Raw genomic sequence first — 41,625 nt, 5'->3', positions numbered from 1 at the left:
CCCGAGCCGCACCGTCAAAATGACAAAGCGCAACCCAGCCCGAACCGGGAAGTGGTGTTTCTAGGGATTGGCCGCTCCGGGACCGTCCGCGCAGATGCGTGTCCGGTGCTCCCAGCCGAGCGACTAGAGAACACTACGCCCGTTCGGAGCCGCAGGCAAACCGGTGCCGGGCACGATCCGCGTGCAGAGCGCGCGGCCGGCCTTCACGTACTCACCGTTCGGGTGGTCGTTGCCGGCGACCCAGCGCCGGGCCGTGTCCTCGTCGCGGCCGCCGGCCCGGTGGCGCCGGATCAGCCGCTCCTCGCGGACGGTGTCCTCGGTGTCGACGTACCAGAGCTCGCGCATCAGCCTGCGGGCCTCGGGCCACGGGTGTTCGTCGGCGGCCAGGTAGTTGCCCTCGGTCACCACGAGGCGGGCGTTCGGCGGGACGACATGACGGGCGGCGACGGGTTCGTCGAGGTCGCGGTCGAAGTCGGGGACGTAGATGGGCTGGAAGCGGTCGGCGGCGATCCGGCGCAGCAGCGCGACATAGCCGTGTGCGTCGAAGGTGGCGGGCGCGCCCTTGCGGTGGGCCAGGCCGAGGCTGCCGAGCTGTGCGGCGGAGAGGTGGAAGCCGTCGAGCGGGAGGTAGGCGGCGCTGCCGGGCCCCTCCCGGCGCTCGACCTCGGCGACCAGGTGCCGGGCCAGGGTGGACTTGCCGGCTCCTGGCGGGCCGGCAAGTCCGAGGATGGTGCGGGCACTGCTGCCCGGCCCCCGGAGGAGGCCGAGGGCGAGGGTGGTGAGGGTGTCCTCGTTCATGGCCGCACCCTACTGACCGCGACGCGCCACGGTTCAGCGCCCGGCGGGGGCGGGCGTCTCCAGGGCGGGCGTCTCCAGGGTGAGGGTCCCGGCATCGGCGTCGAGCAGCGCGGGCACACCCAGCGGGACGGTGAGGGTGGAGGGGCAGTGGCCGAAGCCCAGCTCCCAGATGACGGGTACGCCGAGCGGGCCCAGCCGGTCAAGCATGACCTCCCGGACCCGCTCGGGGCGGCCGCAGCCCTCCCAGGAGCCGAGCGCGATGCCCGCGACCCCCTCGAAGGCGCCGGAGCGCAGGAACTGGGTGAGGAGGCGGTCGAGCTGGTACGGGTGCTCGTTGACGTCCTCCAGGATCAGGATGCTGCCGGCGAAGGAGGGCCGGGCCGCGGGCGTGCCGCGCTCGGCCGCCAGGACGTGGGTGCAGCCCCCGGCGGTGATGCCGCGGGCCCGGCCGGGGACGAGGGCGGAGGCGGTGGGCGAGGTGAGGACCGTCGTGGCCGAGGGGTCGAAGAGGGTGCGACGCAGATGCTCCGCCGTCGGCCCGTCGGAGATGAAGGAGGCGCCCGCGGTCATCGGCCCGTACAGCGTGGCGATGCCCAGGCGCTGGGCGAAGGCCTCGTGCAGGGAGGAGACGTCGCTGAAGCCGACCAGCACCTTGGGCGGGACGGCGCGCATCGCGTCCCAGTCGAGCAGGTCGACCATGCGGTGGACGCCGTAGCCGCCGCGGGCGCAGATGACGGCGTCGACGGTGGGGTCGAGCCAGGCGGCTTGGAGGTCCGCGGCCCGGTCCGCGTCGGTGCCCGCCAGGTGGCCGAGGGTGGGGTGGGTGTCGAGGACGTGGGGGCCGACGGTCACCCGCAGCCCCCAGGAGCGCAGGATCGCGCACCCGGCGGTGAGCCGCTCGGGGTCGATCGGGCCACTGGGGGCGACCACGACGACGTGGTCCCCCGGGCGGAGGTGCGGCGGGCGTGTCAGCCCTCGGCCGGGCGGGGTCGGGTGCTGGTCCATGGCCGAAATCCTTCCAGGGGTGCGGGCGGCGGCGTGCGCAGGGTGGCGCGGTTCCGGGAGGTCGGTCGGGTCAACTCCCGGGGAAGGTATGCCCCACCCGCTTCAGACCGACCCCATCACCGCCCTGACCTCGGCGAGCGTGGCGTCGGCGACGGCGTTGGCCCGCTCGGCGCCGTCCCGCAGGACCTGCCGGATGTAGCTGCGGTCGGCGGCGAGCTCGGCACGGCGGGCGCGCATCGGTCCGAAGTGTTCGTTGACCGCCTCGGTCACCGTGCGCTTCAGCGCGGCGGCGCCGCCGTCGCCGATCTCGTCGGCGACCAGTTCCGGCGCGCGGTCCTGGCACAGCGCGGCGAGCAGGACCAGGCTGGAGACCTCCGGCCGGGCGGCGGGGTCGTAGGTGATCCGGCGGTCGGTGTCGGTCTTGGCACCCCGGATCAGCCGGGCGGTGGTGTCGGCGTCGGCGGAGAGCCGGACGGCGTTGCCGCGGCTCTTGCTCATCTTGCCGCCGTCGGTGCCGAGCAGCAGCGGGGCGGCGGAGAGCAGGGCCTCCGGGCGGGGGAAGACGCCGCTGCCGTCCGGGTGCGGGTAGCGCTCGTTGAAGCGGCGGGCGACGGTGCGGGCCACTTCGAGGTGGGGCAACTGGTCCTGGCCGACCGGCACGACGTTCGCCTTGCAGAAGAGGATGTCGGCGGCCTGGTGGACCGGGTACGTGAACATCAGCCCGTTCACGGCCGACTGGCTGGAGTGGGCGATCTCGTCCTTGACGGTGGGGTTGCGCCCCAGCTCGGCCACGCTGACCAGGCTGAGGAAGGGCAGCAGCAGCTGGTTGAGGGCGGGGACGGCGCTGTGGGCGAAGATCGTGGCGCGGTCCGGGTCCAGACCGGCGGCGAGGTAGTCGAGGACGAGGCCCTCGCTGTGTTCGGCGAGGCGGTCGGCGAGGTCGCGGTCGGTGATGACCTGGTAGTCGGCGACCACGACGAACATCTCGATGCCGAGGCGCTGGAGGCGGACCCGGTTCTGCAGGGTGCCGAAGTAGTGGCCGAGGTGGAGCGGGCCGGTGGGCCGGTCCCCGGTCAGGACGCGGTGGGCGCCCGGGTCCCGGCGGATCAGCTCGTCCAGGTCCGCGCCGGGCCGGCCGACGACCGGCGAGGCCGGGGAGGCGGAGGTGGTCGGGGTCGCCGGGGCGGCCGGGGCGGCGGGAGCCGTGCGGCCGGCGGGTACGGCGGTGGGAACGGTCATCGGGGTTCTCCTCGGTACGGCGATGCGGTGGCCGTCCGGGGTTCCGGGCCCGTCCCGTCGGAGAACGCGACAGGGCCGTCCATCCGGACGGCCCTGGTCAGGCGTGGCTGGTGGCCGTCCTAGGACGGCCACCAGCTGAGACCTGCGAAGCGCTTCATGCGTTCGAGGATAGCGTCAGTCCTCCACGACCAGCGCGGGAGTTTCCCGGCGCAGGGTCTCGCCGCGGAAGAACTCGGGCCGGAGCGCGCCGTACCAGGTCATCAGCACCGCTCCGAGCAGCAGGATGCCGACGCCGATGACGAAGACCGAGCCGATGCCGAGGACGGCGCCGCTGCCGTACTCCGGGTCCCAGGCGTCGGTGAGGGTCTGCAGGAAGACGGCGGCGAGCAGCACGCCGCCGAGCAGGGGGGCGATGCCCCGCAGGACGAGGTTCCGCAGGCTGCTCCGGAGCGAGCGGCGGAAGTACCAGACGCAGGCGAAGGCCGTCAGGGCGTAGTAGAAGCAGATCATCAGACCGAGGGCCAGGATGGTGTCCTGCACGACGTTCTCGCTGATCAGGCTCATGCCGACGTAGAAAACGGCGGTCGCGATGCCGGCGGCGACCGTCGCGTAGCCGGGGGTGCGGTAGCGCGGGTGGACGGTGCCGAAGCGCGGCGGCACGGCCCGGTAGGCGCTCATCGCGAGCAGGGTGCGGGCCACCGGGATGAAGGTGGTCTGCAGGCTGGCGGCGGCGCTGGCGACGACGGCCAGGAAGAGCAGGATGCTCCACGGCGAGCCGAGCACCGGCCGGGCCAGCGCGGAGAAGACGTTGTCGGCGGTGGCCGGGTTGCCCAGGCCGGTACCGGTGGTGCCGACGCCGGCGAACATCTGGGCGGCGATCGCCACCAGCAGGTACGAGCCCACCAGGGTGACCATCGAGATCATCGCGGCCCGGCCCGGGGTCTTCGCGCTGCCCAGGGTCTCCTCGTTCATGGTGAGGCAGGTGTCCCAGCCCCAGTACATGAAGATCGAGAGCGACAGCCCGGCGGTGAACGCGCTGAACGAGCTCACCTGGAGCGGGTTGAGCCAGGAGGCGGAGAAGCCGATCGAGTGCGGCAGGTCGCCGGCGGCGGCCTTGCCGATGGCGATGACCGAGAAGAGCACCAGGACGGCCAGTTGGAGGCCGACCAGGCTGTACTGGAACCACTTGGTGGCCGTCATCCCCCGGTAGCTCATCGCGGTGGCGGCGGCGATCAGCACGACCACGGTGAGCAGATGGACGGCCTTGTTGTCGTTCAGCCCGGCGATCCCGCTGCTGCCGGTCATCTCGCCGAGCATCAGGTAGAGGAAGTCGGTCGCCACTCCGGCCAGGTTGGACAGCACGATGATGGTCGCGACAGTCAGGCCCCAGCCCGCCATCCAGCCGACCCGGGGGCCGAAGGCCTTGACCGTCCAGCTGAAGGACGTGCCGCAGTCCGGGAAGTCCTTGTTCAGCTCCTTGTAGGCGAACGCGACGAGCAGCATCGGCAGGAAGCCGGCCAGGAAGACCGCGGGCATCTGGACGCCGACGGCCGTGACGGTCGGACCCAGCGTCGCGGTCAGGCAGTAGACCGGGGCGACCGTGGAGAGGCCCAGGACCACGCTGCTCAACAGGCCTACCGAGTTGCCCCGTAGACCCTTGTCCCCCGCTGCCCCCGCCGCCCCCTGATCGGGGACTCCACCACTGGCACCACTGTCCGGGGCACCCTGCGGAGCGGCGGGCGCCGTTGCCCGTCCGCTGCTTCCGTGCTCTGAGAGCTGCTGATCAAACACCTGCGCACCCTAGGTGGAGGTGTCGAAGGTTGTGTAGGCCAACCCCTGGTGATCTGAACCACTCACTTCGATTCCTTCGCCGTCGACGATGACGGGGCGATGGATTAATGGCGTGTTAACTCGTGTACCTTTGTTTCCAAGGGTTGATGGCGATTTGATTTATTCCTTATGTCATGGGTTGAGACGATTTCTCCCCACCCCCCAGGGCCCTCGATCAGCCTCCTCCGGGGCTTCAGATAGGTTTGCCTCACCTAACATCGATCGATCGAGAAGGAGCGTCGCGTGGCCCCCCACCCCGCCGACCGGACCCTCGTCAGCAGCACCCCCTCCCGCCGGAAGTTCCTCACCGCCGGACTCGCCGGCGGTGCCGTCCTCGGCCTCGGCGGGCTGCTCACCGCCTGTGGCGGCTCCGGCGGATCCGGCGGAGCCGCGAGCGGATCGGCCCGGGCCTCGGCCGGCTCGTCGCCGAACCAGAAGTCGGTCAAGCAGGGCGGCGACGACTACGCCGCCGTGATCGAGAAGATGAAGGACTTCGGCACCGACGCCGCTCCCGGCGTCTACCCGCGCACCGTCAAGCACGCCATGGGCGAGACCGTCATCCCGGCCAAGCCGGTCCGGGTCGTGGTGCTGGACACCGGCGAGCTCGACAACGTCGTCGCCCTGGGCATCCAGCCGGTCGGCGTCGTCTACACCGACGGCTCCAAGAACATGCCGTCCTACCTCAAGGGCACCGCCGGCAACCCGGCGAGCGTCGGCACCATCAACAGCCTCAACCTGGAGGCCATCGCCGCGCTCAAGCCCGACCTGATCCTCGGCAGCCAGCTGCGCGCACAGGACCAGTACGCGCAGCTCTCCAAGATCGCGCCGACCGTCTTCTCGCTGCGCCCCGGCTACCCCTGGAAGCAGAACTTCCAGCTCAACGCGGCCCCGTTCGGCCTGGAGGCGGAGGCCAGGGCGCAGCTCGACGCCTACCAGGCCGCGGCCGCCGCGATCGGCGCCGGGCTGGGCGACAAGCGGCCCACCATCACGCCGCTCCGCTTCATGCCCGGCAAGACCCGGCTCTACGCGGAGCTCTCCTTCATCGGCACCATCCTGACCGACGTGCCGCTGCCGCAGCCCAAGATCGAGCAGGTCAAGGAACTCGCGGTCGAGATCAGCCCCGAGCAGATCGACAAGGCCGACGCCGACTGGATCTTCTACGGCGTGTACGGCACCCCCGGCTCCACCAACCAGGACGCGGTGCTCGGCGGCGCGCTCTGGAAGACCCTCGGAGCGACCAAGTCCGGCCAGGCGCGGCCGGTTTCGGACGAGACGTGGTTCCTCGGCCTCGGCGTCCTCGCGGCCAACGCCGTGCTGGCCGACCTGAAGGGGTTCGTCGCCCCGGGCGCCTGAGTCCGGCGACGGGGGCCGACGCGGAGCGGACCGGGACGGTGTCCTCGCCCACACCCGCCGGAAAGACGCTTGGAGCTGGTCCCGGGGTGCGGGAGGATCATCGGGACCGTACCCCGAAGGGCCCATGCCGATGACCGCGCTCGACCAGACCGCCACCGACCTGCCCTCGTCCGGCGCGCCCGTGAACGACGTGACCGCGAACGGCGCCGCCGTGATCGGCACGCCCGCGGCCGGTGCGTCCACGGCCGGGTCCGCGGTCGACGGGTCCACGGCCGGTGCGTCCGACGGGTCCGCGTCCCGTGCGGCCGGGGGCGCGCAGGGGGACGGGGCACCGGCTCCGACCGGGCCGGCGGACCCGCGCTGCTCGTTGGCGCCGACGGCCGGCGACCTCGCCCCCGCCGGGCCCGCCCCTGAGGGCTCCGTTCCGCAGCCCCGGGGCGGTGAGGTCGCCGGGGAGAGCGGCCGGGGCCTCGACGACGGTGTGGACGCCGGCCTCGGCGTTGCCGGGGAGGCCCGCGGGGCCTCCGGCGGAGGCGCCTCCGAGCAGAGCGGTCAGACGGCCGCCCGGATCCGGGCCGGCCTGGCCGACCGGCTGCGGACGGCCCACAGCCAGGGCCGCTCGCTCGCCGACCTGGCCGCCGCCTGCCGTCGGCCGGTGGCCGAGATCCGCGCGCTGCTCGCCGAAGGCCTCGCGGGTGCCGACGCCGGTTCTCCGGCCGATGCGGGACCTGCTTCCGCCCCGGGCACCGAGCTGTTCGTACGACTCCAGGCCCCGGCACCGGCGGGGGATCGAACCGTCCCCGTACTGCGCGCCGCCCAGGCGGAGCTGAGGACCGTCCTGTCCAAGCGGCCCTCCCCCTCCCGGCGGCTGCGCCGCATGCACCCGGAGGCCGCGGGGCCGGACCGGCCGCAGGGCTCCCCCGGCACGGAGGCCACCGCTTCGGCGCTCGTACCGCCACCGGTGGCATCCGGCGGGACGGAGGCCCCGGACCGCTTCGTCGAGACCGCGGAACCGGCGGCCGGCGACAGCACCGGCGGGGAGGCCGAGACGCCGCTGGGCATCCTGATCGGCGGTACCCCCCATCTCCCCGAGGCCGTCAGCCGCCCCGACGAGCGGCAGCCGGTCCGGGTCGCCGCCGAGCCCGTACGGATCGGCCGCGGCACCTGTCTGGTGATCCTGCCCGCCTGGCGGCCCGCCATCGCCGTCTCGGTGTCGACCGACCTGTTGCTGTCCGCGACCGGTCTCACCGTCGACCAACTGGCCGACGCGCAGCTGTCGGTGTTGATGAATCCCGGCGCGCTGCACGACCGGGAGCTCGACCTGCACGGCTGGCGGTCCGGCCCGCCCGGGCGAGCGGGACGACGCGGCGAGGACCGGCCCTCGTAGGTGCCGGGGGGGCGGCCCTGCCTCCCTGCCCCGGGCAGCCGGTGGTCCTGCGCCGGACTGCCGAGGCCGATGAACCGGGCCGCCTCGGGCATCCGGGCATCGGGAGCGCCCGGCGGTCGGGGCCGTCACGGTCGTCAGGCGGTCGTCAGGGTCGTCAGGGCTGTCAGGCGGTCGTCAGGGCCGTCAGGGTCGTCAGGGTCGTCAGGGTCGTCGGGCAGTCGGAGCGTTCGGGATGTAGCCGAGGTCGACGGGCACCGGCTCGCGCCGACCGGCCAGCCAGCCCGCCCGGACATCGGCCAGCAGGTCCGGGAGCCGAGGCGGCCAGAGGGCGTCCGCGTGCTCGTCCGCGAGGTCGTCCTCGGTCCACCAGCGCCAGTCGAGAATCCGGTCGGCGGCGTGCACCGCGCTGACGTCGCCGACCGGCCCCCGGTGCGGCCCGCTGGTCAGGTAGATGTGCTCGTGCTGGCGGACGGGTGTGCCGTGCCAGGTGAAATCGTGTTCCCAGGTACAGAGCAGCGGACCGGGTTCGAGGTCGGTCCAGCCGGTCTCCTCCCAGAGCTCCCGCCGGGCACCGCTCCACGGCGTCTCGCCCTTCTCGATGCCACCGCCGGGCATGGTCCAGTGGACGCCGACCTCGCTGTTGTCCGAGCGGAGGAGGAAGACCGACCCGTTCCCGTCCAGTACCACCGTCCTGGCCGCCTGCCTGGGGATTCGCTTCGCGCGTCGCAACAGATTCCGCATCGGGTCACTCTCCCAGCGCGGGCCCCGGGGCGTCGAGCGGATTGTCGGCTGCCGCGACGGCACCGCCTGTGAGGAGAAGGGGTGTTGGCACCACCGGGAACGGCCGGTGGACGTACTCTGACGGCCATGCCCGCACCCGCGCTCCTGTTCCCGGCCGACCCGCTCAACCCGCACCGGCCCGACCCGCACTTCGCCTGGGAGGCCCGGGTACTACGGGACGTGGGTGGCGAGCAGTACCTCGTCGACCACGACGCGCTGCTCGCGGGACGCGCCGACGAGGCGGTCCGTCAGGTGCCGCGGGACTGCGGCCCGCTCTGGTACCGGGGTTGGATGATTCCGTCGGCCGACTACGCGGCCTTCGCCCGGGCGCTGGCCGGACGCGGCGCCAACCTGCTGACCAGTGCGGCCGGTTACGCCTCGGCGCACGAGCTGCCCGGCTGGTACGGCGTGTTCGAGGGGGCGACGCCGCCGAGCGTCTGGATCCCGGCGCGGACGGCGGCCCGGCCCGGGCCGGAGGAGCTGGCCGCCGCCGTCGAACGGCTCGGCGGGCGCGGTCCGGCGATCGTCAAGGACTACGTGAAGTCCCGGAAGCACGAGTGGCACGAGGCCTGCTACGTCCCGGAACTGGCCGACCTGGCCGCCGTCGGGCGGGTGGTGGCGCGCTTCGTCGAGTTGCAGGGCGAGTACCTGGCCGGTGGGGTGGTGCTGCGGCGGTACGAGGAGTTCCACCGGGCCGGGGGCGACGGGGGCGCGAGCGGGCCGGACGGCAGCAGGAGGAGGAGCAAGAGCGGGGGCGAGGGCGGGGGCGCGGGTGCCGCCGGGAGCCGTGGTGGCGGGAACGAGCGGGCGGTGGAGGCCCGGGTGTGGTGGCTGGACGGTGAACCCGTGCTGGTCGGGCCGCACCCGGACACGCCCGGTCAGCCTGCCGACCCCGACCTCACCGAGGTCCGGCCGCTGGTCCGCGCGCTCGGCTGCCGCTTCGTGACCACCGACCTCGCCAGCCGGGCCGACGGCTCCGGCTGGCGGGTGGTGGAGGTGGGCGACGGACAGGTCAGCGGCCTGCCCCGGGGAATCGACGCGTCCGGGCTCCTCACCTCGCTGATCGCCGCCTGATCGCCGCTGCGCCCGGCGGGTAGGTGGGGCGGCGCGGCGGCGGGTCAGCGGGTGGCGGACCGGCTCACCGGCCGACGGGCCGGCCCGCCACCTCGGCGGGCGCCGGGTGCCCGTCGGCGATGAACGCCTGCCAGAGCCGCGCGTACACGCCGCCCTGGGCGAGCAGTTCGGTGTGCGTACCGTCCTCGACCACCGTGCCGCGGTCGAGGACGACGACCCGGTCCGCGCGTTCCGCGGTGGTGAGGCGGTGGGCGATCACCAGCGTGGTGCGGCCGCCGCTGAGCCGGTCCGCCGCGTGGTTGACCGCCGCCTCGGTGGCCAGGTCGAGCGCGGCGGTGGCCTCGTCAAGGAGCAGGATGTCCGGGTCGACCAGTTCGGCCCGGGCCAGCGCGATCAGCTGGCGCTGCCCCGCCGAGAGGTTGCGCCCGCGGCCGGTGACCTCGTGGTCGTAGCCGTCCGACAGCCGGAGGATCATGTCGTGCGCACCGACCGCCCGGGCCGCCGCCTCCACCTCGGCCGCCGAGGCCGAGGGCCGGCCGTAGGCGATCGCCTCGCGCACCGTGCCCGCGAACAGGTACGCCTCCTGCGGCACGACGCCGAGCCGGTGGCGGTACTGCGCGAGGTCGTAGCGGGTCAGGTCGACGCCGTCCACCCGGACGGTGCCGGCGGTCGCGTCGTAGAACCGGGCGACCAGCTTGACCAGGGTCGACTTGCCGGCACCCGTCTCGCCGACCAGCGCCACCGTCTGGCCGGCGGGTATCCGCAGGTCCACGCCGGTGAGCACGTCCCGAGCGCCGTCGGCGCCGCCGTTGTAGGCGAAGCTGACGCCCTCGAACTCGATCTCGCCGCGGAGCTCCGCCCGCACCGGCACCGGGTCGGCGGCCTGTGCGGTGGTGGTCGGGGTGCGCAGCAGCTCACGGATCCGGCCCAGGCCCACCGCCGCCTGCTGGTAGCCGTCGAACACCTGCGAGAGCTGGTTGACCGGTGCGAAGAAGAGGTCGATGTAGAGCAGGTACGCCACCAGCGCGCCGACGGTCAGCGTCCCGGAGTCGACCCGGGACGCGCCCACGATCAGCACCAGTGCGGCGGCCACGCTGGAGAGGAACTGCACGAACGGGAAGTACAGCGAGATGTAGAACTGCGCCCGGACCCTCGCCTCGCGGTAGGCCATCCCCCGGGCGACGAAGCGGTCGGTGTTGGCCTCCAGCCGGCGGAAGGCCTGGACGATCCGCATGCCCGCGACGTTCTCCTGGAGATCGGCGTTGACCGTGCTGATCAGGTCGCGGGAGATCTCGTACTGCGCCTTGGACTTCTTGCGGAACACCAGTGTCGCCACGACCAGCAGCGGCAGCACGGCGAAGACCACCAGCGCCAGGCCCGCGTCGATGATCAGCAGGGCGGCGAAGATGCCGAGGAAGGTCAGCAGGCTGACCACGGCCGTGACCACTCCGGTCTGCAGGAAGGAGGTCAGCGAGTCCAGGTCGGTGGTCATCCGGGTCATGATCCGGCCGGACAGCTCGCGCTCGTAGTAGTCCAGGCCGAGCCGGTTGAGGTGCGCGAAGATCTTGAGCCGGAGGGTGTAGAGCACCCGTTCGCCGGTGCGGCCGCTGACCCGGCTCTCGGCGCTCTGCACCACCCAGTCCAGCAGGACGATCACCAGCGCCACCAGCGCGGCGGCGGCGACACCCGACATCAGGGCCTTGCTCACGCCGTCGTCGATGCCGTGCCGGATCAGGATCGGCAGCACCAGCCCCGCGCCCGCGTCCAGGGTGACCAGGAGGAGGGCGAGGGCGAGCGGGCGGCGGAAGGGGCGCAGCAGGCGGCGGAGGCTGAAGTCCGGGTCGCCGGCCTCGGCCTCGGCCCGGGAGATCGCCGGGGTGTCGCCGGCCGGCGGGAGGGCGGCGACCTTGGCGAGGAGCGCCGGGTCGGCGGTGCGGGCCGCCTTGGCCAGGGCGGGCGTCGCCGGGTCGGGGACGGGCGACGGTACGGGGGCGTCCCCGGCCCGGGGCTCGGGGGCGGGCCCGCTCGGGGACCGGAGGTTCTGCCGGACGGCCCGGGCGGGCGCCCCGGGCGCTGCCTCGGGTGGCGCGGTGGCTGCCACGGGGGTGGGGGTGGCTGCCGGGGTGGGGATGGCTGCGGGGGTGGCCGGCGACTGGGTCCGGCCGGCCTCGGGGTCGGAGATCAGGGCGCGGTACTGGGGACATCGGACATCGAGTTCCTCATGCGTACCGATGTCCAGAAGACGGCCGTGGTCCAGGACGGCGATCCGGTCGGCCAGCTGGAGGGTCGACCGGCGGTGGGCGATCAACAGCGTGGTGCGGCCGGCCATCACCGATCGCAGGGCGTCGTGGATCTCCGCCTCGATCTGCGGGTCGACCGCCGAGGTGGCGTCGTCGAGCAGCAGGATCCGCGGGTCGGTGAGGATGGCCCGGGCCAGGGCGATGCGCTGGCGCTGACCGCCGGAGAGGGTCAGGCCCTGCTCGCCGACCTTGGTCGCGTAGCCGTCGGGCAGCTCCCGGACGAACTCGTCGGCCTGGGCGGCACGGGCGGCCGCCACGACCTGTTCGTCGGTGGCGTCGGGCCGCCCGTACGCGATGTTGGTGCGGACCGTCTCGGAGAACAGGAAGCTCTCCTCGGGAACGATGCCGACGGCCGCCCGCACCGAGTCGAGGGTGAGATCGCGCAGGTCGTGGCCGTAGAGCCGGACCGCGCCGGCCGCCGGGTCGTAGAACCGGGGCACCAGCTGCGCCACCGTCGACTTGCCCGAGCCGGACGCGCCGACCAGGGCCAGCGTCTCGCCGGGGGCGAGCTTCAGGTCGAGCCCGTGCAGGACGGGCGCCGGGTGCTCGGGGTCGTAGCGGAACTCGACCTGGTCGAACTCCAACGCCACCTCGGACGTACGGGGGCCGGCGGCCGACTGCCCGGACGGGTCGTGGTCGTCGGCCGTGCCCCGGCCGGGTTCGACGGACCGGCCGGGCTCGGCCTTCGACGGGCCGGTGCCGTCCCGGGTGGGGCCGGTGCCGGCGTGGGTGAAGTCGAGGGCGATCGCGTCCGGGCGCTCCTGCACCAGCGGCCGCTCGTCGATCAGCTGGAGCACCCGCTCCACACCGGCCCGGGCCTGCTGGCCGACGGTGATGACCATGGTCAGCATCCGGACCGGACCGGTCATCTGGGCCACATAGGTGGAGAAGGCGACGAAGGTTCCGAGGGTGACCTGGCCCTCGACCGCCAGCCAGCCGCCGAAGGCCAGCACCGCGACCTGCGCGAGCGCCGGGATCGCCTGCATCGCCGGGTTGTAGCGACTGTTGAGCCGGATCGAGCGCAGCCGGGCCGCGAAGAGGTTGCGCGAGGCCGCCTCCAGCTTGTCCAGCTCCTGGGCCTCCTGGCCGAAGCCCTTGACCACCCGGACGCCGCCGATCGACTCGTCGACGACACCCGCGACGGCCGCTGCCTCCTGCTGCGCGGCCCAGGTGGACGGGAACAACCGCTTGCGGCTCAGCACCGAGACCCACCAGAGCGCCGGGCCCATGACCAGGGCGACCAGCGTGAGCGGCGGCGACAGCCAGAGCATCACGGCCAGCGACATGACGAACATCAGCAGGTAGCCGGTCATCATCGGCAGCATCGAGAGCAGGCCGTTGATCAGCTGGAGGTCGGAGGTCGCCCGGCCGACCACCTGGCCGGTGTCGAGGCGGTCCTGCCGGTGGCCGTCGAGGCGGCCGAGCGAGCGGAAGAGGTCGCTGCGCATGTCGTGCTGGACGTCGAGCGCGAGCTGGCCGCCGTAGTAGCGGCGCACCTGGGTGCAGGCGAACACCAGAGCGGCCGCCAGCAGCAGCACCACGGCCCACGGAGCGAGGGAACGGGTGTGCGCGGTGATGACGTCGTCGATGATCAACTTGGTGACCAGCGGCACCAGGGCGGTGACGGCCATCCCGACGATCGAGGCGCCGAAGGCCAGCAGCACGCTGCGCCGGGAGTGCCAGCAGTAGCCGATCAGCCGGCGCAGCCAGCCCGCGTCGATTCCGCTGCCGGCGGCTGCGGCCCCGCCCGGTGCTCTGCCGCCGCCGCCGCTCGACGCGCCGGTGTCGCTCCCGTGGTTTCCGTGCTTGGCCTGCCTGCCGCGCTTGCCGCCGGGCAGGCCGGCACCGCCCCGCTCGCCCTTCCTGCCCCGCGGGCCGGTTCGGGTGCCGCTCGGGGAAAGCTCCACCGTAGATCCATGAGTCTCAGGCATATTTAGGGATGCTAACCATTCCGTCGAGTGGCCGCCATGGAGTTTCAGGCCAGAGCAGGCCGGCTGATCCGACCCGGCTGAGGGACCAACAGCCTGCGGCCTGCGGTGATTCCCGGCCGAGGCGGGGCCGTGGCCGTCACTGTCCAGAGTGGACGACATCGCACCGAACGCCCACCGGCCGCCGACGCAGGGCACCGCCGTCCTTTGGACCTAGGACGGACGGCCGACCCTTCGACCCCTCGACCGTTCGGTCCCTCGACCCGTCGACCGCTCGATCCGTTGACCCGTCGACCCGTCGACCGCTCGATCCGTTGACCGTTGACCGTTGACCGGCGGCGCGCTCCACCGCGCCGGGCGTGCGACCGGGCGGCGCGGCCGCCTCAGTCGCGTACCGCAGCGTCGGCGGCCGCGGAGAAGGCGCCGTGCGCCAGGCTGTGCAGCAGGGCGGCCATGCCGTCGCGCTGGAGGGCGACGCGGTCCTCCTGCGCCGGACTCGGGCCGAGGCTGTGCGGGGTCGAGTTGATCAGTCCGAAGACGGCGTGCACGGCAGCCCGCGCCACCGGCTCGGCGTCGGGCCCGGCCAGCGGCGGGTAGGCCCGCCGGACGACGTCCACCCACAGCTCGACGTAGCCGCGCTGGAGCCGGCGGACCGTCCGGCGGTCCTCCTCCTTGAGGTTCAGCAGCTCGCGGTCGTGCAGGGTGATCAGGTCGCGGTCGTCGAGCGCGAAGTCGACGTGCCCGCTGATCAGCGCATCCAGCGCGTCGGCGGCGCCGTCTCCGCCGCCCGCCCGGCGGCGGCCCTCCTCCAGGAGGCGCTCGCTGATGCCGATCAAGAGGTCGGCGAGCATCGCATCCTTGCCGGCGAAGTGCCGGTAGAGCCCCGGGCCGCTGATGCCGACGGCTTTGCCGATCTCGTCCACACCCACGCCCAGGAAGCCCCGGGCCGCGAACAGGCGGGCGGCCTCCCTGCGGATCTGGTCACGGCGTGGGAGCGCGGAGGCGGCTGGGACGTTCGGCATGCTGCCCATCGTAGACAGTCGGGTTATCGCCCGTTAACCTGGGCGGCACGAGTTAACGCTCATTAACGTGGTGGCGGCAGGCTGATCAGGCTCTGCTGCCCACCTGGTGCCGAGGGCAAGGGAGCTCTTGGGATGGTCATCTCCACCGCCGGTGTACCCACCGGCGTCCACGGCAGCGCAGCGGCCGGAGCCACGACGGGCGGCACGGCGTCCGGCGCCGCAGCCGGAGCCGTTCCACCGGGGGCCGCTGCGCCCGCCCCCCGGCTCGGCACCGCCGCCGACCCGGGCTCCGAGGCCTATCGGGCCAACACCGAGGCGCACCGCGCGCTGGTCGCCGAGCTGCACGAGAAGCTCGCCGCGGCCGCCCTCGGTGGCGGGGCCAAGGCCCGGGCCCGCCACACCGCCCGCGGCAAACTGCTCCCCCGCGACCGGGTGGACACGCTGCTCGACCCGGCCTCGCCGTTCCTCGAACTGGCGCCGCTGGCGGCCGACGGGATGTACGACGGCGCCGCACCGGCGGCCGGCGTCATCGCGGGCATCGGCCGGGTCGCCGGGCGCGAGGTGGTCGTCGTCGCCAACGACGCCACCGTCAAGGGCGGCACGTACTACCCGATGACGGTGAAGAAGCACCTGCGCGCCCAGGAGGTCGCGCTGGAGAACCGCCTGCCCTGCGTCTACCTGGTGGACTCCGGCGGCGCCTTCCTCCCGATGCAGGACGAGGTCTTCCCGGACCGCGACCACTTCGGCCGGATCTTCTACAACCAGGCCCGCCTCTCCGCCGCCGGCATCCCGCAGATCGCCGCAGTGCTCGGCTCCTGCACGGCAGGCGGCGCGTACGTGCCGGCGATGAGCGACCAGGCCGTCATCGTCCGCAACCAGGGCACGATCTTCCTCGGCGGACCGCCCCTGGTGAAGGCCGCCACCGGCGAGGTGGTGACCGCCGAGGAGCTGGGCGGCGGCGAACTCCACTCCCGCACCTCCGGCGTGACGGACCACCTCGCCGAGGACGACGCGCACGCCCTCTCCATCGTCCGCACCATCGTCGCCGGGCTCGGCCCGCGCCCGGCCAGGCCGTGGCCGCTCACCCCGGCCGAGCCGCCCGCCGTCGACCCGGCCGGGCTGTACGGAGCCGTCCCGGTCGACCCGCGGACGCCCTACGACGTCCGCGAGGTGATCGCCCGGCTGGTCGACGGCAGCCGGTTCGCCGAGTTCAAGGCCGAGTACGGCGCGACCCTGGTGACCGGATTCGCCCGGATCCACGGCCACCCCGTCGGAATCGTCGCCAACAACGGCGTGCTCTTCGCGGAGTCCGCCCTCAAGGGCGCCCACTTCATCGAGCTGTGCGACCAGCGGGGCATCCCCCTCCTCTTCCTTCAGAACATCACCGGATTCATGGTCGGCCGGCAGTACGAGGCGGGCGGCATCGCCAAGCACGGCGCAAAGATGGTGAACGCCGTCGCCAGCACCCGCGTCCCGAAGCTGACGGTGGTGATCGGCGGCTCGTACGGAGCCGGCAACTACTCGATGTGCGGTCGGGCCTACTCACCTCGCTTCCTGTGGATGTGGCCGGGCGCGAAGATCTCCGTGATGGGCGGCGAACAGGCCGCCTCGGTGCTGGCCACCGTCCGGCGCGACCAGCTCGAAGCACAGGGCGAGGACTGGCCCACCGAGGCGGAGGAGGAGTTCAAGCGCCCCGTCCGCGAGCAGTACGAGCGCCAGGGCAACGCCTACTACGCCACCGCTCGGCTCTGGGACGACGGAGTGATCGACCCGATGGACACCCGCACCGTCCTCGGGCTCGCCCTCACCGCCTGCGCCAACGCCCCGCTGCCGCCGCCCGGTCCGTACGGCGTCTTCCGGATGTGATGTCGGCCCGGGTACGGCCACCCGTCCGACCTCCCCCGGACGAGCGGCCCTCCCGGGCTGGGCAACCATCCGACCCGACCGACCGGGCTACCCGGCCGACCGCGGCTTCGGGCGAAGTCCCGCAGCTCGAAGTCCCGGATCAGCTCGGTCCGGGCCCCGCCCGGGCACTGGTCCCGACTCGACCGCCGGCCCTCCGATCCGTCGGCCCACCCGGCCGCACACGACGCGTCGCCACTGCCGCCTCCCGTCACCTCCTTCGTACGGCTCCCCTCGACCCGGAGGATCGCCTCCCATGTTCGACACAGTTCTGGTCGCCAACCGTGGCGAGATCGCCGTCCGGGTGATCCGCACCCTGCGGCGGCTCGGCGTGCGCTCCGTCGCCGTGTTCAGCGACGCCGACGCCGACGCACCGCACGTCCGCGAGGCCGATGTCGCGGTGCGGCTCGGACCGGCCGACCGCAGCGACAGCTCGGCCACCGAGACCTACCTGCGGACCGACCAGATCCTCGCCGCTGCCCGACGCACCGGCGCCCAGGCCGTTCACCCCGGCTACGGCTTCCTCGCCGAGAACTCCTCCTTCGCCCGCGCCTGCGCCGACGCGGGCCTGGTCTTCATCGGGCCTCCTCCCTCTGCGGTCGAGCTGATGGGTGACAAGATCAACGCCAAGGAAGCCGTACGGGCCGCCGGCGTGCCGGTGGTTCCGGGCAGCCAGGCTGCCGCGCCCACCGACGGGGAACTCGTCGCGGCCGCCGACGAGATCGGCTTCCCCGTGCTGCTCAAGCCGTCCGCCGGTGGCGGCGGCAAGGGCATGCGCCTGGTGCGGGACCGGGCCGAGCTGCCGACCGAGATCGCCGCCGCACGGCGGGTCGCCCGCACCGCCTTCGGCGACGACACCCTCCTGCTGGAGCGGTGGGTCGACCGGCCCCGCCACATCGAGGTCCAGGTGCTCGCCGACGCCCACGGCACCACCGTCCACCTCGGCGAGCGCGAGTGCAGCCTGCAGCGCCGCCACCAGAAGCTGATCGAAGAAGCACCCTCCGTTCTCCTCAATGCCGAGACCCGCGCCGCCATGGGCCTGGCCGCCGTCCGCGCCGCAGAGTCCTGCGGCTACACCGGGGCCGGCACCGTGGAGTTCATCGTCCCCGGCCTCGCCCCGGACTCCCCCGTTCCCACCGAGGGGGTACGGGACTTCTTCTTCATGGAGATGAACACCCGCCTCCAGGTGGAGCACCCCGTCACCGAACTCGCCGTCGCCGTCGCCGGCACCACCGACGGCTCCGCCGGGGCGGGCACGGCCCAGCCGCAGCGGCTGGACCTGGTCGAGTGGCAGCTGCGGATCGCCTCGGGCGAGCGCCTGACCTTCGCCCAGCCGGACATCTCCTTCCTGGGCCACGCCATCGAGGCCCGTATCTGTGCCGAGGACCCGGAGCGGGACTTCCTCCCCACCGGCGGACGCGTCCTGCTCCTCGACGAGCCGCAGGGCGAAGGCATCCGCGTGGACTCGGGTGTCGCCCCGGGCACCGTCGTCACCAGCTCCTACGACCCCATGCTCGCCAAGGTCATCGCGTACGGGCCCGACCGCCCGACCGCGCTGCGCCGGCTCCGCGCCGCGCTGGCCGACACCCGGATCCTCGGAGTGACCACCAACACGGGCTTCCTGCGACGACTGCTCGCACACCCCGACGTCGCCGCAGGCCGGCTCGACACCGGTCTGGTGGAGCAGACGGCGCAGCAGCAGCCCGCACTGCTCGCCTCGCCCTTTGCTCCGGCCAACGCGGCCTCCACCGAGTCCGCGGCCCCCGCCGCCGACCCCGCCGAAGCGCCGACCCCTGCCCACCTCCTCTACTACGCGGCCGCACTCGCGCGGCACCTGAGCCTCACCCCCACCGCCGACGGCGGCGGTTGGACCGACCCCTTCTCCCTTCCCTCCGGCTGGCGCACCGGCGGCGCCCCGGCCTGGACCACCCATCGACTCCGTACCCCCGGCCAGGATCCGGTGTCGGTGCGCATTCGTCCGATCACTGCGGGCAACGTAGTCGAGGCCACTGACATTCCCCCGGGCGTCACTCCTGAGGTGGACATCCAGCTCGACTCCGGACCGGTCCACCGCGCCCGGGTCGTCCGGTCGGGCGACCGGCTGCACCTGACCGCCGACGGCCTGCAGACGACGTTCGCCCTGGCCGCCGACGACGCCCCCGGGCAGGCCGCCGGCCCGGTGACCTGGCTCGGGATCGACGGCGACGCCTGGCCGGTGCACGGCTACGACCCGGTCGGCGAGAGCACCACCGCCGGCGCGGCCCACCACGGCGCCCTCACCGCCCCGATGCCCGGCACCGTCACCGTCGTGAAGACCACGGCCGGTGAGCAGGTCCGGAAGGGCCAGCCGCTGCTCGTCCTGGAGGCCATGAAGATGGAACACGTGATCGCCGCTCCGCACGACGGCACCGTGAGCGAGCTGCGGGCCACCGCGGGAGCCACGGTGGCGATGGAGGAACTGCTGGTCGTGGTCACCCCGGCCGAGGACGGAGCGGCCGGCGACGGAGCGGCCGGGGAGGCGCCGGAGAGCAGTGGACCGGCCTCCGCCGCCGCGGAAGCAGGCGGGCGGGCCGGCCGGGCGCTCGGCGCGGTCTCCGCCGAGGTGCGGTCATGACCGCCCCCGTGTCCGAGCCGGACGCACTCGACCTGGGCCTGCCGGCGGAGGTCCGCGCCCCTGGCCTGCCCGAGGAGGTCCGGATCCACGAGGTCGGTCCGCGGGACGGCCTGCAGAACGAGAGCGCCCTCGTCCCCGTGGACGTCAAGGCCGAGTTCATCGCCCGCCTCGCCGCCGCCGGACTGCGCACCGTCGAGGCCACCAGCTTCGTTCACCCGAAGTGGGTACCGCAGCTCGCCGACGCCGAGGAGCTCGCGCCCCGGCTCGCCGGGCTGCCCGACCGCCACCCGGGCCTGCGGCTGCCGGTCCTCGTGCCCAACGAGCGCGGGCTGGACCGTGCGCTCGCCCACCACGCCACCGACATCGCGGTGTTCGCCAGCGCCACCGAGACCTTCGCGCGTCGCAACCTCAACCGCTCGGCGGACGAGGCGATGGCGATGTTCCGACCGGTGGTGGCGCGCGCCACCGAAGCCGGGATCCGCGTGCGCGGCTACCTCTCGATGTGCTTCGGCGACCCGTGGGAGGGCCCGGTGCCGGCCGAGCAGGTGATCGGCTTCGGCGTGCAGCTGCTGGAGATGGGCTGCACCGAGCTGAGCCTCGGCGACACCATCGGCGTCGCCACTCCGGGCCAGGTCACCGCCCTGCTGGACGGTTTCGGCCGGGCCGGAGTACCGGTCGACAGGCTCGCGGTGCACTTCCACGACACCTACGGCCAGGCGCTCAGCAACACCCTGGCCGCCCTGCGCGGCGGCGTGACCACGGTCGACGCCTCGGCGGGCGGCCTGGGCGGTTGCCCGTACGCCAAGAGCGCCACCGGCAACCTGGCCACCGAAGACCTGGTCTGGATGCTGCACGGCCTCGGCATCCGGACCGGCGTCGACCTCCGCGCCCTGGTCTCCACCAGTGGCTGGATGGCCCGGCAGCTCGGCCGGCCCAGCCCGTCACGCACCGTCCAGGCGCTGCTGGGTCAGGACCGGGACTAGACCGCCCGGCACGGCCCCGCACCGCCCCCGGAACCCCTGCAACGCCTCTGAACCACTGCAACGAACCGGCGCCGGCCGCGACCCGGTCGGCCGGGTCCGTACGGCACCACCAACCCCGCTCATCACACCGCATGCCCATCACATCATCGGATTGACATGCGGTCATCCCGATCACGCCCGCGGCCACCCCGGCCGGGCCCCAGGAGGATCACCATGCTCGATCACCGACTGAACAGCGAGTACGAGGAACTGCGGCGCACTGTGGCCGAGTTCGCCCAGGACGTGGTCGCGCCGAAGATCGGCGAGTTCTACGAGCAGGGCGAGTTCCCCTACGAGATCGTCCGGGAGATGGGGCGGATGGGCCTCTTCGGCCTGCCGATCTCCGAGGAGTACGGGGGCATGGGCGGCGACTACTTCGCGCTCTGCCTGGTCCTGGAGGAGCTCGCCCGGGTCGACTCCTCGGTCGCGATCACCCTGGAGGCCGCGGTCTCCCTCGGCGCGATGCCGATCTACCGCTTCGGGACGGAGGAGCAGAAGCGCGAGTGGCTGCCCCGGCTGACCTCCGGCGAGCTCCTCGGGGCGTTCGGCCTGACCGAGCCCGAGGGCGGCTCCGACGCCGGCGCGACCCGCACCACGGCGCGCTACGACGAGACCACCGACGAGTGGGTCATCAACGGCACGAAGTGCTTCATCACCAACTCCGGCACCGAGATCACCGGCCTGGTCACTGTCACCGCACTCACCGAACCGATCGCTCGTTCGAGTGAAGAGGGCGAATTCCCCTCGCCACGGCGCGAAATCTCTTCCATCATCGTGCCCACCGGAACCCCGGGGTTCCAGGTGTCGAAGAAGTACTCGAAGGTCGGGTGGAACGCATCCGACACCCGCGAATTGTCCTTTACCGACTGCCGCGTTCCCGCGGCCAACCTGCTGGGCGAGCGCGGCCGCGGCTACGCCCAGTTCCTGCGGATCCTCGACGAGGGCCGCATCGCGATCGCAGCCCTGGCCACCGGCCTGGCCCAGGGGTGCGTCGACCAGTCAGTTGCCTACGCCGGCCAGCGCCGGGCCTTCGGCCGTCCTATCGGTGCCAACCAGGCCATCCAGTTCAAGCTCGCCGACATGGAGATGCGCGCCCACACCTCCCGCCTGGCCTGGCGGGACGCCGCATCCCGGCTGCTGCACGCCGAACCGTTCAAGAAGGAGGCCGCGATCGCCAAGCTGTACTCGTCCGAGGCCGCCGTCGACAACGCCCGTGAGGCGACCCAGATCCACGGCGGGTACGGCTTCATGAACGAATTCCCGGTCGCGCGCTTCTGGCGTGACTGCAAGATCCTCGAAATCGGCGAGGGCACCTCGGAGGTCCAGCGCATGCTGATCGCCCGTGAGCTCGGCGTCACTTCCTGAGGCACCCGCACCATTCCTGGGCTCTGCCTGCAGCCCCGGTTCTCCCGTTTCTCGGCTCGCCGGTGCACCGGCGAGCCGAGAAACGGGAGATTGAAGGAACGGGAGATCGAAGGAGCGGACGGGCCGACCGTCGCCCATTGGCACCCGCCAGGAATCCATCAGGGTCCACCGGAGAGGAGGCGTCCAGGCGCCAGAACGCAAGCACGCCGTGAGCGGCTACGAGACCGCCACAGGACGGCCGTCACAGGGCGTCTGAGGCATGCCGCCGGGCCGGCGTCGCCACCTCCGGACGGACCGTCAGGGGATGACGATCACTGGGCGGTTGGCGCGACGGGCCAGCCGGCCGGACACCGAGCCGAAGATCTTGCCGAGCAGGCCGTGCGTACTGCCGACCACGATCGCGTCCGCGGCGTACTCACGGCCGACCTCCTCGATCTCGTGGCAGATGTCGCCACCCCGCTCGACCAGGATCCAGGGCACCCCGGCAAGGAAGTCGGCGCAGGCGAGCTCCAGGCCGAGCACCTCGGTCCGGTGGTCGGGAAGGTCGACGAAGACAGGAGGTTCGCAGCCCGCCCAGACCGTGGCGGGGAGGCGATTGGCGACGTGCACGATCACCAGACCGCACTTCGAGCGACGAGCCATGCCCACCGCGTAGGCGAGGGCGCGCTCGCTCGACAGTGAGCCGTCGAAACCGACCACCACGCCGTGCTGGAAAGCGGGATCGCACGAGCCGCCGGGCGACTCCTGCACCACCGGCTCACCCGAGACGCTCGGCAGGCCGGATCCTCCCGGGTGCTCTGCACCCGGACCCAGGCGGCCCGTCATCGCCGACTCCGCGTGATCGGGTCGATGATCGCCCCGCTGCTGGCGGGAGCCGGGGCGGCCCCGGCGCGCAATGTTGCGGAGCATGCGCGAGAAACCCCTGGCATCCACGGCGTCCGCGCCCGCATCAGGGTCAGCACCCGCACCGGGCTCTGCGCAATCGCCGCCGCCTCCCCCGGCCATTGCGCCGGCGCTGCGGACCGCATCCGGTTCAACCGGTCGGGAGGACTCAAAACCAGCCATGGCTCAAGGCTCTTCGAAGGAGATGGGCCGACAAGAGAGGACGACGCTGCGCGAGCAGCAGGCCCGCCCACGGAAAGACGTCGGTCTGCGCCGAGCAGCACCGTTTGTGACCTGTTCCTTTCAGAGTACGACGGGCAGGAGACTCAGCCCAGCGGCAAAGCCTCGGAACGGCTTTGTTACCGCGAATGGAGGATGCGCTCGCCGTCGGCGATGCGCCCCCTGCCAGCACGCGGTCGCGCCCCCTCTGGCAAAAGAGGTTCTCTGGAGCTTGACTGAGCGAACGGAGCGATGCAACAGGCCACCGGGACACCGTGACCGGACTGTCATTGATCGACAACGATCCGTTGCCGAACGTCACCGGCCGCCGTCTCCGCCCGAGGACCGGATCGGGCGGCCACGGACGACATATCGTGCGCGGTCGCGCGCCCTTCGCCACCACCCCTCGGCCACCGCTTCCGGAGCACCCCGGACCGCCTCCGGGCCGCTGCGGGCCGCTGCGAGCCGCCTCCGGGCGGCGCCCCGCCCCGACCCGATCGGCCGCCCGATCCGCCGTGCCGCCCTGGATGCGTGGCCGCCCTTCGAACCCGGCCCACCCGCGCCGGTATCCATTTCAGCCAATTCGCAGGGGTTCGCGACGCCGTCTGGCATTTGCCAGGTGCATAGGCGCAGCCGCTGGCACCATGCTCGACATGCCCCTGCTCCTGTTCGACCTCGACAACACGCTGCTCCCCAGGGACGCCGCTTTCCGGGCCTGGGCCCGGGGCTTTCTGGCCGAGCGAGGCCTTCCGCCGGGCGACCTCGACTGGCTCGTCACCATCGACGGCGGCGGCTACGTGCCGCGCAGCACCGTACTGTCCGCGACCCAGCGCCGCTACGGGTTGGACGACTCTCTCGACTTCCTGCTCGCGCACTACCGGCGCGGCATCAACTCCCACATCCACTGCCCGTCCAGAAACATCGACGCGCTGCGAGCGGCGCGCGCGGCCGGGTGGACGCTCGGCATCGTCAGCAACGGCAACACCCGGCCCCAGCTGGAGAAGATCCGCCGGACCGGGCTGGGCCCGATGGTCGACGGCTGGGTCATCTCGGAGGAGGCCGAGTGCGTCAAGCCGGATCCGTTGATCTTCGAGATCGCCGCGCAGCGCTGCGGCATCGCACCCACCGGCGACTGGGCCTCGAACACCTGGATGATCGGGGACCACGCCCCCGCCGATATCGCGGGCGCCGAGCTGACCGGGCTGCGCAGCGTCTGGCTGCACCAGGGCCGGCCCTGGGCCGAGCCGGGCTACCGGCCCACACTGAAGGCCGCCGGTCTCCCGGAGGCCGTCGGGCAGGTGCTCTCCGCGCGCAACGCACCGGGGGCCCGGCCGGGGATCCGAGCCGTCGGACCGGAGCGGCGACGGACGGTCGGCACGGTGGCGGGCAACCGCTGGCTCCGGGGTCACTCGGGCGCGGCGCTGTCCGGCGCGCGTACCGGCGCGCAGCTCTCGCTCTCCGCCCCGGAGGTCCCGCGTGCGCCTGTTCCCGGCGACCGCCCGGACAGCGGCGCTCCGGCCGCTGCGGCGGCCTTCGGTGTCTGAAACCGTTCAGACGGAGTTGCCGCCACCGGGCTCGACCGACCCGTCCGCGAGGAGCGTCCGGTCTCCATCGGCCGGAGCGTCGGCACAAGTCGCACCGCTCCGCCACTCCCGCGCCTGAGCGCCCCCTGCCGGACCACCCCCTGCCCGACCACCCCGCACCGCACCGCTCCACCCGCACCACCCCGCACCGCACCGCACCGCGGCCACGACCGACCGCGGTCACCCAGGCGTCCAAGGAGCCCGGGCGGGCCTGGTGGGCCGGGCGGGCGCTACTGCTCCGAGGGGTCGGGCAGTGACCACCAGTGGCTCCGGCCCACCACGGCGAAGCCGAGCTTGCGGTAGAGCGGTTCGCCGAGCTCGGTGGCGAGCAGGGTCGCCGGACGGTCGGGGTGCGCGGCGGCCAGCGCGGTCTCCAGAACGGCGCGCGCCACCCCCCGCGAGCGCTGCTCGGGGAGCGTCGCGACCCAGTACACCCCGGTGACCCGGCCGTCGTCGTAGGTCAGGCAGGCGCCGGCCAGCTCACCGCCGATCCTGGCCCGCCAGGCCCGCAGGCCCGGTTCGTTCCGGAGGCGGTCGGGCAGCATCCCGCCGCGCGTCCAGGGCTGGTGGTCCGTGATCGGGAAACCGTCGACCACCGCGTGCTCGACCTCGGCGAACGCATCGGCGTCCAGGGCCTCATCGACCGTCAGGTCGCCACCGCGCAGGGCGCCGGACGAGGGCAGCGCACCGAGCAGGGGCGCTTCGAGCGAACCGGGCTCACGGGCCATCACGGGCATCGCCGGGCCGTGGACGCAGCCGTAGCGCGACATGTCCAGCAGGAGGTAGGGGTCCTCGAGCCTGAGCCGGGTGGTGGACCACTCCGCCAGAACGGCCGCCAGTTCCGCCTCCAGCAGCGCCGGTTGGTCATAGGGGCGGGTCACCACGATGCGGTGGGCATCACTCGGGGTGCGGGCGCAGCGGACCGCGGTGAATCCGGGGCGAATGAGCTGATGCCATCCGTGCACACGAGCTTGAGCCCGCCAGAATGCGGCGGCATTGTCGTTGGCCTGTTCGAGCCGGCTGAGGTTGTCCACGACAGGACGGTAGCGCGGGCGACCAACGACCGATCCACGGCCCGGGCACTGGCCGGATGAAGCCAGGGAGGCGCACACATCGAGATTCGTGCGCCCTCCCGTGCACCGCCTATTTTCGGTCAATCTCGCGCGGCTCCCCCGCCCTTGGGCAAAGCCGCAGCCCAGACCCGCCGGCCGGGCACGCCGAAGCCGGGCGCCCCAGGACCGGCCCCGCGACAACCAGCCACCGTTGCACCGGCCCCCTTCCCAGAAGGGTCGACGGGTGCCACGCTTCGTGATCGAATGCATCACGCCAAATTGCCATGTCGACATAGCGTCGGATGGTGAACTTGTCACAACGGCAACGGTCCACCCGATAGATTCGATCTTGGCTAGCAGTGCCGCACCACCACACCACACCACCGAGGGGGCTTGAGCGCCTTGAGCAGGGTGAGCAGGAGCGACGCGGGTCCTGACAGCGACCAGGCCGTGGCCGGTATCGCGGGTCGGTCCGCGAGAGGAACCGGCGTTTCGGCCATCGCTGCCAACCCCCGTTCCTCCGGCACCTCCAGCGCCGCCCCATACGTCTCGTACACCACTGTGGGCGCCGCAGCCTCACCGGCCTCAGCCACCTCGTCGACCTCCCCGTCCTCCGGTGCCGGCACCTTCGCCGCCGCCCCGGAGCACGCCGGACGGCCGGTCAGCCGACCGGTCGTCAGCCCGGGTTCCCTGCAAGGACCGGGGGCGGGCGGACATTCGGGCCCGTCGGTTCCCGGCCATCCTGGCGCTCACGCCGGAGCCCAGCCCGGAGCCCAGTCCGGCGGACACCCGCTCGGCCAGGCGCTCGGCCATCCGGGCCAGGACGCGGCGTACCCGGCCTCCGCCGGAACGGGTGTCGGCATGCCGGCCTCCGGCCTGCCGGGCGGCACTCTCGGCCCGGGCTCGAACAGCCAGAGCCCGAACGGGCAGGGCCCCACCGGCCACGGCGCGAACGGGCAGGGCCCCACCGGCTCCTCCGGCCACGGCCCGAACAGCCAGAACCCCAACAACCAGAGCCTCAACGGCCACGGCCCCGGCGGCCACGGCGCCGGTGGCGGGTCGGGCCTGAACGGCCCCTCGGTCCCCTTGATGTCCACCGCCCCCCGGAAGCTCTCGGGCCGGCGCCGGCGCGAGACCGTCGCGGTGCTGATCTTCGGCGGCGCCCCGATCTTCGAGAGCTCGATCCCGCTCTCCGTCTTCGGTGTCGACCGCCAGGACGCCGGAGTCCCCCGCTACCGCCTGCTGGTCTGCGCCGGCGAGGAGGGGCCGCTGGCCACGACCGGCGGACTCACCCTCTCCGCCCCGTACGGGCTGGAGGCGCTCGCCCGGGCCGGCACCATCGTCGTACCGGCCTGGCGCTCGATCTCGCAGCCGCCGCCGGTCGAGGCGATCACCGCACTGCGCAAGGCGCACCACGAAGGCGCGCGGATCATCGGCCTCTGCACCGGCGCGTTCGTGCTCGCGGCCGCCGGTCTGCTGGACGGCCGCCCGGCGACCACCCACTGGATGTACGCGCCGACCCTGGCCAAGCGCTACCCCCGGGTCCATGTCGACCCGCGCGAGCTCTTCGTCGACGACGGCGACGTGCTGACCTCGGCCGGCACGGCCGCCGGCATCGACCTCTGCCTGCACGTGGTGCGCAGCGACCACGGTGCCGAGGCCGCCAACGCGCTGGCCCGCCGGCTCGTGGTGCCCAGCCGCCGCAGCGGCGGAGGCCAGGCCCAGTACATCGATCAGTCTTTACCGGAAGAGATCGGCAACGACCCGCTTGCCGAGGTGGTCACCTGGGCGCTGGAGAACCTCAACCAGCAGTTCGACGTCGAGGTGCTGGCCGCGCGCGCCTACATGAGCCGGCGGACGTTCGACCGCCGGTTCCGCACGCTGACCGGCAGCGCCCCGCTGCAGTGGCTGATCACCCAGCGGGTGCTGCAGGCGCAGCGGCTGCTGGAGACGTCGGAGCTGTCGGTGGACGATGTCGCCCGCCGCTGCGGCTTCCGGTCGCCGGTGGCGCTGCGCGGGCACTTCCGGCGCCAGCTCGGTGTCTCGCCGGCCGCGTACCGGACCAGCTACCGGGCCCGTCGCCCCGGGTCGGCCTCGCCGACGCCGCCGCCGATGCACCCGGGCGACCTCCGGCTGGCCGGTGCCGTGCCGCAGTCGGCCGCGGCCCATGCCGCGGCGGCGGCCGCTGCTGCCGCCACGGCGGCGGGCGGCGCGCTACTCGGGCAGCACGGGCAGGCGCCCGCGCTGCCGTACCCGGCCGGCGGCTCCGCGTACCCGGGCCAGCACGGGCAGCACGGGCAGCCGTCCGCGCAGGGGGTCCATGCGCGTGCCGCCCAGCCCTACCCGCATCCGCAGGCGGCCCACCAGCCGCACCCCGGCCAGCCGGGGGCGGGGCGCGGTCCGGCGCGGCCGCCACTGGTCCCGGCGCAGGCCGGTCCCGGGGCGGTTCGTCCGCCGCGCACGGCCGAGCACGCCGCGGCGGAGGACGGTCAGCCGCAGCCCGGGGCCCGCGGTCAGGGCCAGGGGCATCGCAGCACGGCCGAGCGGCCGTCGGAGGACGGCGCGGGCGGCCGGGGGCACGGTGCGGCCACCGGTCGGACGCCGGGGTCGGCCGCTCCGGTGACGCCGGAGGGTCGGGCCCGTCAGGGCCGTGCGCCCCAGGTCCGGCCCCAGGGCGGCCGCGCCGCGAGCCCGGACGGGGCCCGCGAGCCACGTGACCCCCGCCCCGCGCGGGACGGCCACCAGGCGCATCCGGTCCACCCGGCCAACCAGGCCGGCCAGGCCCGGGAGGCGCACGAGGCGGACGGCCACGGCCAGGACGCGCACGGCTCGGAGGCCTGCGCTCCGGCGCCCCGCTCGGCTCCTCCGGTGCCCGTGGCGCGTGATCGCGCCGTAGGGTGAGTGGCGTGAATGACCGTTTGGTATGGATCGACTGTGAAATGACAGGCCTCGACCTCGACCGGGACGCCCTGGTCGAGGTCGCGGCACTGGTGACGGACTCCGAGCTGAACGTCCTCGGCGAGGGCGTCGACGTCATCATCCGCCCGCCCGCCGAGGCCCTGGCGAACATGCCCGAGGTGGTGCGCACGATGCACACCTCCTCCGGGCTGCTCGACGAGCTGGAGCACGGCGTCACGCTCGCGGAGGCGGAGGCGCTCGTCCTCGCCTACGTGCGCGAGCACGCGCCGGAGGCCGGGCGGACGCCGCTGTGCGGGAACTCCGTGGCGACCGACCGCGGCTTCCTGGCCCGGGACATGCCCGCCCTGGAGGGACACCTGCACTACCGGATCGTCGATGTCTCCTCGATCAAGGAGCTGGCCCGGCGCTGGTACCCGAGGGCGTACTACAACAGCCCGCAGAAGGGCGGCAACCACCGGGCGCTCGCGGACATCCGCGAGAGCATCGACGAACTGCGGTACTACCGCGAGGCGGTGTTCGTCCCGCAGCCCGGCCCGGACACCGACACCGCGCGCGCGATCGCCGAGAAGTACCAGGCCCCGACGGACTGACCCGCCCGCACCTCCCGGGCGGGGGCCTGCGCGAAGGCGGCCGCCGGACCCGGGAGGGCGCCCGCATCGGGGTGATCGAAACCCTGGCGCGAGCACCCTCTCGGATCCTGTATTGTTCTTCCTGTCGGAACGGGAACGCGAAGAGCGGGAACGAGCCGGACAGATGGTGGGTGTAGCTCAGTTGGTAGAGCACCTGGTTGTGGTCCAGGTGGCCGCGGGTTCGAGTCCCGTCACTCACCCCAGAGCCTGAGGGGCCGATCTCTTCAAGAGATCGGCCCCTCAGGCGTTTTCGCGTTCCCTCACATTTCCGCGGTTTCCCCCTCCGGAAGATCTGCCGCCAGAAGCTACCGACTAGTAACATTGCCGCCATGACCACACCTTCGATCGGCCAGCTGCTCGACTCGACCGTGCCGATGGCACACACCCTCAAGCTGGAGTACCTGGAGACGACGCCGGAGCGTGCCGTCCTCCGGCTGCCCGACCAGCCCGAGTACCACAACCACGTCGGTGGCCCGCACGCCGGCGCGATGTTCACCCTCGCCGAGTCCGCGAGCGGCTGCATCGTGCTGGGTGCCTTCGGCGACCAGCTCTCGCGCGCCGTGCCGCTCGCCGTGAGCGCCGAGATCTCCTACAAGAAGCTGGCGATGGGCACCGTCACCGCCACCGCGGTGCTGGGCCGACCGGTCGCGGACATCGTCGCCGAGCTCGACAAGGGCGAGCGGCCGGAGTTCCCCGTCACGGTCGAGATCACCCGCGCCGACGGCGCTGTGACCGGCGTCATGACCGTCATCTGGACCCTGCGCCCCAACTCCTGATCCCCGAAGGAGCGCTGGTCCCGCGGCCGGGCCTGCCGCCGGGCCGTCGGCGGGGCCCGCGGCCCGGGAAGCCGGGGTTCGACGTGATGACTGTCCGTGACGGCAGCCGTGACCTCACGGCCCGTCCGCTCGTTCTCAACTCACGTGCGAGCCAATCACGCGACCAAGGCCCCGGAACCCGTCCGACGCGCCGACGGCGCCGCCCGGCGCCCGGGCGGCCGGTGGCTGCCCCGCCCGCGTGTCGTCGCGGCGGGCGGGGCGCTCCTCGCACAGCTCTGGGGGCTGGGGGCGTCCAACGCCTGCGCGGCGGCCGCCGGACCGCTGCCGGAACCGGTCAGCCGCACCGTCGGTCGGACGCTGGGCGGCGGCCCGGTCCTCGACGGGGAGTCAGCCGGGCACCCGGCCGGTGCGGCCGGCCAGGGCGCACCGCCGCACGAGTCGACGGCGCACTCCCCCGGCCGGGAGCCCGCGGGGCAGGCGCTCCCGGGCCAGGAGGCGCCGGGCCGGGCACCCGCCGGCCAAGCGGCCCCGGGGTCGGCCGCCCCCGGACAGGCGGCGTCGCCCGGCGTCCTCGGACAGCTCGCCGTCCCGGCCGCCGCGGCCGTTCCGGTGGCCGGCCTGGACGCGGCGACCGCACCCGTCGGCGGCCTGCTCCAGGACCGGATCAGAGCGGGCGGCCTGCCACTGCCAGGACAGCGGGCCTCCGTCCCGGACGCGTTCGCGATCGCCTCCGGACTGCTCGGCAGCGCGCCCGCCCCGACCCGCCCCGATGGGACCCGCGCCTCCCGGGACGGCGACCCCGGCGGTCCCGCGGCCGAACCCGGCCGGGCGGGCGGCCCCACCGCCCCGGCCGCGCAGCCCGCCCCGGCGGCAGGCGGGTCGCACGGCCCCGCCACTCCGCCACCCGCCCACGCACCCGCCGACCGTCGGGACCGTACCGCCGGCGAGCCCGTCCCGGACAGCGCCGAGACGGCCCGGGCGGCCGCCTCCGAGCACTCCGCACCGCACGAGAGCGTCGCCGTGGCCGGGCCGGCCACCGCTCCGGCCGGACACGGTCTCGCCGGCACCGGGACCGCCGTGCTCGCGCCCATCACGGCCGGACTGCTGCTCACCGGCGCCGCGATGTGCAAGCACCGGGGACTGCCGCGCGGACACTGACCCGGCCCACTGCGCGGCGGTGCGGCGTGACCGGACGGACCCACCGGTCCCGGCGACCGGGAAGCCCGGAGCCGCGGCGGATTCCAGGAGTCGGCCCGGCCTCGTTCGACCACCGGACGACCTCTACCGGAAGACCTCCGGCGGCGGGGCCGGGGAGGGGGCTGCGGTGACGTCGGTGGCGGGGGCCGCACCGGCGGCGAAGTCGGCCAGCGCGCGGCCGTGTTCGACCCGGCCGAGAGCCGCGTCCGAGGCCACCTTGCGGCCCAGTTCGGCGACCGGGAGCGGCGTGTGCGCGGCGGCCAGGATCAGGTTCCCGAAGCGCTTGCCGCGCAGCACCGCCGGGTCGGCGACCAGGCAGAGTTCGGGGAAGACCGCGCCGAGGGTGGCGATCTGCGAACGGGCGAAGGGCAGCGCCGAGCCGTCGGCGATGTTCACCGCGTACCAGCCGCCGGGGGCGAGGGCACGGGCTGCGAGTGCGGTGAACTCGACGGTGGTGCAGTGGGCCGGGACACGGGCGCCGGAGAAGACGTCGGCGATCACCAGGTCGACGGTGCCCTCGGGGGTGCGCTCCAGGACGCTGCGGGCGTCCGCGCCGCGGACCTTGATCTGCCAGCCGCGCTCCAGCGGGAGTTCGGCGCGGACGAGTTCGGTGAGCGCGGTGTCGATCTCGGCGACCTGCTGGCGGGAGCGCGGGCGGGTGGCCGCGACGTAGCGGGCCAGGGTGAGGGCGCCGCCGCCGAGGTGCAGGACGGTGAGCGGCCGCCCGGGCGGGGCGACCAGGTCGATCAGGTGGCCGAGCCGGCGCTGGTACTCGAAGCCCAGGTGGGTCGGGTCGGCGAGGTCGACCATGGACTGCGGTGCGCCGTCGATCAGCAGCGACCAGGCGGCGGGGCGGTCGCGATCGGGGCGGAGTTCGGCCAGCCCGGAGTCGACGGGGCGGGTCAGCGCCCCCTGGGCGTGCGTGCGGCCGCCGGGGCCGGTGGCCGCCGACTGCGGCTCCGCCGCCGTACGGCCCTTGTCCGTGCTGCGGCCGGCCCTGCTGCTTCGTCCCATACCGGTCATTATCGCCGCCGTGCCGAAGGTCTCCGCAGCTCGGCGGAGGACCAGGGACGGGAGAGCGGCGGAAGGGAGGCCAGGGGAAGGACGGTGGCGCGAGCCTTCCGGACGGGACCTCGCCCGAGCCTCCGAGCGGGCGCGGTGCCCCGGAGCGGGACCGGGCGGACGGCGCGGGACCGGGCGGACGGAGCGGGACCGAGCGAGGCGGCGCGGGCCTAGAACGGGCCGAGGCCGCCGGCGGTCAGGGTGCAGGCGGCCTCGCAGAGGGCCGAGCGCAGCACCCAGGCGTCGGTGGGGCGGACGGCGAAGTCCGCGCCGACCGGAGGCATCACCCAGCGCGGATCGGTGGCGGGCAGGAGCAGGGCGCCCGCGGTACACGAGCTGCCGGGCAGGTGCCACGTCTCCGAGGTGCCGGCCGGGACGAAGAAGGAGACCGTGCTGCCGTTGCGGCTCTGCAGCACCGCGCCGCAGGCCCGGCGCAGCCGCAGGATGTCGACCGCCTCCAGGCCGTGCCGCAGGGCCACCGTGACGGTGTCGCAGCCGGTGACGACCACGCCCGCGCCGTCCGCTCCGAGCCGACGGACCGGACCGCTGCCGCCGCCGCACGGGGCCCGGCCGCCCTCCAGGGGCCCGCGCCCCGGACCGCGGTCGTCGGCCGCCTCGGGGAGCAGGGCGGGAGCGGCGCCCGCGAGCACCCCTCCGGCGACCAGGCGGTGGTACTGCGGCAGTCCGGTGGCCATCACGGGCTCTCCTGTCACCTCGTCCGATCGGAAGTGCCGCCGCTCCGGGGGTGGGGGCCGCCGCTGCGGGCGGTGGGCCTGGGCGACGACCGGGGCTTCCACGTATCAGGACAACGCCGGGGACCCGGTCGAGGCCACGGGGCGCCTTACAGCAAGGCATGGCATTTCATGGCAGATCCAGGCAACCGCGCCCGTTATGACCGCAATTGACAGCACATCATCCATAAACACGCTGTGGCCGGTCGGTGACTCCGGGTACTGTCGGTTGCGTGTCCGGGGCCCATCCAGCCCCACCGGGCCCACCCGTGGTCGACCCCACCGGGCCCACCCGTGGCCGCGGAAACCCGGCCGAGCGGAGTCCACCCCGACCGCACAGGCCCGGGCCGGCCGAGCGGAGCCGCGGCACCACCCGGCCGAAGCCCACCGTACGCAGGACCGACACCCACCGGAACCGCCCCACCTCGCACCAGCACCCCGCACGACCACGGAGCGCACCATGGCAGCCACCCCACCGGCCGAGCCGAACCGCCCGTCACCCAACACCGTGATGCGCGCACTGCGCGGCGACCGTTCGCCGGGCGAGTTCGCGATGGCCGTACGACGGGCCGCCCGCGAGATCGGTGAGCACGTCTCCTGCGACGCCCGCTACGTCGGGCGGGTCGAGGCGGGCGAGATCCGCTGCCCCAACTACGCCTACGAGCGGGTGTTCCGGCACATGTGGCCGGACCGCTCGCTGACCGACCTCGGTTTCGCCCCCCGCACCGCCGTCCGCCGCCGCTCAGCGGACGGCGGCGGGGGCTCCGCACCACCCCGACTCCACCCGCAGTTCCCGTCCCTGCCCACCCCGCGCTCGCCGCACTCCATCCAACTCCCGTACGCTGCCTCGCCGTACGCGGAACCACCCCCACCGGACGGACCGGCCTTGCCGAGGTCCGCGGCGTCTCTCCGGGGGCCCGACGGATCGCACCATTTCGACGAGGAGAACGACGACGTGCGTCGCCGTACGTTCCTGGCCGGCGGCCCGGCCGCGCTGGCCACCGTGATCGGCATCGACCGGCCGGCCGTGGCCACCAGCACCGACCCGGGCACGCCCGGGGCCGAGGAGGCCGCCGCCCGGTTCATCCCGGACCGGTCCGGGCTCGGCACCGGGCGGTTCGGCCCGGCCCCGGCCCTGTTCGACCCCGGGTCGGCCTTCGTGCCGGGCCGACCCGGCCCGGTACCACCGCCCCGCCGGATCGGTGCGGCCGAGGTGCTCGGCGTCGAGCAGGCCGTCCGGGACATCCGGCTGGCCGACGACGTGTACGGGGCCGACGCCCTGTTCGAGCTGGCCGGGCAGTCGCTGCGCACCGCCTACGTACTGCTCAACGAGGGTGAGTACAGCGCCGAGACGGAGCGAAGACTGCAGGCCGGGGCCGGCGAACTCGCCATCTCGGTGGGTTGGTTGGCGCACGATTCGAACCGGCTGGCGGACGCCCGGTCGCTCTACGCCGAGGCGCTCGCCACCGCCCGGATGGCGAGCGACAGCGCCCTGGAGGCGCACGTGTTCTGCAACAGCGCCTTCCTCGCCCGGGACGCCGGCCGCCCCCGCGAGGCGCTCCGCGCCGCCCAGGCCGGGCAGGCGGCCGCCCGGCACCTGGACTCCGACCGGCTGCTCTCCCTGCTGGCCATGCGCGAGGCCGGCGGCTGGGCACTCCTGCAGGACCGCGCCGCCTGCGAACGGGCCCTCGGCCGCGCGTACACGCTGTTCGACCGCGGCCCCTCCGAGGCCGACCCCGAGTGGATGTCCTTCTTCGGCGAGGCGGAGATCGCCGGGCTGCAGTCCCAGTGCTGGTCCGCGCTCGGGGACTTCGACCGGGCCAGCGAACAGGCCGGGCTGGCCATAGCCCTCCAGGAGCCGCACTTCGTGCGCAACCGCGTGCTGTACACCGCCGAGCTGGCGCACGACCGCCTCGGCCGGGGGGACCTGGCCGGCGCCGCCGGCCACGGCACGGCCGCCGTGGCCCTGTTCGGCGAGGTCCGCTCGGCACGGATCCGCAGCATGCTGGCGGACACCGCCGAGCGGCTGCGCCCGCACCGGGCCGTCCCGGAGGTCGGCCGGTTCCTGACCGAGTACGACCTCGCGGCGGCGGCCTGACCGGCGCCGCGGCCGTGCTCGCCGCGACCACCCGCACCCCGGCGGCGGCCGGTCACCCCTGCCGCGCCGGGCCCTGACGGATCGTCGGGCCCCGGCGCGGCAGGCCGGTCAGTGCTTCAGGCCCTCCAGGTGGCCGAGGTCGTTCCAGACCTCGACCGCCGGCGCGCCGTACTCCCAGGAGAGCACGCAGAGCGCCGCCGTTCCGAGCTTGAACCGCTGGGCGTACTCGGGCGCCAGCCCGAGCCAGCGGGCGGTCAGGATGCGCAGCAGGTGGCCGTGGGCGAAGAGCACCACGTCGCGGTCGGCGCAGTGCATGACCGTGGTCCCCGGGTCCGGCACGCCGTGCTCGTCGTTGAGGTCGGCGAGGAAGGCGTCCACCCGGGCGGCGACGTCGGACAGCTTCTCGCCACCGGGCACGCCGTCCCGCCAGATCAGCCAGCCGGGGTGGTCCGTGGCGCGAATGTCCTGGCCGGTCCGGCCCTCGTACTGCCCGTAGTCCCACTCCAGCAGCTCCGGCCGGTCCACGGCGCGGTCACCGAAGCCCGCCAGGGCGCAGGTCTCCTTGGCGCGGTCGAGCGGGCTGGTGTAGACGAGGGCGTCCGGCAGGCCGTTCCAGGGGGCCTTGGCGAGGCGGGCACCGAGCGCCCGGGCCATCGCGCGGCCCTCCTCGGTCAACGGGATGTCGGTCCGGCCGGTGTGGCGACCGGTGGCCGACCACTCGGTCTCGCCGTGGCGGACCAGGACGATTCGGGCGGGCATGGGTGGCTCCTCGCAACGGGGCGGTGGCAACGGTCGGTCTCGCCATTGAGCACCGGCACTCCATGATCCCTCACCTGCGCGCCGCCCACGATCCCGGGCCGGGCGCCGTGGCCGGAGCGGGGCAGCCGCCCCCGGCGGTCCCCGCCGCAGGCGCCCACCGGCCGGCCAGCGCCCCGCCCACCGGCCGGGCCCCGCGCCGCCGCAGCAACGCCCGAGAACCGCCCGGAATCGGCGCGGATGGCCGAGGATCGCCGGGGCGGACCGGATTGTCGGACCCGGGTGCGACACTGGGCCGCACCATGAACGTCTCGACGAACGTCCCGTCCACCGGGCACTTTGAGCCGCTCGCCCAGCGGCTCGCCGAGCTGCGCGGTCCGGCGCCGCAGCGCAGCCTGAACGCCCGCGCGCTCGCCGCGCTCGCCGCCAATCCGGGCTGTCACCGCCGCGCCGTGCTCGACGCCGCCGGGGTCGACAAGTCGGCGCTGGCCGCCCGGCTCGGCCGCCCGGCACCGTTCGGGCAGTCCCCGTTCGCCCTCGCCCGCGGTGTGATCTTCGAATCGCGGCTGAAGGAGGACGACTACACGGCGCTGCTGGAGCCGCTGCGCCGCCACCTCGGCCTGCCGGCCGACGGCGGCGCCCCGCTCACCGTGCCCGATCTGCTGCGCCGCTCCGGTCCGGCCGTCCGGGCCGAGCGGACGACCGCCGCGCTCGCCGAGGCCGCCGCCGACCCGCGGGCCTGGACGCTGCTCGACCACCCGCTGCTGCGGCTCACGGTGGCCGGCAGCACCGCGTACCTGGAGCCGGACGCCGTCGTGGTGCACGACGGGCGGTGCACCGTGATCGAGATCAAGTCCTTCCCGGTGCTGGACGGCAGCGCGGACCCGGCCAAGGTCGGTGCCGCCGCCCGCCAGGCCGCCGTCTACGTCCTGGCGCTCCAGGAGACGGCCGCCGCGCTGGCCGGCCGGGAGCCGGACCGGAACCCGTACGTCGAGCAGCGGCTGCCGGGCAGCCCGCGGCTGAGCGTGCTGCTGGTCTGCCCGAAGGACTTCAGCAACCGGCCCACCGCGGTGACCGTCGACGTCCGGCGCGAGCTGGCCACCACCCGCCGCCAGCTCAGCCGGATGACCGGCATCGGCCGGCTGCTGGACGCGCTGCCGCCGGGGGCGGGCTTCGATCTCGCCACCGACGGGACCGGGGCGCCCGCCCGCTCGGCCGAACAGCTGGCCGAGTCGGTCGAGGCGGTGCCGGCCGCGTACAGCCCGGACTGCCTCTCCACCTGCGAGCTGGGCTTCCACTGCCGCGCCCGGGCCCGCTGCGGCGACCGGGTCGAGCAGCTCGGGCGGGGCGTGCGCGGCGAGTTGGGCAGCATCCGGACCGTCACCGAGGCACTGGCCGCCGCCGGGGCGGGCGTCGCCGGCGAGCGCGGCCCGCACTCCGGGGCCGCCCCGGGAGCCGATGCGGAGGACGACGGCGACGAGGCCGCCGCCCGGCTGGCCTACGCCGCCGCGCTGCGCGCCGAGGCGCTCGGCCGACCCGTCCCCGCGGCCGGGGCTGCCGCGACGGCCGGGGCGGGAGCCGCCCGATGAGCCTGCTCGGCACCCTCGCCCGGCTGGAGGCCGTCCGCAGCGGCCGGGCCGAGCCGCTGGCCACCGTCCGCCACCGGCACCTCTCCGAGCGCCCGATGGTGGTGGTGCCGCTGACCGCCGCCGGCGAGGCCGGCGCGCCCCTGGCCGTGATGCTGGGCACCGACCGCTCCGCGCCCCGGCTGCACATCGTCCCGCAGCCGCTCAACCGCACCCTGCGCTTCGACTTCCTGGCCGAGCTGGCCGCCGATCTGCTGCCCTACCTGGAGTCCTTCGCGACCGAGGTGGAGCAGATCGAGGGCTCCGAGAAGGACCCGGGGACCGGCGAGAAGACGCAGGTCTTCCGCGAGCTGTGCACCGACGCACCGCAGCTGATCGTGCCCAACAGCGCGGGTGTGCACCACCTCGCCCTGCTCGGCCGCTCCACCCGCTTCCGCCGCACCGTCGAGGACGACGAGCCGGGGCCCTACCCGGCGCCGGCCCGGGTGCCGCTGCTCGGCCGCTGGCTGACCCACTTCACCGACCGGGCCCAGGTGCCCGGCTCCAGCCTGCTGCTGGCGATGACCGGTCTGCTCTCCCGGCACTGGGCGACCGGCCAGAGCCACCTGGAGGACCAGCACCTCGCCGCCCGGCTGGCCTGGCACGCACCGCCGGCCGGCCTGACCGGGGCCGAGGCCGCCGAGCGGGCCGAGTCCACCCGGGACGCGGCCGGCCAGCTGCTCCACCCGCCGGCCGGCCCGGCCACCGACCCGCGCTTCGACGAGCTGGTGCTGGGTCCGGCGATCGCCCGCTACGACGCCGCCGCGGCCACGCTGCTGCACGCCGCCCAGGAGCCCGGCGACACGGACGCCCGGCAGGCCCGGGCAGCCGTCCGGACGGCCGTCGAGCAGCTGCGCTCGGCGCTGTCCCAGGTGCTGCTGCCCACCTGGGACGACGTCTGGCACGGTCTGGACCTGCTCCGCGGCCTGCCGCCGGCCGGGCACCTGGCGGAGCGCTGGACGGGCGACCGCTGGTCCTACACCGGCCACCGGGACCGGCTGGCGGCGGGCGAGCCGCCGCAGCCCCGGCAGGACGACGCCGTGACGGCCGCCCGGAAGCTGGCGCAGCGCGAGCGCGAGCAGGCCCGGCTGGACGTCCAGGAGGCGCTGGACGACCCGCTGGCGATGGCCGAGCACCGGCTGGCCGGCGAGGCGTTCTCGGGTGTGGTGACCGAGGTGGTGCCGGACTACGACACCTCGGGGCGCTCGCCCAAGCCGCGTCCGCTGGTCACCGTCCGCACGGCCGACCGCCCGCACGCGGACCTCGGCCGGGAGGCGCACCGCGTCCGGGAGGCCCCCGCGCCGGAGTCCGGCGGCGGGCCGAGCCCGCAGAAGGCGGTGATCGCCGCGGTGGACCCGGCGGCGGGCACCATCACGTTGCGGGTGCTGTCCGGCATGGGGCGCAAGAAGGAGCCCGAGCCGGGCAGCCTGCCCGAGCCCGGCGAGCGGATCACCTTCACCCTGTTCGAACTGACCGTCCGCCAGTCCGCGCCGCTGCCCGAGCCGGACGACACCCCGTGGACGCACGGCGGCCCGCCCGGTGCCGCCTCCGCGCCCGGACCCGTGCCGGTCGCCACCGCCACCGCCACCGAGGAATGGGAGTGATCCGGCCGATGGACAGCGAGCAGGCCCCGGGTGCGGCCGCCGACGCGGCGGTGGCCAGGATCCTGGAGGCCACCGTCCGCCCGGCCACCGGCGCCCCGCGCGGCGTGGTGGTGGACTCCCCGCCCGGCGCCGGCAAGTCCACCCTGGTGGTGCGCGCCGCCCGGGAGCTGGTCGAGGCGGGTGAGCGCCTCATGATCGTCGCCCAGACCAACGGGCAGGTGGACGACCTGGTCGACCGACTGGCCGAGAAGGCGCCGGAGTTGACGATCGGCCGGCTGCACGCGGCGGACTCCCGGCCGGGGCCCGAGGTGCTGCGGCACCCCAATGTCACGCCCTCCGACAAGGTGACGGACCTCGCCGAGCTCGACGTGGTGATCTCGACCGCCGCGAAGTGGCAGTGGGTGAGGACCGAGGCGCCCTGGCGGCACGCGATCGTCGACGAGGCCTACCAGATGCGCTCGGACGCCCTGCTCGCGGTGGCCCGGCTGTTCGAGCGGGCCCTGTTCGTGGGGGACCCGGGCCAGCTGGACCCGTTCACGGTGGTCGGCACCGAGCAGTGGGCGGGGCTGTCGTACGACCCGTCGAGCAGCGCGGTGGTCACGCTGCTCGCGCACAACCCGCAGATCGAGCCGCACCGGTTGCCGGTCTCCTGGCGGCTGCCGGCCAGCGCGGCGCCACTGATCTCCGACGCGTTCTACCCCTACACGCCGTTCCGTTCCGGCACCGGGCCCGGCGAGCGGCGGCTCACCGCCTCGGTGCGGCCGGACGGCTCCGCCCTGGACGCGGCGATCGACCGGGCGGCCGAGCACGGCTGGGCGCTGCTGGAGCTGCCCGCCCGGCACACCGTCCGGACCGATCCGCAGGCGGTGGCCGCCGTGGCGGCGACGGTGCGCCGACTGCTGGAGCGCGGCCTGACGGCCCACTCCGAGCAGGGCTCCGTCCCGCTCGCCCCGGGCCGGATCGCGGTCGGCACGGCCCACCGGGACCAGGCGGCGGCCGTCCGGGCCGCGCTGCTCAAGGCCGGTGTCCCGGTCGACCCGGCCGTCGGGCCGGCCGTCACGGTGGACACCGCCAACCGGCTGCAGGGGCGCGAGTACGACGTCACGGTGGTGCTGCACCCGCTCTCCGGGCGGCCGGACGCGACCGCCTTCCACCTGGAGACGGGCCGGCTCTGCGTGCTCGCCTCCCGGCACCGGCACGCGTGCATCGTGGTGGCCCGGGCCGGCATCGCCGAGCTGCTGGACGAGCACCCGGCCACCGAGCCGGTCCAGCTGGGCGTCTCGGTCAAGTTCCCCGACGGCTGGGAGGCCAACCACCAGGTGCTGCAGCACCTCGCCGGCCACCGGGTGCGACTGGCGCGCTGACCGGGCCCGGCCGGGCCGGGGCGGCTGGCCGACAGGTGCACGCCCCCGGCGCGCCGGGCGGGAATAGCGCCCGGACTCGCACCGTTCCGTTACCGGCTGCCGCCGCGAGACAATGGACGGCGGCCAGGACCGGGCGGCGGCGTCCCCGGCTGCCGTCGTCCGCCCCCCACCGAGCACCCGGAGGTGTCCGTCCATGCCCGACTCCCACGCCCAGGCGTCCGACCCGAGCGGTTCGACCGTGCCGGCCGGTCCGGGCGCAGGCGCCGGTGAAGCGCCCGCCCGACGCCGGCGTCCGGTCCAGCTGTTGTTCGAGCCGCACATCGCCGAGCCGGAGCCGGAGCGCTTCTTCGACCTCGAGTCGATCGAGGACCCGGCGGAGCTGCTGCGCCGTTCCACCGAGCTGGCGCTGGCCTTCCGCGCGGCCGCCGAGCGGGCCACCGACTTCCAGGCCGTCGCCGCCGCGCAGCTCGCGGACACCCGCCGGTTCGACGCGCTCTCCGACGCCGAGATCGCCGAGCGGGCGGACTGGACGCCGGACTACGCGACCAAGATGATCGAGTACGGCCGCGGCCTGCTCCAGCCCCGGCGCCACGACGGCTAGCGGCCGGCGGTTCCGGGGACCGGTGAACCCCCGGGGGCCCGGGCGGCAACGCCCCGGGCACCGGGCCCGGCCTGGCCCGGAAACCTCGCCAGTGGCATATGCAGCGCGGCAGGGTACGCCGCACCCCGCCGCGCTGTCCGGCAAACCGCGCTTTCCCTCCCGGACACCCCGCGGACGCCCCACTCTGCTGTCTGTGGACATCTGGACGTATCAGTCGGTGGAGTACGTCACCGTGGCCGGGGAAGCCTGGCTGGCCTCCGCCAGTGAGTACCCGCGCAGCATGCGCGCCCTCTGGGAATCGCGCCCCTGGGCGCCCTCGGTGCTGCCCTGCGGCCGCGCCTTCGACGTGATCAGCATGCCGTCCCTGTTCGGCCGCAGGGTGCTGGACGAGCTGTGGACCTCCGGACCGGGCTGCGGGCCGGTCGCCGTGTACCGGGGGCGCACGCTGCTGTTCGTCCGGCCCGGGGCGGCGGCCCGACTGCGCCGGCTGCTCGCCTGGGAGGAGTGGGCCCGGGACGTCCCGCCGCTGCTCTGCCACGGCCGTGGCGACGCGGTGACCGTCCCGCCGGTGCAGCGGATGGTGCACAGCCCGGACTCCCCCGGCCTGGGCGCCGGGCGGTGGATCGTCGCCCCGGAGAGCCGGGAGCCGTGGCTGCCGGGCGCTTCGGTGGTGCTCTGGGCCTGTGTCCGGGCGGCCCGCGAGCCCGCCGAGCGGGCCGGGTCGGCGGCGCTGCCCGTCGGCTGAGCCCGGCCCGCCCCGGCTCCGGTTATTCGATTTTGGCCGGGCCGGGCGCCGCTGCTAAAGTCTTCTCTGTCAGCAGGCGCCGCTAGCTCAGTTGGTTAGAGCAGCTGACTCTTAATCAGCGGGTCCGGGGTTCGAGTCCCTGGCGGCGCACAGACAGCCGGAA

The 41,625-nt window shown here is 74.2% G+C and carries 28 protein-coding genes, 2 tRNA genes and 2 pseudogenes; 20 read left to right on the top strand and 12 right to left on the bottom strand.

Translation table 11 applies throughout. The features are described 5' to 3' along the window. Nucleotides 1–123: 123 nt before the first annotated feature. From ACWDRR_RS39345 to ACWDRR_RS39330, 4 genes are all read right to left on the bottom strand, one after another. Nucleotides 124–798, bottom strand: coding sequence for a nucleoside/nucleotide kinase family protein (locus tag ACWDRR_RS39345; protein ID WP_449777090.1), 675 nt, complete (start codon nt 796–798; stop codon nt 124–126). Between the two features lie 33 nt (nt 799–831). Beyond that, a complete protein-coding gene (locus ACWDRR_RS39340; RefSeq protein WP_449777089.1) occupies nt 832–1,803 on the bottom strand; it encodes a S66 peptidase family protein in 972 nt (323 codons plus the stop codon). 102 nt (nt 1,804–1,905) lie between these two features. After that, a complete protein-coding gene (trpS, locus tag ACWDRR_RS39335; RefSeq protein WP_449777088.1) occupies nt 1,906–3,042 on the bottom strand; it encodes a tryptophan--tRNA ligase in 1,137 nt (378 codons plus the stop codon). Nucleotides 3,043–3,216: 174 nt separating this feature from the next. Further along, nucleotides 3,217–4,674 carry an APC family permease gene (locus ACWDRR_RS39330; protein ID WP_449777092.1) on the bottom strand — a complete coding sequence of 486 codons (1,458 nt, stop codon included), beginning with the start codon at nt 4,672–4,674 and terminating at the stop codon, nt 3,217–3,219. Between the two features lie 441 nt (nt 4,675–5,115). Here ACWDRR_RS39330 and ACWDRR_RS39325 point away from each other — a divergent pair, with 441 nt between their 5' ends. Together ACWDRR_RS39325 and ACWDRR_RS39320 are read left to right on the top strand one after the other, a co-directional pair. Then, the gene (locus ACWDRR_RS39325) at nt 5,116–6,225 is read left to right on the top strand and encodes an ABC transporter substrate-binding protein (RefSeq protein ID WP_449777087.1); all 1,110 of its coding nucleotides are present in this window, start codon (nt 5,116–5,118) and stop codon (nt 6,223–6,225) included. A 130-nt stretch (nt 6,226–6,355) separates the two neighbouring features. After that, complete coding sequence (locus ACWDRR_RS39320) at nt 6,356–7,612, top strand: hypothetical protein (RefSeq protein WP_449777086.1); 1,257 nt, start codon at nt 6,356–6,358, stop codon at nt 7,610–7,612. A gap of 201 nt (nt 7,613–7,813) precedes the next feature. On the opposite strand, the gene ACWDRR_RS39315 is transcribed toward ACWDRR_RS39320, so the two are convergent. Then, complete coding sequence (locus ACWDRR_RS39315) at nt 7,814–8,353, bottom strand: NUDIX hydrolase (RefSeq protein WP_449777085.1); 540 nt, start codon at nt 8,351–8,353, stop codon at nt 7,814–7,816. A 126-nt stretch (nt 8,354–8,479) separates the two neighbouring features. On the opposite strand from ACWDRR_RS39315, the gene ACWDRR_RS39310 reads away from it, so the two are divergent. Further along, nucleotides 8,480–9,466 (top strand): ATP-grasp domain-containing protein, encoded by a 987-nt coding sequence (locus tag ACWDRR_RS39310; protein WP_449777084.1) that lies wholly within the window; start codon nt 8,480–8,482, stop codon nt 9,464–9,466. A 64-nt stretch (nt 9,467–9,530) separates the two neighbouring features. Here the strand turns inward: ACWDRR_RS39310 and ACWDRR_RS39305 are convergent, their stop codons facing one another. Both ACWDRR_RS39305 and ACWDRR_RS39300 read right to left on the bottom strand, forming a co-directional pair. After that, entirely contained in the window at nt 9,531–13,487 is a 3,957-nt protein-coding gene (locus ACWDRR_RS39305; RefSeq protein WP_449777091.1) for an ABC transporter transmembrane domain-containing protein, read from the bottom strand. A 590-nt stretch (nt 13,488–14,077) separates the two neighbouring features. Continuing rightward, entirely contained in the window at nt 14,078–14,725 is a 648-nt protein-coding gene (locus ACWDRR_RS39300; protein ID WP_449777083.1) for an SACE_7040 family transcriptional regulator, read from the bottom strand. 123 nt (nt 14,726–14,848) lie between these two features. On the opposite strand from ACWDRR_RS39300, the gene ACWDRR_RS39295 reads away from it, so the two are divergent. From ACWDRR_RS39295 to ACWDRR_RS39280, 4 genes are all read left to right on the top strand, one after another. After that, nucleotides 14,849–16,582 (top strand): carboxyl transferase domain-containing protein, encoded by a 1,734-nt coding sequence (locus tag ACWDRR_RS39295; protein ID WP_449777082.1) that lies wholly within the window; start codon nt 14,849–14,851, stop codon nt 16,580–16,582. Nucleotides 16,583–16,874: 292 nt separating this feature from the next. Continuing rightward, nucleotides 16,875–19,232, top strand: coding sequence for an ATP-binding protein (locus tag ACWDRR_RS39290; protein WP_449777081.1), 2,358 nt, complete (start codon nt 16,875–16,877; stop codon nt 19,230–19,232). Next, on the top strand, nt 19,229–20,215 hold the full coding sequence (locus ACWDRR_RS39285; protein ID WP_449777080.1) for a hydroxymethylglutaryl-CoA lyase: 987 nt from the start codon (nt 19,229–19,231) through the stop codon (nt 20,213–20,215). The genes ACWDRR_RS39290 and ACWDRR_RS39285 overlap by 4 nt, the downstream gene beginning before the upstream one ends. 213 nt (nt 20,216–20,428) lie before the next feature. After that, nucleotides 20,429–21,619 (top strand): acyl-CoA dehydrogenase family protein, encoded by a 1,191-nt coding sequence (locus tag ACWDRR_RS39280; RefSeq protein ID WP_449777079.1) that lies wholly within the window; start codon nt 20,429–20,431, stop codon nt 21,617–21,619. Nucleotides 21,620–21,916: 297 nt separating this feature from the next. On the opposite strand, the pseudogene ACWDRR_RS39275 reads toward ACWDRR_RS39280, so the two are convergent. Continuing rightward, a pseudogene (locus ACWDRR_RS39275) lies at nt 21,917–22,348 on the bottom strand (universal stress protein); the annotation flags it as partial. 1,025 nt (nt 22,349–23,373) lie between these two features. Here ACWDRR_RS39275 and ACWDRR_RS39270 point away from each other — a divergent pair. Next, nucleotides 23,374–24,264, top strand: coding sequence for an HAD family hydrolase (locus ACWDRR_RS39270; RefSeq protein ID WP_449777078.1), 891 nt, complete (start codon nt 23,374–23,376; stop codon nt 24,262–24,264). A 269-nt stretch (nt 24,265–24,533) separates the two neighbouring features. Here the strand turns inward: ACWDRR_RS39270 and ACWDRR_RS39265 are convergent, their stop codons facing one another. After that, nucleotides 24,534–25,184 carry a GNAT family N-acetyltransferase gene (locus ACWDRR_RS39265; protein WP_449777077.1) on the bottom strand — a complete coding sequence of 217 codons (651 nt, stop codon included), beginning with the start codon at nt 25,182–25,184 and terminating at the stop codon, nt 24,534–24,536. 1,260 nt (nt 25,185–26,444) lie between these two features. On the opposite strand from ACWDRR_RS39265, the pseudogene ACWDRR_RS39260 reads away from it, so the two are divergent. From ACWDRR_RS39260 to ACWDRR_RS39240, 5 genes and pseudogenes are all read left to right on the top strand, one after another. Continuing rightward, a pseudogene (locus ACWDRR_RS39260) lies at nt 26,445–27,444 on the top strand (helix-turn-helix domain-containing protein); the annotation flags it as partial. Between the two features lie 817 nt (nt 27,445–28,261). Further along, nucleotides 28,262–28,864, top strand: coding sequence for an oligoribonuclease (gene orn, locus ACWDRR_RS39255; RefSeq protein WP_387881058.1), 603 nt, complete (start codon nt 28,262–28,264; stop codon nt 28,862–28,864). Between the two features lie 166 nt (nt 28,865–29,030). Beyond that, nucleotides 29,031–29,106: transfer RNA gene (locus tag ACWDRR_RS39250), tRNA-His, on the top strand. Nucleotides 29,107–29,232: 126 nt separating this feature from the next. Then, on the top strand, nt 29,233–29,679 hold the full coding sequence (locus ACWDRR_RS39245) for a DUF4442 domain-containing protein (protein ID WP_387881061.1): 447 nt from the start codon (nt 29,233–29,235) through the stop codon (nt 29,677–29,679). Between the two features lie 144 nt (nt 29,680–29,823). Continuing rightward, nucleotides 29,824–30,837, top strand: a complete 1,014-nt coding sequence (locus ACWDRR_RS39240; RefSeq protein ID WP_449777076.1) for a hypothetical protein — start codon at nt 29,824–29,826, stop codon at nt 30,835–30,837. Between the two features lie 123 nt (nt 30,838–30,960). On the opposite strand, the gene ACWDRR_RS39235 is transcribed toward ACWDRR_RS39240, so the two are convergent. Next, on the bottom strand, nt 30,961–31,890 hold the full coding sequence (locus tag ACWDRR_RS39235; RefSeq protein ID WP_449777075.1) for a spermidine synthase: 930 nt from the start codon (nt 31,888–31,890) through the stop codon (nt 30,961–30,963). A gap of 218 nt (nt 31,891–32,108) precedes the next feature. Continuing rightward, nucleotides 32,109–32,633, bottom strand: a complete 525-nt coding sequence (locus ACWDRR_RS39230) for a hypothetical protein (protein WP_449777074.1) — start codon at nt 32,631–32,633, stop codon at nt 32,109–32,111. A 496-nt stretch (nt 32,634–33,129) separates the two neighbouring features. Between ACWDRR_RS39230 and ACWDRR_RS39225 the strand changes: the two genes are divergently transcribed. Next, nucleotides 33,130–34,767 (top strand): tetratricopeptide repeat protein, encoded by a 1,638-nt coding sequence (locus tag ACWDRR_RS39225; protein WP_449777073.1) that lies wholly within the window; start codon nt 33,130–33,132, stop codon nt 34,765–34,767. A 108-nt stretch (nt 34,768–34,875) separates the two neighbouring features. Here the strand turns inward: ACWDRR_RS39225 and ACWDRR_RS39220 are convergent, their stop codons facing one another. Next, nucleotides 34,876–35,526 (bottom strand): histidine phosphatase family protein, encoded by a 651-nt coding sequence (locus tag ACWDRR_RS39220; protein WP_449777072.1) that lies wholly within the window; start codon nt 35,524–35,526, stop codon nt 34,876–34,878. Nucleotides 35,527–35,825: 299 nt separating this feature from the next. On the opposite strand from ACWDRR_RS39220, the gene ACWDRR_RS39215 reads away from it, so the two are divergent. The 6 genes from ACWDRR_RS39215 to ACWDRR_RS39190 all read left to right on the top strand — a co-directional run bounded on the left by ACWDRR_RS39215 (nt 35,826) and on the right by ACWDRR_RS39190 (nt 41,612). After that, on the top strand, nt 35,826–37,112 hold the full coding sequence (locus tag ACWDRR_RS39215; protein WP_449777071.1) for a hypothetical protein: 1,287 nt from the start codon (nt 35,826–35,828) through the stop codon (nt 37,110–37,112). Beyond that, the gene (locus ACWDRR_RS39210) at nt 37,109–38,752 is read left to right on the top strand and encodes a hypothetical protein (protein WP_449777070.1); all 1,644 of its coding nucleotides are present in this window, start codon (nt 37,109–37,111) and stop codon (nt 38,750–38,752) included. The genes ACWDRR_RS39215 and ACWDRR_RS39210 overlap by 4 nt, the downstream gene beginning before the upstream one ends. An 8-nt stretch (nt 38,753–38,760) precedes the next feature. Then, the gene (locus ACWDRR_RS39205) at nt 38,761–40,116 is read left to right on the top strand and encodes an AAA family ATPase (RefSeq protein ID WP_449777069.1); all 1,356 of its coding nucleotides are present in this window, start codon (nt 38,761–38,763) and stop codon (nt 40,114–40,116) included. Between the two features lie 193 nt (nt 40,117–40,309). After that, nucleotides 40,310–40,717 (top strand): hypothetical protein, encoded by a 408-nt coding sequence (locus tag ACWDRR_RS39200; protein WP_449777068.1) that lies wholly within the window; start codon nt 40,310–40,312, stop codon nt 40,715–40,717. 193 nt (nt 40,718–40,910) lie between these two features. Further along, the gene (locus tag ACWDRR_RS39195) at nt 40,911–41,462 is read left to right on the top strand and encodes a bifunctional DNA primase/polymerase (protein ID WP_387881086.1); all 552 of its coding nucleotides are present in this window, start codon (nt 40,911–40,913) and stop codon (nt 41,460–41,462) included. A 76-nt stretch (nt 41,463–41,538) separates the two neighbouring features. After that, nucleotides 41,539–41,612 (top strand) — tRNA-Lys (locus ACWDRR_RS39190). Nucleotides 41,613–41,625 lie beyond the last annotated feature (13 nt).

The sequence above is a fragment of the Kitasatospora sp. NPDC003701 genome (genome assembly GCF_053587085.1).
The sequence above is the reverse complement of the archived record's forward strand: the minus strand, read 5'-3'. Positions and strand labels throughout refer to the sequence as shown.

Coding starts and splice junctions, on each gene's coding strand:
- ACWDRR_RS39345 (WP_449777090.1), bottom strand. CDS start 798: ATGAACGAGGACACCCTCACCACCCTCGCCCTCGGCCTCCTCCGGGGG.
- ACWDRR_RS39340 (WP_449777089.1), bottom strand. CDS start 1,803: ATGGACCAGCACCCGACCCCGCCCGGCCGAGGGCTGACACGCCCGCCG.
- trpS (WP_449777088.1), bottom strand. CDS start 3,042: ATGACCGTTCCCACCGCCGTACCCGCCGGCCGCACGGCTCCCGCCGCC.
- ACWDRR_RS39320 (WP_449777086.1), top strand. CDS start 6,356: ATGACCGCGCTCGACCAGACCGCCACCGACCTGCCCTCGTCCGGCGCG.
- ACWDRR_RS39315 (WP_449777085.1), bottom strand. CDS start 8,353: ATGCGGAATCTGTTGCGACGCGCGAAGCGAATCCCCAGGCAGGCGGCC.
- ACWDRR_RS39310 (WP_449777084.1), top strand. CDS start 8,480: ATGCCCGCACCCGCGCTCCTGTTCCCGGCCGACCCGCTCAACCCGCAC.
- ACWDRR_RS39300 (WP_449777083.1), bottom strand. CDS start 14,725: ATGGGCAGCATGCCGAACGTCCCAGCCGCCTCCGCGCTCCCACGCCGT.
- ACWDRR_RS39295 (WP_449777082.1), top strand. CDS start 14,849: ATGGTCATCTCCACCGCCGGTGTACCCACCGGCGTCCACGGCAGCGCA.
- ACWDRR_RS39290 (WP_449777081.1), top strand. CDS start 16,875: ATGTTCGACACAGTTCTGGTCGCCAACCGTGGCGAGATCGCCGTCCGG.
- ACWDRR_RS39285 (WP_449777080.1), top strand. CDS start 19,229: ATGACCGCCCCCGTGTCCGAGCCGGACGCACTCGACCTGGGCCTGCCG.
- ACWDRR_RS39280 (WP_449777079.1), top strand. CDS start 20,429: ATGCTCGATCACCGACTGAACAGCGAGTACGAGGAACTGCGGCGCACT.
- ACWDRR_RS39270 (WP_449777078.1), top strand. CDS start 23,374: ATGCCCCTGCTCCTGTTCGACCTCGACAACACGCTGCTCCCCAGGGAC.
- ACWDRR_RS39245 (WP_387881061.1), top strand. CDS start 29,233: ATGACCACACCTTCGATCGGCCAGCTGCTCGACTCGACCGTGCCGATG.
- ACWDRR_RS39235 (WP_449777075.1), bottom strand. CDS start 31,890: ATGGGACGAAGCAGCAGGGCCGGCCGCAGCACGGACAAGGGCCGTACG.
- ACWDRR_RS39230 (WP_449777074.1), bottom strand. CDS start 32,633: ATGGCCACCGGACTGCCGCAGTACCACCGCCTGGTCGCCGGAGGGGTG.
- ACWDRR_RS39225 (WP_449777073.1), top strand. CDS start 33,130: ATGGCAGCCACCCCACCGGCCGAGCCGAACCGCCCGTCACCCAACACC.
- ACWDRR_RS39220 (WP_449777072.1), bottom strand. CDS start 35,526: ATGCCCGCCCGAATCGTCCTGGTCCGCCACGGCGAGACCGAGTGGTCG.
- ACWDRR_RS39215 (WP_449777071.1), top strand. CDS start 35,826: ATGAACGTCTCGACGAACGTCCCGTCCACCGGGCACTTTGAGCCGCTC.
- ACWDRR_RS39210 (WP_449777070.1), top strand. CDS start 37,109: ATGAGCCTGCTCGGCACCCTCGCCCGGCTGGAGGCCGTCCGCAGCGGC.
- ACWDRR_RS39205 (WP_449777069.1), top strand. CDS start 38,761: ATGGACAGCGAGCAGGCCCCGGGTGCGGCCGCCGACGCGGCGGTGGCC.
- ACWDRR_RS39200 (WP_449777068.1), top strand. CDS start 40,310: ATGCCCGACTCCCACGCCCAGGCGTCCGACCCGAGCGGTTCGACCGTG.